The following is a 56,437-nucleotide window of genomic DNA, read 5'->3' as shown; positions in this document are numbered from 1 at the left end:
AGGTCGGCGGGTCGAATGCCGGCAGGATGAGCGGTTCGACGAAGCCGTCGCGCCGGGCCGTCAGCACGTATTGCAGCATGGCCTCGTTGTCAGGCATCTCGAAGACCTGAACGAAGTCATAGGCGCCGAGCGTGGCATAGAAGGCGAGGGATTTGCCGCCGAGTGCCGCGACCCGCTCCTCGCTAACCTTGCGGCGATCGGGGCTGCCGGCGAGCTCGGCCAGTCCCTTGTCCGTCAATCGCATCAGCGAGATATAAAGCCGGCTGGTCGTAGCCGGTGTGCCGGCAGTCTCGTCAGGCATTTCAGTGGCCCCTGCCGGAGAGTTGCGACAGGCCGGCGATGACGGCGGTTGAATCCGTCAGTGCGCCGAAGATGCCGTTCTCGACCGTCACCATGTGCAGCGCGGCCTCATGCGCATATCTGTCGCCGCTGGCGCAGGCATCCGAGATGGTCAGGCACTGGAAATTGCGGTCGCAGGCCTCGCGCAACGTCGTGTGCACGCAGACATCGGTCGTGCATCCCGAAAACATGAGATGGGTGATGCCTTGCGCGCGCAACACATGCTCGAAATCGGTGTAGGTGAAGGCGCCGTTGCAGGTCTTGTCGACGATAATGTCCTCAGCCGCCACATCGATCTCGGGAACGATCTGGAAGCCGGGGCTCGAACGCAGCAGGATGTCGGTCCCCTCGAGACCGGCCCGCTTGCGGCGCCATTTCTCGTAGGGCGTCATATCGGCCATGTCGGCCCGGTAGCCTTGCCTTGTGTGGATGATTTTCAGGCCAGCCGTACGCGCGGCCGCGATCAAGCGGTTGACCGTCGGCAGGATGGCTCGCAGCGGGCTTGGATCGTAGCCCTGCCTGGCGAAATAGCCCGATGTCGACAGGAAATCCTCCTGCAGGTCGATGACGATCAGCGCGGTATTTTCAGCAACCAGCCTGCCGTCATAGGGGAAATCGAAAGGTGTCGCCTTGATCATTTTTCTCTCTTCCGCGGCCAGATATGCTCGTCGGCTCAAGACCCCTTGGCTTCGTTCGGCAACACGCCGATGGCGGATGGGGCGATCCGGCAGTCGATGGTCTGCCCCGGCACGGCGGCGATGGCCGCTTCCGAACGCAGCGTTGCCACGATCTCTTCGCCGGTCGCCGTCCGGAGCAGGATGCGTTCGAGCGCGCCGACGAAGGAATTCTCGACCACCGTCGCGCGAAAGCCGATTTCATCCCCCGTCGCCTGGCCGACGCGGATGTCCTCGGGGCGCACCCATACGGTCAGGCTGTCGCCGGGCCGCTCGCGGCCTTTGGCCAGGGGAAAGCCGAAGCGCGTGCCGAACGCCTCGACCGCCGTCTCATCGTCATCGGCGCGGTGGCCGGTCAAGAAATTGTTCTCGCCGAGGAAGCCGGCGACGAAGCGTGTCGAGGGTTTCTTATAGAGGTCACGCGGCGGTCCGATCTCGACAATGCGGCCGTGGTTGAACACGGCGATGCGATCGGACATGGCTATCGCCTCTTCCTGGTCGTGAGTGACGTAGACGAACGTCACGCCGGTCTCGCGATGCAGCCGCTTCAGCTCCTTCTGCATGGTTTCTCGCAGCATGCGGTCGAGCGCCGAAAGCGGCTCGTCGAGCAGCAGGATGCGCGGTCCGAAGGCCAGCGCCCGGGCGATGGCGACACGTTGCTGCTGGCCGCCCGACAATTCGCGTGGCTTGCGCTCGGCCAGATTGTCGAGGCCGACCAGTGACAGCATCTCGCTCACCCGCGCCGCGATCCTCGCTTTCTCCCATTTGCGAACCCTGAGCGAGAAGGCGATGTTGTTGGCGACGGTAAGATGCGGGAACAGCGCATAACCCTGGAAGACGAAACCGAAATTGCGGTCTTCTGGGTCGACATGGGTGATGTCCTTGCCGTCGAGGCTGATCGTGCCCTTGCTCGGCGTGGTGAAGCCGGCCAGCGACATCAGCAAGGTCGTCTTGCCGGACCCCGAGGGGCCGAGCAAGGTGACGAACTCTCCCGCCTCGACCGAGAGGTTGATCCCGGTCAAGGCGGTGACCTTGTCATAGGTCTTGGCCAGATCGTCGATGACCAGCAAAGCCATGTCAGTTCGGCGCCATATCAGATGGGGCCATGTCAGATCGGGTCCCTGATCAGCGGCGCCGTCGAGCAATGCAGGCCGCCGCCACCAAGCTCGACCGTCTCGTAATTGCAGGTCAGCACGGTGATCCCGGCGGCGTCGAGCCTGTCGGCCAGGCGCTTCGAGCGGCTGCCATGCATGATGACGCGACCGGGCGCGACGGCCAGGCAGTTGAGCGACATGGCGCTGTCCTCTGGGGGCAGTTCGATCATCCTGATGCCGCGCTTCTCCAGATATTCGATGAACGGGTAGGGCAGTTCGTTGACATTGACGATCGCCGTCTCGACGTCGACCATAATGAAAGCGCCGTCGATGTGAATACGGTATCCGGGCATCGGCACCTTGATCAGCGTCACGCCGAGGCCGGCGAGGATGCTTTCGACCTGCCGCACGCCCTCCGGATTGCAGGCGATGGAGACCGTGCAGACCGCGGTCTTGGCATCGATGAAGGCAAAGCCGCCGCCTTCGAAGACGGCCGAGCCGTGGATGGTGCCGAGAATCGGGCAGCCGGCCTTAGCCAGCGCCCGGGTCACCGGCAGTTCCTCACCACGCCGCACCCGCCGCGCCAGGCGGGTGACGATGGCGCCGCCCGGAATGCCGATGACGCTGTCGCGCGTGTAGATCTGCTTCATCGCGCCGGGGGCGGCCTTGTCGACGAGAATGACGTCGACGCCTTCCGAGCGCAGCAGGCCGGTGAATTCGTCATGGGCGCGCTGCATGGCGGGCAGGTCGGGCATGGTGCGGCCCATCCAGTACCAGCCTTTTTCCGGGTCGCCGAAACCGCCGACCTCGGGCATCGGCTTGTTCTCGACGACGGAAAGCTCGTCGCCGGGCCGATGCATCAGTACGGCGCGCAGCTTGCCGACATCGTTCGAGCAGCCCCAATGGCGGCCCCATACCGGGATCTGCTCCTCAGCCGTGTCGAAGCCCGGTTCCGGAACGGAGCCGAAGATGCTGAAGAACTTGTTCTCGCGGTACTCGTTGTCGCTCATCGCGGTGCTCATGGATATTCCTTTCCTTTCGATTGTTTCGAGGTGTTTGAACTAGGATTTTCGCATCTGCTGCCGGTGCTCGATCAGCGCCCGTGCGACCAGCGCCAGCACGGTGACGACGAGCAGGACGGTGGCGATCGCCGCCAGCGCCGGGTCGACGGCATCCTGGATGCTCGTCCAGATGCGGCGCGGCAGCGTGACGACGGCGCGTCCGGTGATGAACAGCGTCACCGTGATCTCGTCCCAGGACGCGACGAAGGCGAGCAGGGCGCCGGCGGCAACGCCCGGAACGATGTTCGGCAGTATAACCTTGCCGAACACGGTCATCGGCCTGGCGCCGAGACTTCTCGCCGCTTGCACCAGCCGCTGGTCGAGATTTGAGAGCGACGCGCCGATGGCCAGCACCGTCAGCGGCAGGGCCAGCACGACATGCACGAGGACGACGCCGGTATAGCTGTCGAGCAGCGACAGCCGCGCCCACAGCTTGACCATGCCGACGGCGTAGATGATCGGCGGCACGATCATCGGCGACAAAAGCAGGATGCGCATCAGCGACGGCCACCAGCCGCCCGCCGCCCAGGCGCCGACGGCGAAGGCGACGCCGAGCGCCGTGGCGATGGCGGCGCAGGCCAGCGCGATGCCGGCGCTGGTCAGCATGCTCGGCAGCCAGCCCTTGCTCCAGTCGGCCAGTGCCGCGAAATGCTGCATCGACACGCCGTCCTGCGGCAGCGACAGGTAATCGCGGTCGGTGAGCGCGACCGGGATCACCACCAGGATCGGGACGAACAGGAAGCCGAGCAGGCACCAGGCCAAAAAGCGCGGCAGGCCAACCTCGATGATGCGCCGCGGCTTCATTGCTGCGGCCTCGCGACGAAGGCGGCGCGCAGCGCCGGGCTGCGCATGGCGGCAAAGACGATAACGCCGACCACCAGAAGCAGCATGGTCGACAGCGATGTCGCGAGGTCCCAGCGCGAGGTGCTCGATATCTGTACCGAGATGTATTCGGCGATCATCAATGTCTTGCCGGCGCCGAGCAGAGCCGGCGTGACCAGGAAGCCGAGCGAGAAGACAAAGACGAACAGGGTTGCCAGCGCGATGCCGGGCAGGCTGAGCGGCAGCCATACGCGCCAGAAGATCGTCGCCGGACGCGCGCCCAGCGAGCGCGCCGCCTGCATGATGCGGCGGTCGATGTCGGACAGATTGGCGTAGAGCAAAAGGATGGCGAACGGCATCATGTAGTGGACCATGCCGACGGTGACGCCGAAGAGATTGTAGACCAGGTCGAGCGGCGTCGAGATGACGCCCATGTCCATCAAAGTGCTGTTCAGCACGCCGCGCCGGCGCAGGATGGTGATCCAGGAGAACGCCCTGACCAGCACCGAGATCCAGAACGGCACCAGCACCAGGAACAGTGAGATGCGGCGCCAGCCGGCCGACATGTGGATGATGGCGAAGGCGACGATATAGCTCGCCAGCACGGTCAGCACCGTCGTCATGACCGAGACTTTGACCGTCGTCATCACCACGCGTCCGACCGCGGCATTGGCGAACAGGCCCTGATAGTTGGCCAGGCCGAACTTCGGCTCAGTCAGGCTCAACGCCAGAACCTGCAGGATCGGCGCCGCATAGAGCCCGATCGCCATCAGGCTGGCGGGAACCGTCAGCAGCAGGGCTGTGGTCTTGAAATTTCGCATCGGATCAAAGTCGCATCAGATCGATTTTCGCATCAGATTTGGGGGCCGCCGCCTTGCCGGCGGCAGCCCTTCCTCTGTTGGCGCCCGGTCAGCTCGAGATGAAATCCAGATACTTGTTCTGGAGTTCGGTCTCATGTTCGGCGTAATAGGCCGGGTTGAGCATGATCTGCGAGGCCGCATTCTCCTTGGTCGTCGGATTGACCTTGGCATCCTCCGGCGTCATCAAGGCGAGGGTCTTGGGGTTGGAAGGCCCGTTGCCCATGATCTGCAGCAGCACGAGTTGGCCGGCCGGATCGAGCGTCGAATTGATGAACTCGAACACTTTCTTGCCGGCGGGATTGCCCTTGGGAACCGACCAGGCGGAGGCAGACAGGATGTTCTGCTCCCAAATCCACTTGAACTTGTCGGGCGTCTCCTTGTTGAGCAGATTGGCGCGGGTGTGCCAGATATTGCCCATCACGACTTCGCCTTCGCGGAACAATTGCTGCGTCTGCGCCCCGCCTTCCCAGAAGATGATGTCGGCCAGCATCGGCTTCAGCTTCTTGAATGCCCGGTCGACATCGAGCGGATAGAGGTCGGCGGGCGCGACGCCGTCGGCCATGAGGACGAATTCGAGCTGGCCCTGGATCCATTTGCACATCGTGCGCTTGCCCGGGAATTTCGCCGTGTCGAAGAAGTCGGCCCAGCCGGTCGGCGCGACCCCCTTGGTGGCGTCGGCGTCGTAGGCGAGCACGTTCGAATAGACATAGTTCGAGACGCCGAATTCGCCGGCGAAATTCTCCGGCACCTGCGATTTGTCGACGATCGCGTAGTCGATCTTCTCGACCAGATTGCCCTTGCCCAGCGTCAGCGAGTCGATCATGCCGCCGTCGGTGGCGTCCCAGATGACCTTGCCGGATTCGACCATGGCGCGGATGGTGCCGACCGCCGGGCCGGCCCCATCGATCACCACCTTCATGCCGCTCTTCTTGGTGAAGGGGTCGCCATAGGCCTTGGCGAAAGCATCCGCCGCGGCCCCGCCCCAATTGCAGACGACGATTTCAGAAGCGTCGGCCCGGGCAACGCCAGGCTTGAAGGCGGCCGCAAGTCCGAGGCCGCCAAGTGCTATCAGGAACGAGCGGCGATCTATCTCGCCGCGGTTGAATTTTTCCAGCGCGATCTCAGCCGCGTCTTTTGCGAAATGCGAGCTTGTCATTGTTCATTCTCCCATTGTTGATGTTGACTTGAGGTCTTCGCGGATTTGATCCGTCTCTGTTAAATTCCCACTCTTGCCGGCGGGAGTTTTCCCGCCAAGGCGTTTCCAGCCAGTTTCCAATGCGCCTTGCGCGGTGCGGCCACGGAGTGGCGCACGATGAGCTTCACCGCGACCGGCGCTGCGTCCGGTATCTCGGCGCCGTTGATATGGTCGATCAGCAGGCCGACCGCGCGGCGGCCGAATTCCTCCGCCGACTGGTGCACGGCCGTCAGCGGCGGATCGAGAAGATCGACATTGCGGATGTCGTCGAAACCGACCAGCGACAGATCGGAAGGCACGGCGATGCCGAGTGTGCGGCAGCCTTGCAAAATCCCCAGCGCCAGCATGTCGGCGGAGGCGAAGATGGCGGTCGGCGGATTGTCCAGAGCGGCAAAGCGCAGGAAAGCCTCAAGACCGGACTGCTCGTCATAGTCGCCGAAGAAGACGTAATCCGGGTTCACCTTCAGGTCTCGTCGCTTGAGACTGTCCTCGAAGGCGCCGAACCGTTCCTTGCTGCTGAGCAGCGCAGGAGGGCCGCCGACAAAGGCGACCGCCCGGTGGCCATGATCGAGAAGATGCTCGGTCGCAAGCCGGGCGCCGAGACGATTGTCGGCAAACAGGCGCGGCGCGATGGCGCCGGGAACGTCCTCGTCGACCAGCACGACATTGCTGCAGGCATTGATCTTCTGGACCAGCGCGCCGTCGTCGGGATGGTTGGTCATCAACAGGATGCCGTCGACCTGCGCGTCGTCGATGCGCGACAGGAAGCCCAGTTCCTTGGCGGCGATGTTGCGGCTGTTGAACATCACCAGGCTGTAGCCGAGACGGCTCGCCTCCTCTTCCGCCGCGCTCGCGATGGCGGCAAAGAACGGGTAGGAGATGTCGGAGACGATCAGGCCGATGGTTTCGCTGCTGCCTTTGCTCAGGCGTCGCGCAATGGCGTTGGGGCGATACTCAAGTTTGGCCACGGCCGCCCGGATGCGCTCGCTGGTTTCGGCCGGCAGCTTGATGCGGCCGTTCAGGTGACGCGAGACGGTGGTGACCGACACGCCGGCCGCGTGCGCCACATTCCTGATCGTCGATGCCGTAGGCTTTTTCATGAGGCGTTTTCGCCAGTGTTCCCTTTGACCAGGATTTCAGCATAGGAAATGCCAGATGTAAACCGCTTTACTAAACCGGTTTCATAAATTACGCTTTTTCTCCAGATCGGCAGGGCCGGTGAGCGCCGCCATAAAAAAATCGAAGGGAGAAAAGGATGGCTACGACAGGACGCGTTCTGATTGCCGGTGAATCATGGACCGTGCACAGCACCCACCAGAAGGGGTTCGATAGTTTTTCGACGGTTGAATATGCGGAAGGGATCCGCTGGCTGCGCGATGCGCTGGAAACCGGCGGCTGGCAGGTCGATTACCAGCCGGCCCATGTCGCCGCGCGCGACTTCCCGTTCGATGCGAAAGCGCTGTCGCATTATGATTGCGTGATGCTGAGCGATGTCGGCGCCAACACGCTGCTGCTCCATCCCGATACATTCGTGCGCTCGGTCGCCTTGCCCAACAGGCTGCATGCGATCCGCGACTATGTCGCGGCGGGCGGCGGCTTCGTCATGGTCGGCGGCTATATGACGTTCCAGGGCATCGAGGCCAAGGGCCAGTATTCCGGAACGGCGATCGAGGAGATCCTGCCGGTCAACATCGCCGCGACGGACGATCGGGTGGAGTCGCCGCAAGGCGTGACGCCGCAGATCCTCGAGACGGCACATCCGATCGTTGCCGGCCTCGGACCGGTGTGGCCGCATCTGCTCGGCTACAACCGCGTCACGCCAAAAAGCGACGCCACATTGGTCGCGAAGGTCGGCACCGATCCGCTGATCGTCGCCGGCCATCACGGCAAGGGCAGAAGCGTCGCCTTCACCTCCGATTGCGCGCCGCACTGGGCGCCGGCCGCCTTCGTCGAGTGGCAGGGCTACGCGCCATTGTGGAGACAGCTGGTGGGCTGGGCGTCGGGCAAGTGATCGCGCGTTTATGGAAATAGCCGCGGCCTCAGGCCGGCGGAGAGCTTGCCGCCACGCTTGCCGATGATAGTGCCGTGGCCCGCCGGCAGTCCGGCGATCATGCCGTCGAGCCCGTCGCGATTTCCGGTGATGAGCGCGTCGAGGCGGCCATAGGCGATGTCTTCGCGCGTCGTACCGCCAAACGGGAACACGTCCTGCCGGACGATGCCGATCTCGCCGCAGCGAGGCGAGCTTCATGTCTCTCCGATATCGAAGCCGTCGATGCTGATTGAGCCCGAAACAACCCCGTAGAGGCGCGGCAAGAGCGAGCAGCAGATGGTGGTCTTGCCGGCGCCAGACGGGCGCGGGTGCGCATGCCCACTTTTCCGGATTTCGAGGCAACGCGGACGCATCGCGACATTTTGTTGACTCAAATAGTCATCTTCAATGTTGACTAGTAAAGTCATGTTTCATAGTCAACCGGGCAGGGACCGCCGAAACCAGATTGGTGAATGCCGGCCGCGCTGGAGATAGACCTTGACCGGAACCGATGCCCAGACTGCCTTCCACATAGACGCCGTGCGCTTTGCCGTCGGCGAACGGACGCTGCTCGGTCCTGTCACGCTCGAACTGCAACGCTCGCGCGTCTACGGGCTGATCGGTCACAATGGCTCGGGCAAATCGACACTGATCAAGCTGATGGCGCGCCAGCAGCCGGCAAGCGCCGGCGGCATCACTTTCGCGCAGCGCCCGCTGGTGCAGTGGGGGGCGCGGGAACTGGCCCGTGCGCTCGCCTATCTGCCGCAGACGACGCCGGCGGCGACCGGCTTGACCGTGCGCGAGCTGGCAAGCCTCGGGCGCTATCCCTGGCATGGCGCGCTCGGCCGTTTCGGGCATGAGGACAGGCGGCATGTCGACGAGGCGCTTGTCCTGACCGATATGGCGGATTTCGGCGACCGGCTGGTGGACGAACTGTCCGGCGGCGAACGCCAGCGCGCGTGGCTGGCCATGCTGGTGGCGCAGAATGCCGGCGTCATGCTGCTCGACGAGCCGATCTCGGCGCTCGACATCGCCCACCAGGTGGAGGTGCTGGGGCTGGTCAGGGAGCTCAGCCGCAAGCGCGACCTCTGCGTCGTGGTGGTGCTGCACGATCCCAACATGGCGGCGCACTACTGCGACGAGTTGATCGCGCTGAAGGAAGGCAGGCTGCTGACGCGCGGCACGCCCGACGAGATCATGCAGGGCGACGTGCTCAAAGGCATTTTCGGCGTCGAGATGGGCGTGTTCGCGCATCCCGTCACCGGCCAGCCCATCGGCTATGTGCAGTGAGGCCAGTTGTGAGAATTGCGAGAATAGGGAAGAAGCCCTTGCCCAGACAGCATTGGTCCAGACATGGTTTGTTCGCGGCGTTGATCGCATCCGCCCTCCTGTCGGCTGGCGGCGCTGTTGCCCAGGAGCAACCGGCTGCCCCCGCTCCGGCGATCGAGACGCCCGCCTCGCCCCCTGCCGGGACGCCCGATGCGACGATGGCGCCCGAAGCCGGCGTGTCCACGCAAGCGGAGGCGGATCCCTCGGCGATATCGCTGACCCTGCCGCATGATCTGTCGCCCTGGGGCATGTTCCTGGCCGCCGACATCGTCGTCAAAGGGGTGATGATCGGGCTGGCCTTTGCCTCCCTGGTCACCTGGACCATCTGGCTGGCAAAGTCGCTGGAAATCCTCGGCGGCAAGCTCAGCGCCCGCCGCGCGGCACAAGCGATCGGCAATGCCGCCACGCTGAACCAGGCCAGGCGGGCGCTTGGCCACACCGGTGGCCCCGGCGCCCTGCTGGTGCGGGCGGCCGAGGAAGAGGCGGCGCTTTCGGCCGGCGCGCTCGAGCATGTGTCCGGCGACGGGCTGAAGGAACGGGTCACCTCGCGCCTGTCGCGCATCGAGGCGGCGGCGGCGCGGCGCATGTCGCGCGGCACCGGCGTGCTGGCGACAATCGGCTCGACCGCGCCCTTTGTCGGCCTGTTCGGCACCGTCTGGGGCATCATGAACGCCTTCATCGGCATCTCGCAGGCGCAGACGACCAACCTCGCCGTCGTGGCGCCAGGCATCGCGGAAGCCTTGCTCGCCACCGCGATGGGCCTGGTCGCGGCGATCCCGGCGGTGGTCATCTACAACGTCTTCGCGCGATCCATAGCCGGCTACCGGCAGATCCTCGCCGATGCCTCGGCCGGGGTCGAACGGCTGGTCAGCCGGGATCTGGATTTCCGCAACGTGGCGCCGGCAACGGCGCTGGCCGCGGAATAAGGAGCGGCGCCATGGCGGCCAGAATTCGCGAAAACATCGACGTTGATCTCGAGGAAAACCACGAGATCAACGTCACCCCTTTCATCGACGTCATCCTGGTTCTCCTGATCATCTTCATGGTAGCGGCGCCGCTGGCGACGGTCGACGTCAATGTCGACCTGCCGGGTTCGACGGCGACGCCCGCGCCGCGGCCGGAGATGCCGCTGTTCCTGACGCTGAAAGACGACCTCAGCCTGGCAATCGGCAATGACAGCGTGCCGCGCGGCGTCTTCGCCGCCACGCTGGACGGCAGGACGAAAGGCGACAAGCAGACGCGCATCTTCCTGCGCGCCGACAAGGCGGTCGGCTATGGCGACCTGATGGAGGTGATGAACCTGCTGCGCGGCGCAGGCTATCTGAAGATCGCACTGGTCGGCCTCGAAACCTTGCCCGCGGCCGACGCCGCGACGCCGGCGCCGCAAGACGGAACGGGCCAATGACATCGCTGGCCACCGCTTCACCCACGGTTGGCCTGCCGCGCTTCGGCGGGCGCCAGATTGTCTTGTGGGCGGCGGCGGCGGCAGTGGTCCTCACGGCTCATGTCGTGATCGCCTATGCGGTGCAGGATTTGCGGCCAGCCGAGATGGATGGCGGGCCGCCGCCGGCGCAGATGATCGAGCTGTCGCCAATGATGATCACGCCGGCGGAAGAGGCCGACGTGTCTGACGTGGTGACGCCGGATCCGGTCGAGGAGATCGAGACAGCCGAAGCCAAGCCGTTGACGGAACCTGAGCCACCCGTCGAGACGGCCGAGCGAGTGGCCGAGCCGCCTGTCGAGCAAGCGGAGCCGCCGCAAGCGGCTACGACCGACGCGATCGAGCCAACCCCGCCGCCTATGCCTGAACGGGTCGACCAGCCACCGCTGGAGGAGGTCGTGCCCGATATCGTCGACACCGTCGCGCCGGACGTGGTCATTCCGCTGCCGCAACCGAAGCCGGCCGAAACCCCCGTCGAGGCCAAGGTGGCGAAACCGCTCGAGCCCAAGGCGAAGACGCCGGTCAAGGTGAAGAAGCAGGCCGAGGCCAAGAAGCCCGTCGAAAAGGCCAGGCAGCCTTCGAAAAAGGACAAGACTGCGCCGCCCCGGACGAAGACGGCCAGCGTCGCCGGGAAATCAGCACCCAGGGTGGCAGCCCCGAAATCGGCCAAGGTTGCCTCGGCATCTCGCGGGGACTCATCGAAGTGGAATTCGAAGCTGACATCGTGGCTCAATCGGCACAAGCGCTATCCGAGAGCTGCCAAAGCCCGCCGTGCGGAAGGAACCGTGAGGGTCTCCTTCACGGTTGCCACCTCAGGCCGCGTGACGTCCGTTCGCATCATAGGCTCCTCCGGCGACTCCGATCTCGACCGCAGTGTCCTCGACATGCTGCAGGGCGCCACGGTACCGGCGCCGCCCGAAGGCGCCAACCCGCGTGTCAACGTGCCCTTGCGGTTCAGCCTGCAGTAATCAGCCGAGAATGGCGCTAAACGGCTGAATCAGGAGACAGCGTCGAAAACCACCTTCTGGGAAAGGCCGCCGCCCGGCCGGTTCTCCAGTGTGATGGTGCCGCCGTGGCGTTCGATGATTTCCTTGGCGATGGCGAGGCCGAGGCCGGCGCCTGGAATGGACTGCCTGCGGCCGGGATCGACGCGAAAGAAAGGCTCGAACGCCTTGCCGAGCTGCTCCGTCGGAATGCCGGGTCCGCGATCGGCGATGGTGAGGGTGGCGCGGTTGTCGGCCGCGGACAGGGAGATGCCGCAGCCCTTGCCATGCGTGGCGGCATTGACGATCAGGTTGCGCAGCGCGCGGCGCAGGCCGAGCGCGCCTGCCCTGACCGAGACCTTATCGAGATGGCCGACCGAAACGGCATGGCCGAGCGAAATCATCTCGGCCTCGATGTCGTGGACCAGCCGGTCCAACTCGACCGGCTCGACGGCATCCTGGTCGACCTCCTCGCGCACCAGCCTGATGGCGCTGTCGGCGATGCGGTCGAGTTCGTCGAGGTCGTGAAGCCATTTCTCGCGGTCGTCGTCGAGGAATTCGGCCCGCAGCCGCATCCGTGTCATCGGCGTCCTGAGATCGTGGCCGGCGGCGGCGACCAGCCGCATGCGGCTTTCCATCGCCGTCTTGAGCCTGGCGGAGAGCTGATTGAGCGCATGCGCCGTCGCCCTGACCTCGGCCGATCCTTCCTCCGGAACCGTGACGAGCACGCCGTCCGATCCGATCTTGCTGACGGCGGCCTCCAGCATCTCCAACGGCCGCACCAGCACGGCGGTGAAATAGACCGCCACGGCAGTGGCGCCGAGCACGATCAGCGTGATCCAGCCCGCAAGCACGAAGAAAACGTCTCCCGTCGGTCCAAAATCGGGGATATCGACGATCATCCAGCGACTGTCGGGCAACGCGACCGAAGCGACCATACCCGGTCCGCCGGCATTGCGGCTGACGACGGCCGAAAGGTTGACCCCGTCACGATGCAGAATGTCGTTGAGCACCCGTGTATGCCTACGGTCCTCGATACCGTCGGCGGGACTGGCGCTGAGATTGACCGGCGCGTCGCCCGCGCCTGGCACATGGCCGGGGATCAGCTGGACCATGAACTGGATCTGACGAGCGACCGGCCCCATGATCAGTTCGGGGGACGGCCCGCCGAGCACCTTGATCGCCACGGTCGTGGCAAGGCCGACCACACCGACGATCGAAACGACCAGCAGGATGATCAGGCGCCGGCGCAGCGACTTCATGCCTCGGCCTCCACCGTATCGACGCGCGCGGTGAGCTGGTAGCCGCCATTGCGCACGGTCTTGAACAGCGGCCCGTCGCCGGCATCGGCGAATTTTCGGCGCAGCCGGCTCATCAAGACGTCGACCGAGCGTTCGAGCGGGTCGCGCTCGCGGCCCTGCGTCAGATCGAGCAGCTGGTCGCGCGACAGGAGCCGGCCGGGGCGGTCGAGAAACACCTGCAGCAGGTCGAACTCGGCGCCGGTGAGCTCGATGAGCGCGCCCTCGGCATCCGTCACCTTGCGGGTGTCCGGCTCCAGCCTGTAGCTGGCGAAGCGGTAGATGCGCGGGCGCTGCGCAGCCGGCGGCTCCTCGGGCGCTGACCGCCGCAGCACGGCGCGGATGCGGGCGATGAGCTCGCGCGGATTGAACGGCTTGCCGAGATAGTCGTCGGCGCCGAGCTCCAGGCCGATGATGCGGTCGACATCCTCCTTCAGCGCAGTCAGCAGGATGACCGGAATGTGTGGTTTGCGGTCACGCAGGCTGCGGCAAATATCGAGCCCCGAACCATCGGGCAGCATGACGTCCAGCACGATCAGGTCGAACTGGCCCGAACCAAGCTTCTGCTCGCATTCGCGACGGTCAGCCGCGACCGAGACGCGAAAGCCCTGGCCGTCCAGGTAGCGCTGGAGAAGCGTCCTGATCTCGCGATCGTCGTCGACGACGAGGATATGGGGTTGTGACTGCATTGCCGTGCCGTTCCGCCTTGCTTGCCATCGATTATAGGGAGAGCCGAGCCCAAGGGGCATGGAAAATTGTCACCGAATGTTTCCGACCGGCCGCGAGAAACATTCGGAAACAAATTGCCCTTTTGCGGAAACCTTCGGCAACAGAGCGAAGCGAAGGGGAAAAGGAGGCCTCCTATTCTGCCGCTATCCGAAGCATGCGAGAAAGGATTACATCATGCAAAGCAGATTTCTTGCTCTCGGCCTCTTCTCGGCCGCGCTCATCCATCCGGCGCTGGCGCAGCCGACCGACCCTGCCGGCGGACCCGGCGGGGAGCTTCCGGTTGTCGCGATGCAGGACGGCGCGAATGACGGCCCGATGCCGTGGCCCGGTCCACACCGGTCGATGCGGTCGGGACCGGAAGACCCGCAACAGTTCGGTCCTCAAGGCATGGGTCCGCATGGTATGGGACCGCTTGGCATGGGGCCGCGCCGCATGGGGCCGCCGCCGGAAATGCTCGCCGCCCGGCTTTCCGCGCTCGAGACCCGCATCGGCATCAGGACGGAGCAGCTCGACGCCTGGCGCGACTATACCAGCGCGCTGCAGGCGATGCTGGCGCGGCCCGATCATGGCCCGGGTGGCGCCGACGCGGAAGCGCCCGGCGCCAAGGCTCCGCGCGCCTTCGCTTTCCAGGAAAGACTGGCAGACGATCTAACCCAACGCGCCGCCTCGGCTGCAAAGCTGAAGGAGGCGATTGCCGCGCTTCGCGTCAAGCTGACGCCCGAACAGCTCGAAATACTTGCTTCGGCGGACAGACCTCATGGACCACCCCGAGGGCCATGGGACAATCCGCCGGATGATGCAGCCGGCCCCGGAGGCCTGCCCGATTCTGGCAGGCCGCTTCCGCCACCCCTACCCCGGATGGGCGGGCAACTCTGACCGGCTGCACCGGCCGGCCCGTTTGGCTTACCCCCGCGATCGGGCCGGCCGGCCTTTTGTGAAAGAGACTTCTATGTGGGAGATGTTCCTGATGCTGCGGCTGCTGATGGCAGCCGCGCCCGAACAGCATCGCCGCGGTTCGGCGGCGACGCTGCGGTCGCTGCAAGCCTTCACCGGCGCCACCAGGCTCGTCTTCGGCACCTGGCGGCTTTCGCTCGGCGCTCCCCTCATCGAGAATTCAGTTGACGGTGAAAAGACCTATGGCCGCTAGTTCATCGCGCAAGAAATACCTGCTGCTTTGCGCCGTCATTCTTGCCATCGTGGTCGCCGCAATACTCAAGGCCTATGGCCGCGGCAATGCCGATGCGGGCGAGGCCGGCGCGGCAGCGAACCGTGTGGCGGTGGTCGCGCAGGCCTCGCTGACGGTTTCGGTCGAAACGGTGCGCAAGGATGAAATCGCCGCGGCGATCACCGCCACCGGCACGGCCCAGGCATGGCAGGAAGCCGCGATCGGCGCGCAGACCAGCGGCCTGCAACTGACCGAGGTCCTCGTTGCCGAAGGCGACCATGTCAGCAAGGGCGAGGTGATCGCGCGCCTCGACGATACGGTGCTGCAGGCCCAGCTTGCCGAGCAGAAGGCAGCCATCGAGCAGGCGCGCGCCTCGCTGGAGGCGGCCGAGACGGCGGCGGCCCGTGCCAGGAAGCTCATCGCCAGCAATGCGATCAGCGCCGAGACGGCCGAGGAAAAAGCAACCACGGTCAAGACCAGCCAGGCGCAGCTCGCCCAGGCCGAGGCGGCGGCGGACAATATCGCCGCGCAACTCGCGCGCACCGAAATCCATGCTCCCTTCGACGGCACGGTTTCCACCAGGCCGGCGGTTGCCGGGTCCATCGTTCAATCCGGCACGGAACTGATGAGAATCGTGCGCGACGGCAAGGTCGAGGTCGCCGTGCAAGTGCCCGAGAAGGATCTGGCCGCGATCACGACCGGCCAGGCGGCGACCATCACCGACGCTTCCGGCAAGGTGTCTTCCGGCAAGGTCGGCTCGATCGCCGAGAAGGTCGACGGCACCACAAGGCTGGGCACGGTCTATGTCGCGCCGCAGGACAATTCCGGGCTCAAGCCCGGTATGTTTGCCCGCGTCTCGATCGCCACGTCCACGGCGGAGGTGCTGAACGTTGCCGAGAGCGCGCTGACCTGGCGCGACGGCAGACCGGGAGTCTTCGTCGTAGGCAAGGATGGCAAGGTTGCGGCGCGCGGCGTCGAGACCGGCAGCCACAGGGATGGCCGCGTCGCCATTGTGTCCGGGCTGACCGAGGGCGAGAGCGTCGTCGTCTCCGGCGCCGGCCTGCTCAATGACGGCAATCTCGTTCGCGTTGCAGCGGGCGACAGCGACCAGGCCGTGTCGAGCGCGGAGATGGCGCGATGAACGCCATTTCCTCCTGGTCGATCCGCAATCCGGTTCCGACCATCGTCCTGTTCCTGTCGCTGACGATCGCCGGCCTCTACGGCTTCATGCAACTGCGTACCAACAACATGCCTGACATCGACCTGCCGACGGTCACCGTCACGGTGACGCAGGCGGGTGCGGCGCCGAGCGAGATGGAAGTGCAGGTCGCGCAAGTCATCGAGAACGCCGTGGCCAGCCTGGATGGCGTCGACGACGTCTCGACTTCGCTCAGCGAAGGCTCCTCGGTCACCACGGTCGAATTCACGCTCGATACCGATCCCGAGACCGCCGCCAACGATGTGCGCAATGCGGTTTCCGGCGTGCAGTCCAGCCTGCCGGCGGCCGCCCAGGCGCCGGTGGTGGCGAAGGTCAATGCGACGGGCAATTCGGTGCTGACCTATGTGGTCGAGGCGCCAACGATGTCGCCCGACGCGCTGAGCTGGTACATCGACAATGACGTCGCCAAGGCGATACTCGGCGTCGACGGCGTGTCCAAGATCACCCGTTCGGGCGGCGTCGACCGGGTCATCCGCGTCGAACTCGATCCCGATCGGCTTGCCGCACTTGGGATCAGCGCCGGCGATGTCAGCCAGACGCTCGCGTCCATCAACGTCAACCAGCCGGGCGGCCGCACCACCATCGGCAGCCAGGAGCAGTCGGTGCGCACGCTGGGCAGCGTCACCACCGTCGAGGCGCTGGCCGATACGCGCGTTGCGTTCTCGAAGGCCGGAGACGTCAAACTCTCCGACCTCGGCAAGGTTGTCGACAGCTGGGAAAAGCCGCGCCAGTCCGCCTATCTCGACGGCAGGGAGGTCGTCGCCTTCAACATCTACAGGTCCGTCGGTTCGAGCGAGATCGACGTGGTCAAGGCCGCGCGCGCCGCGATCGCCGAGATGGGTTCGAAGACGAGTGCGGCAAAGTTCACCGAGGTCACCTCGTCTTCCGGCTTCGTAAGGGAAAGCTACGATGCGGCGTTCGAGGCGCTGTGGCTCGGCGCGCTGCTTGCCATCGGCGTCGTCTGGCTGTTCCTGCGTGACATCAGGGCGACGCTGGTGTCGGCGGTCGCCATGCCGCTGTCGCTGATCCCGACCTTTGCGGTGATGGCGGCGTTCGACATCTCGCTCAACAACATCACGCTGCTGGCCCTGTCGCTGGTGGTCGGCATCCTCGTCGACGACGCCATCGTCGAGATCGAGAACATCGTGCGCCACATGCGCCAGACCGGCGTCAGCGCCTATCAGGCGGCGATCGAGGCCGCCGACGAGATCGGGCTCGCCGTGGTGGCGACCACCGCCACGATCGTCGCCGTCTTCCTGCCGGTGGCCTTCATGCCAGGCATTCCCGGAAAGTTCTTCTTCAGCTTCGCGGTCGCGGTCTGCGTGTCGGTGCTGTTTTCGCTGCTGGTGGCGCGCATGCTGACCCCGTTGATGGGCGCCTACCTGGTGCGCGCCGGCGGCCACAGCGAAGACGACACGCCGGCCTGGGTGCCAACCTATCTCTGGCTGCTGCGCAAGGCGCTCGACCGTCGCTGGGTCACGCTTTTTGCCGGCATCGCTTTCTTCGCCGGTTCGATGGCGCTGGCGACGCAGCTGCCGACCGAATTCATGGCGGCGACCGATCGCGGCCGCTCGATGATCTCGGTCGAACTGCAGCCGGGATCTACGATCGAGCAGACAACGGCCGTGGTCAAGGACATCACCAAACGCCTGGAAGCTGATCCGGCGGTCGACAGCATCTTCGCCACGATCGGCACGGCGGCCGAGTCGGGCGGCGGACCGAACCGTGGGTCGAGCTCGGCCGAAGTGCGCAGCGCCAATGTCACCGTCAATCTGAAGCCGCGCGACGAGCGGACGGTCAGCCAGCAGGAATTCGAGGCCGCGGCCTCACCGAAGCTCAACGACATTGCGGGAGCCCGCGTTCAGTTCGGCGCCGATGGTTTTTCCGGCGCCAAGGTGTCGATTACACTGGTGGGCGACAATGGTGATGCGCTGCAGCAGACCAGCGATGCGCTGATCGACCAGATGAAGTCGATTCCCGGCCTCAGCAATCCAACCTCGACGGCCGCGACCACCAAGCCGGAGCTGATCGTGCGCCCCGACAGCGCCAAGGCGGCCGAGCTCGGCATCACCCCGACCGAGATCGCCCAGACCGTGAAAATCGCTACCGTCGGCGACACCGACACCAGCCTGCCGAAATTCAATCTCGGCGACCGCCAGGTGTCGATCGTCGTGACCTTGCCCGATGGCGCCATCGACGATCCCGCGAAGCTCGCCATCCTGCCGCTGACCGGCAGCAAGGGCACGGTGCCGCTTGCCGCCATCGCCGACATCAGCTTCAGCGCCGGCCCGAACAGCATTGCGCGGGTGGACCGCAGCCGCAGCGCCACCGTCGAGGCGGACCTTTCGGGCATCACGCTCGGCGAGGCGACCACGGCGATCCGCGCTCTACCGGTTATGCAGAACTTGCCGGCGGGCTTGCATGAACTGGCGCGCGGCGACGCCGCCCGCATGCAGGAACTGTTCTCAGGCTTTGCCACGGCGATCGCCGCCGGCATCCTGCTGATGTACCTGACGCTGGTCCTGCTTTTCCGCGGCTTCGTGCAGCCGGTGACGATCCTGGTGGCGCTGCCACTGTCGGTCGGCGGTGCGCTCGGTTTCTTGCTGATCACCGGCAAGGCGCTTGGCATATCGCCGCTGATCGGCATATTGATGCTGATGGGCATCGCGGCCAAAAACTCGATCCTGCTCGTAGAGTACGCTCTGGTGGCGGAGAAGGAGCGCGGCATGAGCCGCTTCGAGGCACTGCTCGACGCTGCGCGCAAGCGGGCGCGGCCGATCGTCATGACATCGATCGCCATGGGCGCCGGCATGCTGCCGATCGCGCTTGGCATCGGCGCCGACGCCGAGACGCGCGCGCCGATGGCGATCGCCGTGATCGGCGGACTCATCTCCTCGACCCTGCTCAGTCTCGTCTATGTGCCGGTGGTCTACACCTTCATGGATGACATCCAGCGCTTCCTCGGCCGGCATCTCAGCTGGCTGCTGGTGGAACCATCCGATGCCGGCAGCCAGGCGGCTTCAGTAATTTCAGGGAAAGATCCAGGCCATGCGCATCCAGTCTAGTCAGTCTCCGCTGCCGGTACGCCGGCTCGCGCCCTGGGCCGGAATGCTGTGCGCGGCGCTTCTTTTGGCTGCCTGCTCGCAGGAGCAAAGTAACGCCCCTGCAGGCATGGGCGGTGTCGGCAAACCCGAGGTCGGCGTCGTCACCTTGCATCCGCAATCGGTGGCGATCACCGCCGAGCTGCCGGGGCGCACCGCGGCTTCGCTGATTGCCGAGGTCCGGCCGCAGGTGAATGGCATCATCCAGCAGCGGCTGTTCAAGGAGGGCAGCGAAGTGGTGGCGGGGCAGCCGCTCTATCTCATCGATCCGGCAAGCTACAAAGCGGACTATGACAGCGCCGTCGCGGCCCGGCAGAAGGCGGAGGCTGCCTTGCCTTCCGCGCAGGCCAAGTTCGACCGCTATGCCGGATTGCTGAAGCAGAACGTGGTCTCGAAACAGGATTATGACGATGCCGCCGCCACGCTTGCACAGGCCCAGGCGGATGTGGCGTCGGCCAAGGCCAGCGTCGAGACCGCGCGCATCAGTCTCGACCGCACCTCGATCACCGCGCCGATCGCCGGCCGCATCGACAAATCCACGCTGACCCCCGGGGCGCTCGTCACCGCCAACCAGGAGACCGTGCTGACCACCATCCGTGCGCTCGATCCGATCAATGTCGATGTCACGCAGTCGAGCACCAATCTGCTCAATCTGCGCCAGGCCATTTCGGAAGGGCGGCTGAAGTTCAGCGGCCCCAATGTCAGCGTCAAGCTGAAGCTCGACAACGGCACCATCTATCCGCAGACCGGCAAGCTGGAATTCTCTGGCGCCAATGTCGACCAGACGACCGGCACTTTCGCGCTGAGAGCCGAGTTCCCCAATCCGGACCGCCTGCTGCTGCCCGGCATGTATGTGCGGGCCCTGGTCGAGGAGGGCGTCGCCCAGAACAGCTTCCTGGTGCCGCAGCGCGGCGTCAGCCGCAACACCAAGGGTGAGGCGACGGCGATGGTCATCAATGCCGAAGGCAAGGTCGAGACCCGCGTGCTGGCCGTGCGCAACAGCGTCGGCAACAACTGGCTGGTGGATTCAGGCGTCGGCGATGGCGACCGCGTCATCGTCGAGGGCATGCAGCTCGTGCGCGCCGGTGGCGATGCAACCGCAGTCGAAGTGACGATCGACGAGGCGACCGGAGAGATCGAGGAGCGTCAATCCTCGGCCGCGCCCGCTCCCATGCAGGCAGCCGATAGCAGCCAGAAACCGGCGCAAGGCGCCTCAAGCAACAACTGAGGCAGGTCATGTCCGCGTTCTTCATCAACCGGCCGATCTTTGCCTGGGTGATCGCCATCGTGATCATGCTGGGCGGTCTGCTGGCGCTCACCTCGCTGCCGATCTCGCAATACCCGCAGATTGCGCCGACCACGGTCAATATCAGCGCGACCTATCCCGGCGCCGATGCCCAGACCGTGGAAAATTCGGTGACCAAGGTCATCGAGCAAGGCATGACCGGCATCGACAATCTCGACTACATGACGGCGACGTCGACCTCGACCGGTTCGGCCTCTATCACGCTGACCTTCACCACTGCCGCAGATCCCGACACCGCCCAGGTGCAGACGCAGAACAAGCTGCAACTGGTGCAGTCGCAATTGCCGCAGGTGGTGCAGAGCAACGGCATCACCGTTTCCAAATCCTCGACCGGCTTCCTGATGGTCATTGGCTTCGTCTCGAGCGATGGCAAGATGAACTCGACCGATCTCGCCGACTATGTCGACGCCACCGTCAACGACACGCTGAAACGCGTCGAGGGCGTCGGCTCGACGCAGCTTTTCGGCTCCGGCTATGCCATGCGTATCTGGCTCGACCCGGACCAGCTCGCCAAGTATGCTCTGATGCCGAGCGATGTGGCTTCGGCGATCGAGGCGCAGAACACGCAGGTTTCGGCCGGCCAGCTCGGCGGCCTGCCGGCGCGCAAGGGCCAGCAGCTCAATGCAACGGTGACCGCCAAGAGCCGGCTGCAAACCGCCGAACAGTTCCGCAACATCATCCTGAAGAGCCAGACGGACGGGTCGCTGGTTCGGCTCAACGACGTCGCCACCGTCGAGCTCGGCGCCGAAAGCTATACGACGCAAGCCAACTACAACGGCAAGCCGGCAGCGGGCGTCGCCGTCAATCTGGCGACCGGCGCCAACGCCATCAACACCGCCGAGGCGGTGCGCACGACGATCGCCCGGCTGAGCTCGACCTTCCCGCAAGGGGTCGAGGTCGTCTATCCCTACGACACCTCGCCCTTCGTGCGGCTGTCGATCGAGGAGGTGGTCAAGACGCTGGCCGAGGCGATCGTGCTGGTGTTCCTGGTGATGTTCGTCTTCCTGCAGAATTTGCGCGCGACCATCATCCCGACCATCGCCGTGCCGGTGGTGCTGCTCGGCACATTCGGCGTGCTGTCGCTGTTCGGCTATTCGGTCAACACGCTGACCATGTTCGCCATGGTGCTGGCCATCGGCCTACTCGTCGACGATGCCATCGTCGTCGTCGAGAATGTCGAACGCGTGATGCAGGAGGAAGGGCTGCCGCCGAAAGAGGCGACGCGCAAGTCGATGAACGAGATCACCGGCGCGCTGATCGGCATCGCCACAGTGCTTTCGGCCGTGTTCGTGCCGATGGCTTTCTTCGGCGGCTCCACCGGCATCATCTACCGGCAATTCTCGGTGACCATCGTCTCGGCGATGGTGCTGTCCGTGCTGGTCGCGCTGGTGCTTACGCCGGCGCTTTGCGCCACGATCCTGCGGCCGCCCAAGGACCACGCGACGCAGAAAGGTCCGTTCGGCTGGTTCAACCGTGTGTTCGACCGCGGCACAACAGCCTATCGCGACGGCTCGCACGGCATCATCAACCGGGGCAAGCGCTTCCTGGTCGTCTTCCTTGCCATCGTCATTGCCATGGGCTGGATGTTTGCGCGGCTGCCGAGCTCGTTCCTGCCGGAAGAGGATCAGGGCATCCTGATCACCAGCGTGCAACTGCCGGTCGGCGCGACGCAGGACCGGACCGAGCGCGTGCTGGCCCAAGTGACCGACCACTATCTCAAGCAAGAAAAGGATGCGGTCGAAGGGGTCTTCACCGCCTCAGGCTTCGGCTTTGGCGGCGCCGGGCAGAATGTCGGCATCGCGTTCGTGCGAATGAAGGATTTCGATCAACGCAAATCGCCGGCCTTGGCCGCGCAAGCGGTCGCCGGCCGTGCGATGGGCGCCTTCTCCAGGATCAGGGACGCCCAGGTCTTCGCGCTCGCTCCGCCGGCCATCCAGGGCTTCGGCAACACCAACGGTTTCGACTTCTATCTGCAGGACGTCAATGGCGCCGGCCATGACGCGCTGATCCAGACGCGCAACCAGCTTCTGGCCCTGGCCGGGCAGAGCAAGCTGCTGGCCAACACAAGGCCCAACGGCCAGGAGGACCAGCCGCAATTTTCGGTCGACATCGATCAGGAAAAAGCCAGCGCGCTGGGCGTTAGCCTTGCCGACATCAACAACACGCTGTCGACCGCCTGGGGCAGCGACTACGTCAACGACTTCATCGATCGTGGACGGGTGAAGCCGGTCTATCTGCAGTCGGACCCGAACTTCCGCATGCAGCCGGAAGACCTGGAGAAATGGCAAGTCCGCAATTCCAACGGCGCCATGGTGCCGTTCTCGGCCTTTGCCTCCAGCCACTGGACGTTCGGCTCGCCCAGGCTCGAACGCTACAATGGTTCGGCGGCGGTCGAGATCCAGGGCGCGGCCGCCGCCGGCATCAGTTCGGGTGCCGCGATGGACGAGATCGACAGGCTGGTGGCGCAGCTGCCCGCCGGATATTCCCACGAATGGACGGGACTGTCGCATCAGGAGCGGCTTTCCGGCAACCAGGCGCTGTCCCTCTATGCGATTTCGGCGCTGGTCGTGTTCCTATGCCTGGCCGCGCTCTATGAAAGCTGGTCGATCCCGTTCGCGGTCATGCTCTCGGTGCCGATCGGCATCTTTGGCGCGTTGCTGGCGGCGACCCTATTCGGCCAGACCAACGACGTCTATTTCAAGGTCGGGTTGCTGACGACGATCGGGCTTGCCGCCAAGAATGCCATCCTCATCGTCGAGTTCGCCATCGAGCGGCAGACCGCCGGCATGGGGTTGGTCGAGGCGACGCTGGAAGCGGCGCGACAACGGCTGCGGCCGATCCTGATGACGTCGCTGGCCTTCATCCTCGGCGTGACGCCGCTTGCGATCGCCAGCGGCGCCGGCTCGGGGGCGCAGAACTCCGTCGGCATCGGCGTGATGGGCGGCATGATCGCGGCGACGGTGATCGGCGTGTTCCTGGTGCCGCTGCTGTTCGTCACGGTGCGGCGCATCTTCAGGGGCAAGGCGGCCAAGCAGGATACTGGGCAGGATACAGGCGAAACACCACCGGTAACAGCCAACCAGCAATAAGGGTCTTCATATGACAGGTTTTGAACGTGGCTTGGTGGCCGCGAGGCGGACGGTCGTGCCGATTTTCACCGCTGTCCTGCTCGCGGGATGCGTCGTCGGTCCGGATTATCAGAAGCCGCTTTTGCCGATGCCGGCGAACTGGAGCGGCCAGAAGCCGGCAAAGGCCGCCAGGCCGGCGCAACTGTCGAAATGGTGGCAGCGGCTGCGCGATCCTCAGCTGAACACGCTGGTCGAGGAAGCGGTTACCGGCAATCTCGATGTCGCTACCGCCAAGGCCAGGATCCGCGAGGCGCGCGCCAGCTATCGCCAGAGCGCCGGCACATTGTTCCCGTCCGCCGACGGCTCGGCGTCCGCCACACGCAACAAGACGGCTGCGACCGCATCGGGCGGAACTGCCAGCGATGCCTACAGTCAATACCAGGCCGGCTTTGACGCCAGTTGGGAACTCGACCTGTTCGGCGCCAACCGCAGAAGCGTCGAGGCCGCGCGCTATGGGATGGACGCCTCCGAGGAGGAGCTGCGCTCGACGCTGCTGACGCTCGTCGGCGACGTGGCGTCCAGCTATGCGCAGGCGCGCGGCTATCAGGCCCGCATTCAGCTCGCCCGGCGCGCAGCCGCCTCGCAAAAGCAAACGGCGGTGCTCACCCGCGCCATGGCGCAAGCCGGCACGGCGACAGCGGCCGATGTCGCCAAGGCGATGGGACAGGCAAGCAGCACCGAGGCAGACGTTCCGTCGTTGGAAGCAGGCTACGCCGAAGCGGTGCATCGCCTTGCAGTGCTCACCGGCCGTCCGCCTTCCGCCTTGAACGAGCGGCTGAGGCGCAGCGCGCCGATTCCCACGCCGCGCCTGCCGATCCCGGCCGGGATTCCGGCCGACATTCTGCTAGCCCGCCCCGACGTGCGCATGGCCGAGCGGCAATACGCGCAATATACCGCCAAGATCGGCCAGGCCGAGGCGGCGCGCTATCCCTCGGTCAGCCTGACGGGAGACATCGACACGTCAGCCTTCAAGCTCGGCGATCTCGGCAAGAACTCCTCGATCGGCTGGTCGTTCGGGCCGACGCTGAGCGTGCCGCTGTTCAATGCCGGTCAGCTGAAGGCGGCCGTCGAGGTCGCCAAAGCCCAGCGCGATCAATATTTCATCGCCTACCAGGCCTCCGTGCTGACGGCGCTCGAGGATGTGGAAAACGCGCTCGTTGCGCTACGCCAGGAGCGCATCAGGAACAGCAAGCTCGCTTCCTCCGCGAAATCCTACGCAGACGCGGCACACCTTGAAGGCGCGCTTTACAAGGCCGGGGAGACAAGCCTTCTCGAGGTGCTGGACGCTGAGCGCTCGCTCTACTCGGCCGAGGACGATCTGCTGCAAAGCCGCATCGCCATCGCCACCGACTACATCGCGCTCAACAAGGCCCTCGGCGGCGGCTGGGACGGCACGATCAATGCAGCCAAGCCCGAGATCGTCGACGTCAAGACTGGTCCGCGCCTGGTGTCGAAGCCTGTAACGCAGTGAACAAATGAACCATCAACCAGAGGAGAGAGAAATGGCTGAGGCCGGCTCAAAAGACACGCTTGTAAAACTCATGGCAAACGTGGTTTCCGCATACGTTTCGAACAACCCCGTTCCTGCAAGCGAACTTCCATCTTTGATCGACCAGATCTACCAGTCTCTGGATTTGCTGCGGTCCGATCCTTCAATCCAAATTGCGGTAGAGCCATTGAAGCCAGCGGTTCCAATCAGGAAATCCGTCACGCCGGATTTCCTGATCTCGCTGGAGAATGGCAAGAAGTTCAAATCCCTGAAGCGTCACCTGCGCGTAAGCTACGGTCTGTCGCCGGACGAGTATCGCGCAAAATGGGGCTTGCCCTCCGACTATCCGATGGTCGCTCCGAACTACGCTGCATCGCGTTCGCTCCTGGCAAAGAAATTCGGCCTGGGACGAAAGCCGCAGCAAACGAAAAGACCTGCTGCCAAAAAAACAAGAGAGAGCAGAACGAGCGTGGCGGAAAGGTTGTGACGATCAGGAGGGCAGGTTCTGTTTAGCTTCGGTCGCGGCTTTGGGCCGACGGCCTGAACAGAACGTGGTGTTCCGGTTGGCAAAGTCTCTACAAATCCCGGGTGACGGTGCGCGCACGCCCGCCTCCCGATTGCCGCACGGTTCCTGATTGCGAGCAGATCTGTCGGCTGGCATCCACCAAAGCATCCTCGGACGGAACCGGAAACGTTTCGTCACAAAAATCGGGTCGGCAGAAACATTCGGATACGTACGGAAATAACCGGGAAAATCACCTAAGTTATCCTAGGCATGGAATCACTTTGTCGCCTGTTCAGAAATTTCTGAAAGGCACGAAAGCGAAGAGCTATGCGTTATCCGGACAAAGCACAAAGAACTGCGAAGCGCTTCTTTTGCTTGCGGAGAACTCATAGAGCGCTTTTGTTAATGTCTCCGCTTGCGCTTGGGTATCTATTTGTAGTGGCGGGCCTACTCACTGCTGACGCAGCGGACCGCAAAACAATAGAGAGCCAGGCACCAAGCGGCGTTAAACGCGTAAAGCTTGGCCTCAACAAGGCTCTGGTTTTGGATATCCCGACGGATGCCAGCGACATTCTGGTCGGGAATCCTTCAGTGGCTGACGCTGTCATGCGTACATCGCGGCGGGTGTATGTCTTTGGCAAGCAGGTCGGTGAGACGAACATCTTCGTGTTCGACGCCAACCAGGAACAAGTTGCCGATATTACCCTGATCGTTGAGCGTGATGTAACAGGCCTGGAAGCTTATCTGAAGCGATTCATTCCCAACTCGAAAATCACTGTCGAGCTTCTGAATGACAATGTTGTGCTGAGTGGAAGCGTCGAAACCCCGATAGACTCCTCGCGCGCTGTCAGCCTCGCAGAAATTTTTGTCAGCGGCGGCGAAGCAACCACCGGTCAGTATTCGCAAACCGCGAGCGGCGGGTCATCTGAAAGCGGGGTAGCGATCGACAACCCCGATAGCGACCGGCGAGAAAGCAAAATCATAAATCTGCTGGCGATATCTGGCGAGGATCAAGTCACTCTGAGGGTGACTGTGGCGGAGGTCAGCCGCGTGGTGATGAAGCAACTGGGCGTGAACCTGAGCGCCTCGGGCACCAGCAATGGCATCAGTTGGGGCGCAGTCAGCGACAACCCCTATGGTCTTGGAAAGGCCCTTTCTGGCTCGGGCGTCAGCATAAGTACCTCGGCACTGGACGCCTCAATCAACGCGATGGAACAAGCCGGCGTCATGAAGACGCTCGCTGAACCGACGCTGACCGCAGTCTCAGGCGAAAAGGCGACTTTCCGGGTTGGTGGGGACTACAACATTGTCAGCAATGCATCGACCAGCGATGGAAAGACCGACTACAGTTTCGAAAAGGTCGAGTACGGTATTGGACTCGAATTTCAGCCTGTGGTCCTCTCCCCCGGCCGTATCAGCCTTAAAATCCGTACCCAGGTGTCCGAGCCCACACTTGAGGGATCTGCATCGACTTCCGGAAGCAGCACAGATGATGGCAGCGGCAGCAAAAGCTACACGCCAGGCTCAAACATCCTGTCCATTCGCAAACGTCTTGCCGACACGACAGTCGAACTGCCGTCCGGTGGTTCGATGATGATAGCAGGCCTGGTTCGCGACGACGTTCGCCAGGCGGTTAGCGGATACCCTGGACTTTCAAAAATCCCGGTGCTGGGCACGCTGTTTCGAAGCCGGGACTTTGTGCGCAATGAAACAGAACTCGTAATTATTGTGACGCCATACCTGGTGCGTCCAGTGCCTGCCAATGAACTGTCGAAGCCAGATGATAATTTCAGTGCCGCGGGTGACGAGGCTGCAATGTTCATGGGCCAGGTGAACAGACTATACGGTGGGGGTGATGCCAAAGCGCCTGATCAGAAATACCATGGGACGATCGGGTACATCTACAAATGAGGGCCGGAACGACGGTGACGCGGCTCGGCCAGTCGTGGCATCCCGGCAGGAAAGCTGAAGTGATGTCGTGCCCTTGGCTATTAAGACGCTTCCTGGCCTGTAGTGTCTTGCTTGCTGTTTCATGCCTGACCGTCTCCGCGCGGCAAGGCGGCACTGATGGCGGCGAGAGACACGGTGGGGATTGGCTTCTCGTTCAAGCGCCTGTCAATAACCAACGCGGCCCAGCAGGCGGTCAGGACACACCGGTAACGCCGCAGGGCACTCCGATACTACCAAATGGGGCTACGTCCATCTCCGAAGTCTACGGCGCATGGACTGTCCAGTGCAGGGTTGTCAGCAACAAAAAGCTCTGCACATTGAACCAGGTTTTGGCGAACCAGAAAACGGAACAAGTTGGGTTTGCAATAGACCTATTCCCATCAGAAGGCAGTGTGTTAGGCCATGTTCTGTTGCCCCTGGGGATACGGCTCGCGGATGGGCTGGTGTTGCAGGTCGACAAGCATGATCCTGCCTCAAAGCTTCAGTTCACCCATTGCGTCGCGGCAGGATGTATTGCCGCAGTGCAATTCAACCATGCCGACACCAAGACGCTGGAAGCCGGAACAACGCTCGCCGCGCGGGTTACGGTCGAAACCAGCGGCCAGCCACTCACCCTTCAAATTTCACTTGTCGGTTTTGGGGCGGCATTGGCGCGTACATCGCAATTGCAGCGATAGCTTCCCGCACGCGCGGCGGCTTCTCAGGCTCAGGCTGAGAATCGTCTCCCCTATTTACGGACTGGGCAAAATCTGGATATTTGGATCGGGGTCGCTTGCCTGCCGTCATCCAGCTGTCATATGTTGGCGCTAAATATCCTTAACTCTGGATGTATAGATACATGGACAAGAAAGCCGCTCTCCTTGCATTGGCAGCGCTCGGTCAGGACACCAGGCTGGAAGTCTTTCGCCTGCTGGTTCGGGCGGGCGCGGCCGGCATGCCGGCCGGCGAGGTCGCTTCGCGGCTCGATGCGGTGCAGAATACGATGTCGGCGCATCTGAAGGTGCTGGACCATGCCGGCCTCGTCCGCGCCGAGCGCGAGGGCCGGACGATCCGCTACGTCGCCGACATGACCGGCTTTCGCGATCTGCTTGCCTATCTGATGGAAGATTGCTGCAACGGCGCGCCGGAGCTGTGCCGGCCCGTCATTCAAGCTGTCACTTGCGAATGTTGAAGGAGGATGTGTGATGAGCGAGCCATATAATGTTCTTTTTCTCTGCACCGGCAATTCGGCACGGTCGATCCTTGCCGAAGCGATCCTCAATCGTGTCGGAGCCGGCAAGTTTAGGGCATATTCGGCCGGATCGCACCCGAAAGGAGAGGTCCATCCGTTCGCCCTTCAGCTTTTGAAAACCCTCAATCACGATACGTCCTTCGCCCGTTCGAAAGACTGGCAGGAATTCGCCGTTGCCGGCGCGCCGGAGATGAACTTCGTCTTCACGGTCTGCGACAACGCGGCCAATGAATCCTGTCCGGTCTGGCCGGGCCAGCCGATGACGGCGCATTGGGGCGTGCCCGACCCGGCCGCCGTCGAAGGCACCGACGCCGAAAAGCATCTGGCTTTCGCCGAGGCCTATCGCATGCTCAACAACCGGATTTCGATCTTCGTCAGCCTGCCGATGAACAAGATCGACAAGCTCGCCCTGCAGAAGCGGCTCGATGAAATCGGCCGCAATCTGCCGAAGGTCGGCTGAGGAAGGAAGATCGTATCGTGACGGATCATGCTCTGAATACAGGCGATGTGCCGCGTCCCGGCATTGGCTTCGTCGAGAAATATCTGACGGTCTGGGTGGCCTTATGCATCGTCGCGGGTGTGGCGCTCGGCCACCTACTGCCGGGCCTGTTCGGCGCGATCGCGGCGGCGGAGGTCGCGAAGGTCAACCTTCCCGTGGCCGTGCTGATCTGGTTGATGATCGTTCCGATGCTTCTGCGGGTCGATTTCGGTTCGCTTGCCAAGGTCGGAACCTATTGGCGTGGTATCGGCGTGACGCTGTTCATCAACTGGGCCGTGAAACCGTTCTCCATGGCGCTGCTCGGCTGGCTCTTCGTCGGCTGGCTGTTCCGGCCCTTGCTGCCCGAGGCGCAGATCGATTCCTATATTGCCGGGCTGATCATTCTCGCCGCCGCCCCATGTACGGCCATGGTGTTCGTATGGTCGAACCTGACGCGCGGCGAGCCGAATTTCACGCTTTCGCAGGTCGCGCTGAACGATGCGATCATGATTGTCGCATTCGCGCCCATTGTCGGATTGCTGCTCGGTCTTTCGGCAATCACCGTGCCCTGGGGCACGCTGGTGCTGTCCGTCGCGCTTTACATTGTGCTGCCGGTCATCGTCGCGCAACTCGCTCGTGCCCGGCTGCTGGCGACGAAGGGGCAGGCCGCGCTCGATGCGCTTCTCGCCAGGATGCAGCCTTGGTCGCTGTTCGCGCTGCTGGCGACGCTGGTGCTGCTGTTCGGCTTTCAGGGCGAGCAGATCATCGCCCAGCCGCTGGTGATCGCGCTGCTGGCGGTGCCGATCCTGATCCAGGTCTATTTCAACTCCGGACTTGCCTATCTCCTCAACCGCGTGTCCGGCGAGCGGCACTGCGTCGCCGGGCCATCCGCCCTCATCGGCGCGTCGAACTTCTTCGAACTGGCCGTGGCCGCCGCGATCGCGCTGTTCGGACTGAACTCGGGCGCCGCGCTGGCAACGGTTGTCGGCGTGCTTATCGAGGTGCCCGTCATGCTGTCGGTCGTGTGGATCGTGAACCGAAGCAGGGGCTGGTACGAGCAGGGCGCCGCAGTCAGGAACACGATGTCGACGGAAAAGGCCGAGCAATGACAATCACCATCTATCACAACCCCGGCTGCGGCACCTCGCGCAACACGCTCGCTATCATCCGGCAGTCCGGCGAAGAGCCGGAGGTGATCGAGTATCTGAAAAACCCGCCATCGCGCGAGCGGCTGGTCGAGCTCATCGCGGCGATGGGGATGGCGCCGCGCGAATTGCTGCGCGAGAAGGGCACGCCCTACGCCGAACTTAATCTCGGCGACCCGAAGTGGAGCGACGATGAGATCGTCGACTTCATGCTGGCGCATCCGATCCTGATCAACCGGCCGATCGTGGTGACGCCGCTCGGCACCATTCTGGCGAGGCCTTCGGAAGCGGTTCTCGACATCCTGCCCAATGCGGATATCGGGCCGTTCACCAAGGAGGACGGCGAAGTGGTGATCGATGCGTCGGGGCGGCGCCTCATCTGAATTCTAATATTTCGAGAATCCTGGAAATAGCGCTTGACGGCACGCACCGGCAGGCGCTAGCGTACTTCCATGAAACTCGAACAAGCAGCAAAACAGCTTGAGGCGCTTGGCAATCCGACGCGGCTCAACCTCTATCGCGCGCTGGTCAGGGCAGGCGAGGCCGGGCGACCGGTCGGATATCTGCAAGAGACGCTCGGCATCGCCGCGTCGACCCTGTCGCATCATCTCCACCGGCTCATCCTGACCGGCCTGGTCACCCAGGAACGGCAGGCAACGACACTGATCTGCCGCGCCAATTATCCCGTCATGAACGAGCTCCTCGGTTTTCTCGCCGATGAATGCTGCGTCGACGCCGCATGCGGCCCGGCCTCCAGCGAGGCGGCCGCATAATTTTTTGCCCAATATTTCCATGATCCTAGAAAGATGGAAGGTACGCCATGGTTCTCGACAGCAATCTCCCGGTCGCCATCATCGGCGGCGGACCGGTTGGCCTGGCCGCGGCCGCCCAACTCATCAGCCGCGGTCTCCCGGTCAAGGTCTATGAGGCCGGATCAGCGGTCGGGTCGAACCTCTCGGACTGGGGCCATGTCCGGGTTTTCACGCCATGGCGCTATTGCGTCGACGCGGTCGCCCGAAAACTTCTCGAAAGCCATGGCTGGCCGATGCCGGAGCCGGAGGCATTCCCCACGGCCAACGAGATCGTCGAACACTATCTCGCTCCGCTCGCCCGGCTTGCCGAACTGGCGCCGTCGATCGAGACCAATGCCCGTGTCGCCGCCGTTTCCCGCTGGGGCGCCGACAAGGTTTTGAGCAAGGGGCGCGAACAAAAACCCTTCATGCTTGTGGTCGAGACAGCACATGGCCAGCGACGCGACATGGCTCGCGCGGTCATCGATGCCTCCGGCACATGGCGGACGCCGAACCCGCTCGGCGCCGGCGGTATTGCAGCCGAAGGCGAGGTCGAGTTCGGCGACCGGATTGCCTATGGCATACCGGATGTCCTCGGCCGGGACCGTCACCTCTACGCGGGCCGTACGACATTGGTGGCCGGTTCCGGCCATTCCGCCGCCAATGCGTTGCTGGACCTGGCCAGGCTGGCGCAAGCCGAACCGGGCACCTCGGCACTCTGGGTGACGCGCGGCGCCGATCTTGTGCGCATCTATGGCGGGGGCGATGCCGACGCCTTGCCGGCGCGGGGCGAGCTCGGTTCAGATACACGTGATCTCGTCGAGAGCGGCCGCGTCCGGCTGGCGACGGGCTTTGCTACCGTTGCCATCCGTGAGGTCGACGGCCGCCTGATGGTCGAGGGGCAGACGAAGGACGGATTGCGCACGCTCGGTCCCGTCGACCGGATCATCGCCGCGACAGGCCAACGTCCCGACCTCGCCTTGACCCGGGAGCTTCGGCTGGACCTCGATCCGTGGCTCGAAAGCGTCAAGGCGCTCGGCCCGCTCATCGATCCCAACGAGCATTCCTGCGGCGACGTGCCTCCGCATGGGCACCGTGAGCTCAGCCATCCGGAACAGGATTTCTATACGGTCGGGATCAAGAGCTATGGCCGGGCGCCGACCTTCCTGCTGCTGACGGGCTACGAGCAGGTCCGCTCGGTGGCAGCGGCGATCGCCGGCGACATGGCGGCGGCCGATGCCGTGCACCTGTCGTTGCCCGAGACCGGCGTTTGCGTGGTGCCGGTATCTGTTTCAAACACTTCATCGCAAGGTTGCTGCGGCGGGCCGGCGCCGGCGGCGGTCGATGCCTGCTGCGTCGCGGACGCCGAGGCAAAGGCGGGCGGCAAGGCTGGATGCGGCTGTGGCAACACGCAAGCCATCGTCGCGGCGCGCAGCAGCGAACAGGTCATGGATGCCGCTCGATGATCGACCGGAAGATCCCGACTGCCGCGCTGTGGGCATTGGGGCTGACGCAGATCATCGGCTACGGCACGCTCTATTACAGTTTCAGCATCCTGGTGCCATCCATAGCACTCGAGTTCGCCTGGCCGGAGCAATGGGTTTTCGGCGCCCTCTCGGCCTCGCTGTTGGCGGGTGGGCTTTTTGCTCCCACTGCCGGGCGTTGGGCCGATCGCTTCGGTGCCGGCCGCATCATGACCTTCGGCTCGGTTGCCGCGGCGGTATCGCTTGTTGCCTGCGCGGCAGCACCCGGACGGGTGACCTTCGTGCTGGCGCTGATGGCCATGGAACTGGCGTCCGCCTTCGTGCTCTACAGTGCGGCTTTCGTCGCGATCGTCCAGATCGGCGGAGCCAAGGCGCAGCGCAGCATCACCCATCTGACGCTGATCGCCGGTTTCGCCTCGACGCTGTTCTGGCCGCTGACGGCGACGCTGCACCAATATCTCACCTGGCGCGAGGTCTACCTGGTCTTTGCCGTCATGAATGTCGCTATCTGCCTTCCCATCCATGCCTGGCTGGCGCGGTTGTCGCATCGGACAGATGAAAGCGCATCGCCCGCTTCAGTGGCCGTGGGGCCGGCAGGCGGCGCGGCGTTCAACCCGCCCAACCGCGCCAGAGTGTTTCTGCTCATGCTCGGCGGTTTCGCGGTCGAGGGTTTTGTGCTGTCCTCGATCCTTGTTCACATGGTACCGCTGACCACGGCGCTCGGGCTTGGCTCGGCCGGGCTAGTGGTGACCACGCTTTTCGGCCCGTCCCAGGTGGCAAGCCGGCTGATCAACATGCTGTTCGGTGGTCGGCTGGCGCAACGCTGGCTCGCGGTCATCGGCGCGACATTGCTGCCGCTTGGCCTTGTCGTCCTGCTGGCGACGACACCGTCGGTGGCTGGCGCCATCGCCTTCGTCATCCTGTTTGGATTGGGCTCTGGCCTCGCCAGCATCGTCGGCGGCACGCTGCCGCTGGAACTGTTCGGCCGGGAGCGCTATGGCGCCCGGCTTGGCTGGGTGACCGCCGCGCGTCAGTTTTCCTCGGCGCTTGCGCCTTTTGCCCTCGCCATGGCCATGGCAGGCATGGGCGTCCATGCCTCGCTCTGGCTGACTGCGGTGGTTGGCATGCTTGGTATTCTGGCCTTCTCGGCGATCGTGCTGCTCAGGCGGCAGCCTCTCGCGCCCGTAATGCTTACGACAGCGAACTGACATCGCCCCATCACGATCTGCCGAAGCGGATGCGGCGCTCTGGCATCAGCAGCGTCCAGCCTGTGCGCAGACGGAAGCTGTCGGCCATGAGTGCTCGACGGGCTGCGATCGGGTTGATAAGCCCTCTCGGCCAAGGAGAGTCGAGACATGACCGTTGCGATCGAGATGGGGCAAACGACCGCGGGCGCCCCGGCGGCCCTGGACCTTGAGGAGTTGCTGGCGACCCGCCTGCTGGTGCAGGGCAATTCGGGCTCCGGCAAATCGCATCTTTTGCGCCGGCTGCTGGAGCAGAGCGCGCCCTGGGTGCAGCAGACCATCATCGATCCCGAAGGCGACTTCGTGTCGCTGGGCGAGCGTTTCGGCCATCTGGTGATCGATGCCGAGGAGCACACCGAGCGCGGCCTGCAAAGCGCCGGCGAGCGGGCGCGCATCCATCGCGTCTCGACGGTGCTCAATCTCGAAGGACTCGACGCCGAGAACCAGATGCGGCGCGCCGCCGCCTTCCTTGGCGGGCTGTTCGAGGTCGCCCGCGACCACTGGTATCCGATGCTGGTGGTGGTGGACGAGGCGCAACTGTTCGCGCCGGCAGTCGCGGGCGAGGTTTCGGACGAGGCGCGCAAGCTTTCGCTCGGCGCCATGACCAATCTGATGTGCCGTGGCCGCAAGCGCGGGCTTGCCGGGATCATCGCCACCCAGCGGCTGGCCAAGCTCGCCAAGAACGTCGCGGCCGAGGCTTCCAACTTCCTCATGGGCCGGACCTTTCTCGATATCGACATGGCCCGCGCGGCCGATCTTCTCGGCATGGAGCGGCGGCAGGCGGAGGCCTTTCGCGACCTGGAGCGCGGGCACTTCATGGCGCTCGGCCCGGCGCTGTCGCGCCGTCCGCTCGGCGTGCGCATCGGCCCGACGGACACAAGTCCGCGCAATGGCACCCCGCGCCTGATGCCGCTGCCGGAATCGGCACTTGAGGACGCGCGCGCGATCATCCTGGCCGCCCCGCCGCCGGAAACTGTCCGGCCGCAGCGCCGGTCGTCACCGGACCTGCTCGACCAACTGATGGCGGCGAAGTCGGCGGCGCTGGAGATCCGCCCCGAACCGGTGGAGGCGCCGGTCAGCGCCGAGGATCTGGCGGAGCGGCGCGAGCGAGTCGACCGGGTCCTGCGCGCCATACTGGCGCAGCCCGATGCGGGGTTCCGTGTCATCGGCGTGCTCTATCAGGAGTTCGTGGTCCGCTGCCGGATCGAGGGCCTCGCCTCGGCCGTGCCGGACCTGCCGGAGTTCCGCCGCATGCTGACGCGGGCGCGGGCCGGCCTCGGCTCCGACATGGCGGGGGATGACGCCTGGCAGGATGTCTCGGTGCGCGCCTCGCTTTTGCCCGAGGACATGCAGGGCGTGTTCATGATGATCGCGCGCGCGGCGAAGGAGGGCTGGCCTTGCCCGAGCGATGCGGCGATCGCCCGCGCCTATGGCTCGCACTCGCTGCGCCGGGCCCGGCGTCTTTTGACCTATATCGAGGAACAGGGGCTGATCGTCTGCCAGCTCGACGGGACCGGCCGGCGGACGGTGACGCTGGTCGAATTGGCCTGGGCAACGGCGCCGGGGGATCCTAATGCGGAGGCGGCGGAGCAGGGGAGTTTGGCGGTGTGAGGGGGCGTAGTAAAAAATGTCCTCAAGCCGTGGCTATAGCCAAACGGCAAATGTAGCGCCAAAGCTTGTTTCGCGCCATGAGGGCGGCCTGCGCACCGACTTCCAATGTCTTGTTTGGGGCCGAATGCTGACTGGCAGCTTTGAGGTTCGGATCATAAAAAGCGGACCTTCGGGCCCCCGCGAGTACCGACGTGATCTGACCCAAACCGGCGCGCTTGCAGAGCCGATTGGGCGGCTCGTAAGCGGATGTTGACTGGAACCAGCGACTTTGCCGCGTTCTTGTCGCTCCAATTGAAATCGGCTACGGCACTAGGTGACCCCGCTCCAGTCGTTGCCAAAGCCGTGGGCTTCTCCAAGCCGCCGATCAGCGGCATGGGAGTGGCATGTCCCTTAGCCTGCTTGAGCGCGGTGAACGTCCAGGCGGGGCGATGCTGACGTCGCGACTTTGCCAAGCTGGAAGACCTCCGTCGCTTCGCCGCGCCCCCGCAACCTGTGCTTGCCCGCCGGGATCGTTTCGAACTTTTCGTCGAGCCGCGACGCGGTCTCGCCGGAAATCGCGATGGCGGTCGCGGCATCCGGTTCGAGCTGCTTGCCGAGATCCTGCAGCCGCTGGCTGACGTTCACGGTGTCGCCGACTATCGTATAGTTGACGCGGTCGGATGCGCCAATGTTGCCGACGATGACGGAGCCCGTATGGATGCCGATGCGGACATGAAGCGGAGGCCGGCCTTCGCCGGCCGCTTCCAGATTGTCTTTCTCCAGCTCCTCGCGAATGGCCGCGGCGGCGCGGACGGCCGCGGCGGGATGGCCCTTCAGACGGTCCGGCGCGCCGAAGAATGCCAGCATGCCGTCGCCCAAGAACTTGTCAACCGTACCGCCATGCGTGTCGACCGCGCGGCACAGGATTTCAAAATGATGGTTGAGGAGCCTGGCCGCAGCGGCAGCGTCCATCCGCTCCGACAGCGTAGTGAAACCGGCGATATCGGTGAACATGACAGTGACGACCGCCTCGCGCGGTTCGGCGATGCCGATCTCTCCGGTGCGCACCAGCTTGGCCACCAGCGAGCGCGGAATATAGGTCGAGAATGCACGCAGACCGATCAGCATAGCATTGAAGGCCGAAGCCTGGTTGTCCAACTCCAGCACCCTGCTGCGCGGCAGCGGGGTCACGCCGTCGAGATTGAAATCGGCGACGCGCGTGGCCTGGCCGGCGATCGCCTGGATCGGTCGCGACAGGCGCCTGCCAAGCAGGATCGCGACTATGACCGCCACGGCCATCGCCCCAAGACCGAGCAGGGCCGATCCCATGACGCGCTCGATCTCGTCGCTGATCTGGCTGGTCTCGAAATACGCGCCGAGCGTCCAGGGCTCGTCGCCATAGCCTGCGATCTTGCGGGTAATGGCGATGTACGTGGTGTCGCCGCTCCACTCGGACGCATTGTCCACGCTGGGGTCGATCTCGGCGATTTCTATGTCGCGGGCGTGGCGCGTGTCGAACTGCCGCTCTACCTTGCGCGAGCTATATGCGGCCAATACCGGATCGCCATACGTGGCCAGCGGCGTCAGTGGCAGGACGCCATTTTTCAGAGCGTCGGGATCGGCCAGCCTTTGGTCGGCGAGCACGCGATCTTCGCCATCGAGAATGAAGGCATGCGTGCCAAATCGCGATGACAGTTCCCGCGTGATATCGGACAGTTTCTGCAATTCGACCGCCGCGATCACCCAGGCCTGCGTCACGCCATCACGTGCCAGCGGCACGGAGACATGCGCGTACAGGCCGAACTCGTTGGCCACGAACGCACCCCATTGGCGTCCGTCGACCTGTCTGCGTTGCTCGAGGGCGGCGCGGACTTGGGACGACTTCTCGGGCTTGGCCGGAAAATGCTCGATCGCGCCCGTTGAAACGTTGTCTTCGACGGACCGCGCGGCGCCGCGGCAGACGAGGTCGGGGGTGCAGATCAGCATCGCCTCGATCCCCGAAGAGGCAGCCAGAGCACCGGCAACGGCTGCAGACATCGCCTCGTCGTCGATCCGGAACTCGCCCTGGGCATACAGCTGCGCGATGCCGTCCACCGCGTTCTCGGCGTTTCCCATCTCGGCGCGCAGCGAGTCCTCCATCGCATCGATCAGGAGTGTCGACTGGGCGCCGAGCAAGTCGAACGTGTTGCGAAAATTGGCGCCGACCGACAATGCGAGCACGCCGCCGACCGACAAGAATACGAGGCTGCCAAAACTCAACGCCATGATGACTGCAATGGGGATGCGACGCCGCTTCTTCTCGGGGCGGACCAGACGCACTGGTTGTGCGGAGGTGCTCATGCAGCCAATGTCGCAATGCGCCACCGAATTGCAAGCCCGGTGACGGCTTTAAAGAGAGGGCGCGCCCCGAATGCACGAGCCTCCTTGCTTCGGTGCCTAATGCATCAACCGAATGTCCACTCAATTTCTGCTCATGGCGCGACCGCGACTTCCAGAGAGGTCGCCGGTTATGTCCGCTTCCGGGCGGTGGCAATGCTGACCTTAACGGCCGAAACGCGGCGCGAAGCTGCCGTTCCCGCCTTGGAAGACGTGCGGCCGTTTCGGATCAGAACCTGCCGTTGCCAGCGCCTTCCCTACCTCTCCTCCACAATCCGTAAATACGCCGCCGTCACGAACAGCACGATCAGGTCGAACAAAATCCGCCGCGCGCCTTCGGGCATCTGCGGAATGATCAGCAGCGTCTTCAGCACGGTGAGGATCAGCGCCCCGATGATGGGTGCCGGTGAAGCCGCCGCGGCCGCCGAAGATCGATGTGCCGCCGATCACGGCGACGGCCACCGAAGGCAGCACCAGAGGTTCGGCCAGCGACGGCGATGGCGCTGTGATCAGGCCGACATAGAGCGGGCCGGTGACGCCGGCGAGAACTCGCGGTGAAGCTCACCGCTGGACACTCACAACGCTGCGAGGGCCATCATGTTGGAGTGTGGTCATGCCTTCGTGGCCTATGCCGCGTCGACCTGCCGCCACGGTCCGTCCTGCACGTTTCCTGGCGGGTGCTGAACAAGATGTGTTTCGCCTGATGGCGCGAGGCCATTTATGATCGATTCGCGGGTGGCAGCACCCGCAAGGGAATCGCAAAACGGCTTTGACAGGAGAATTGACCCGGTGCGGGTAAGATCTGTCCCTCTCATCCTCAGCCTTTTCGTCGCCGTCATCGCCTTGACGGTGTCGGCCCGATCCTTTGCCGCCTTGCAAGGATCCGATGTTCCGGCCTGGCTAAAGGCGCATGTCGGCGACGGCGAAGGCCAGATCGCGCAAGTGGTACTGGAGAGGGCACGCGCGCTCTATCTGAAGAAAATCGGCGAAGGCGCCGTCAAGAATCCCTGCTATTTCGCCATGGATGCGACACGCCCCGGCGATCTGGGCAATGGCGTGCTCGGGCGCCGCTATTACGTCATCTGCGAGGCCAGCCGGTCGTTCCGCGCGGTCTCTGCGGGTCACGGCGGCGGCCGCAATTTGAAAGGCGTCGTCGATTTCGCCAATGGCAGACGCTGCGCGAAGAATTTCGGCAATGCGATGGATTCGGAACTGACGGCCGGCGGGGCCTATGTGACCGGCGAGACGAAGACGTCGTTCAAAGGCTATTATCGCACAGGGGCGAAACAGGACGCGGTTTTTCTGCGCGCGTTCGTGCAGTTTGACGGCGAGGGCGAGGCCGCGAATGCCAGGCAGCGGGCAATCGGCGGGCACGTGGCCGAGGTGTTGAGGGGGATGTGCCTGCGGAAAAATCCGAACAGCCCCTACGCCAACCATGACGGTTTCGTCCCGGCCGGCAGGCTGGTGAACTACGCCGCCGGCCGCAGCAATGGCTGCACGAGCTGGTCGCCGGCGGACGCTGAGCAGATCATTCCGATGATGAAGGACAGCCCGACGACGCTCTACATCTACCCTGAATCACGCGACATCGCCGCCGTCGCGAAGACAGTGGCGAGCGGTGGTTCGCCGTCGGGCACCGGACCTTATTGGAATGCATCCTGCCTGAAGGAGATCGGCGCTCCGAAATTCTGGCCGGGAAAGACCCTCGAGCCGATCATCGCCCGGTACAAGAAGGATCACCCGGCGGCGCCGCCACGGCCCGTGCCGATCTGCACGGAGCCGTGAGTCTTGTCGCGTGCACAGCCGCGCCCGGCATGCGCGATGCGGCCGTGGCCCCACAGTTCTACTGGTTGATCTCGGGTTCGACGAGCCTTGCCAGGTTTCTGAGCGACTCCTGCCAGCCGAGATAGCAAGCCTCGGCCGGAATGGCGTCTGGAATGCCTGCCTGCGTGATATCGACTTCCGTGCCGACCGAAACTTTCTTCAAGGTCACGGTCACCTGCATTTCGCCGGGCAGGTTGGGATCGTCGAACTTGTCGGTGTAGCGCAGGCGCTCGCTGGGAACGAGCTCGGCATACTCGCCGCCGAAGGCGTGGCTGTCGCCCGTCGTGAAGTTGCGGAAGGACATTTTGAAGGTGCCGCCGACTTTCGCGTCGAGGTGATGAACCGTGCAGGTGAAGCCGTTCGGCGGAAGCCACTTTGCCAGCGCGTCGCCTTCGAGGAACGCGCGGTAGACCTTCTCCGGGCTGGTCGCCAGAACGCGGTGCAAACGTACAGTGCTTGGCATATCGTATGTCCTTTCTGATTGCGTATCGATGCCCTAAGGACGAACAGGGCCTGGCAATCCCGACACACGCTCCCAGATTTTTTGCAGCACAAGCGGAGTCCTAGAAACGTGACCCTGACCAATCGAGACATTGTCGAGCTTACGGCATGGCGGCGCAAGCTGCACCAGCAGCCGGAAATCTCGAATGAGGAGGAGAAGACCGCGGGCGAAGTCGTCGATTTCCTCGCCGATACGAGGCCGGACAAGGTGCTGACCGGACTGGGAGGGCATGGCGTGGCGGCGGTGTATGACAGCGGTCAGGCAGGGCCGACGGTGCTGTTCCGCTCGGAGCTCGATGCCTTGCCGATTCATGAGCTTTCGGGCGTGCCGCATTCATCGCTGGTGCCGGGAAAGTCGCATATGTGCGGCCATGACGGGCATACCGCGATCCTTGCGGCACTGGGCCGGCAGCTTGGGCGCGAAAGGCCCGCCCGCGGCCGCGTCGTGCTGATGTTCCAGCCGGCGGAAGAAACCGGCAATGGCGCCGCCGGCGTCGTCGCCGATCCGCGCTTCGGCGAGATCGCGCCGGATTTCGCCTTCTCGCTGCACAATCTGCCGGGCGTGCCGTTCGGCGAGGTGCGGGTCAAAACCGGCGTGGTCAATTGCGCGTCACGCGGCATGCGCATCATGCTGGAGGGCAAGACCGCGCATTCGTCCATGCCCGAAACCGGCGTCTCGCCAATGATGGCGATCAGCCAGCTGATGCCGGCGCTGCCCGCGCTCGGGCACGGAACCTTCGCCGACGACGATTTCAGCATGGTGACCGTCACCCATGCGCTGATGGGTGAAGCCGTGTTCGGCATTGCGCCCGGCCAGGCGCATGTCTGGGCGACACTGCGCACCCGGCGCGACGACCGTATGGCGGAGCTTGTCGCCGCGGCGGAAGCGCTGGCCGCGAAGATCGCCGGCGAGCACCATCTTTCCGTCCGCTGCGACTATCACGAGATATTCGTTGCCAGCGTCAACGCGCCGGATGCGGTGGAGCATCTCAACCGCGCGCTCGACGAAGAAGGCGTGCCGCGCACCGAGGACAGCCTGCCGATGCGCGCTTCGGAGGATTTTGGCGTCTTCGGCCACAGCGCGGCGTCCGCCATGTTTTTCCTCGGCGCCGGCGAGCGGTACCCTGCGCTGCACAATCCCGACTATGACTTTCCCGACGATCTGATACCGATCGGATCAAGAGTATTCATGCGCACGGCGCGCAATCTGCTGGGATGAGCGGCTGACGCGGAACATCGACGTTCCTGAAATTGTTCTAATGGCGCTTGAAGTACTGAACCTCGCGCTCATGCTTCTCGGCGGCTTCCCGCGATTTGAACGTGCCGAGGTTTCTGCGCTTGTGCGTCCTGGGATCGACCTTGCGGGAATAGAGGCGGTGCTCACAGGACTTCAGCTTGCGGATCATGGCAACCTCCTATGCCCCTATAATCCTTGCGGGCCGCACCGGTTCCATGCACGCCCGGGCAGTCAGCGCCACCCCAATGCCGGGGCCACGTGGGTCAGGATCGCCTCGATGACGTGGGCGTTGTAATCCACGCCGAGCTGGTTCGGCACGGTGAGCAGCAGCGTATCGGCCTCCGCAATGGCCTCGTCGCCCCTCAACTGCTCGATGAGGACGTCCGGCTCGGCGGCATAGCTGCGGCCGAAGACGGCGAGTTTTTCGGGCTCGATGTAACCGAAGTGATCCTGGCTATCGCTGCTGCCGAAATAGGCGCGGTCGCGATCGTCGACCAAAGCGAAGATGCTGCGGCTTACCGACACGCGCGGCTCGCGCGGATGTCCGGCCTCCTTCCAGGCGGCGCGGAAGCCGCGGATCTGCTCGGCCTGCTGGATGTGGAACGGCTTGCCGCTCTCGTCGAATTTGAGGGTGGAACTCTGCAGGTTCATCCCCAATTTTGCGGCCCACTCCGCCGTCGCGTTGGTGGCGGCGCCCCACCAGATCCGCTCGCGAAGCCCTTCGGAGTGAGGCTCGAGGCGCAGCAGGCCGGGCGGGTTCGGGAACATCGGCCGCGGGTTCGGCTGGGCGAAGCCTTTGCCCTGGAGAATATCGAGGAAAACGCTGGTGTGACGACGCGCCATGTCGGCGTCGCTTTCGCCCTCCGCCGGCGCGTAGCCGAAGTAGCGCCAGCCGTCGATGACCTGCTCGGGCGAGCCACGGCTGATGCCGAGCTGGAGGCGCCCGCCGGCGATCAGATCGGCGGCACCCGCATCCTCGGCCATATAGAGCGGGTTCTCATAGCGCATGTCGATCACCGCGGTGCCGATCTCGATGCGGCTGGTCCTGGCGCCGACCGCGGCCAGCAGCGGGAACGGTGACGAGAGCTGGCGGGCGAAGTGGTGCACGCGAAAATAAGCGCCGTCGGCGCCAAGCTGCTCGGCGGCGACGGCGAGCTCTATGGATTGCAGCAGCATGTCGGAGGCGGAGCGCGTTTGCGACTGGTTCGAGGGGGTCCAGTGTCCGAACGACAGAAAGCCGATTTTCTTCATGATTGGGTCCGCGTCAGCTTGAGAGGTTTGTGTCATCTAGTGATGAAACCGTCGGTTCGCCATGCGAAAACCAATCTCGGTCCAGACGCCCATGGTTCACTGAACACATTTTGGCTGTAACGCGAAGTGGCTAGCCGGGCCTGGCGATTTGCTTCTATCAGCAGTGCAATCGCATATGACGCTCCCCCTCTCCGTCTCGGAGAGGGGGCCGGCGCTGCCATGTGCGATTGCTCTGCTTCCGACAGGGTGGAGAAAAGAGGCTGGCGACCTATTTCGGAAGAGGAGACATCTGTTTCAACGGAAAGGAACATGCGAATGCCGATCCCGAAGAATACGATTTGCCTGTGGTACGACAAGGACGCGGAGGCCGCGGCCCGCTTCTATGCCGAGACCTTTCCCGACAGCAAGGTAAGCACCGTCCACCGTGCCCCCAGCGACTATCCGTCCGGCAAGAAGGGCGACGTATTGACGGTCGAATTCACCGTTGCCGGCGTTGCCTGTCTCGGCCTCAATGGCGGTCCCGCGTTCAAGCAGAGCGAGGCCTTCTCGTTCCAGATCGCCACCGACGACCAGCAGGAAACCGATCGCTACTGGAATGCCATCGTCGGCAATGGCGGCCAGGAAAGCGCCTGCGGCTGGTGCAAGGACAAATGGGGCCTGTCCTGGCAGATCACGCCGCGCACGCTGACCGAGGCGATGGCGGCAGGCGGCGACGAAGCCAGGCGCGCCTTCGATGCGATGATGGAGATGAAGAAGATCGACGTCGCCGCGATCGACGCGGCGCGGCGCGGCTGACGCGCCATGCCCGCGTAGCGCCAGGCGTTCCCCTCGTCGGCGAAGGAAGGCAGTGGTGCCTATGGATATTTCGTCTGACTTGCACCCTGGGGAGCGCCCTCCAGCGCCTTTGGCAGCGGCAGATTCGAGCACCGCAAGTGCACCTCGCGGGCGAACAGCTTTCGCTGCTTCTGCTCATGCTCCTTGATGGCTGCCACGAGCCCCAGTGAATACGGGCCAAGCAGGACGCCGAAGCCCCAGCCTGGGTGCTCTTTCTCGCGTGCGGCGTAATCCGAAGCCGCCATGCGGGCTTGCTGGCATTCCGGCGACAGCCATTTCGGGTCTTGCTGCGAAAGCGACGCTTCGTACTCGACCGGAGAGCTCACACATCCGGCCAATGTCGCGGCCAAGGCGACGACTATCGCAATTCTCATCCCCAAGCCTTCCCTGAGCGTTTTGGAGAGTTATACAGAATTCCTCGCCCGTCGCTCGCAAGATTTCTAGGCGACGCGTGGTTGCGCCGGCCTGGGCTTGAGCACGGTGGCGAGCACGATGCCGGCGACGATGAAGGCAGCGCCGACCAGATCGTAGTCGTGCAAGCCCTCGCCGAGCAACAGATAGGCGAGTATGGCGACGAACACCGTCTGCAGATAGAGCAGCATGCTCGCCCGGCTGGCGCCAAGCGTTTCCACGCTTTTGTTGTAGAGATAGTACATCAAGGCGCCGCCGGGGCCCGCCAGATAGGCGAGCGCCAGCACGCTGTCGACATCCATGGTGGAGCGTTCGTCGTTGAACAATTCCCACAGATGGAACGGCAAGGCGACCAGCGCGCCGGCGCCGAGCAGCAGCACGACCATCGGCAACAGTTCGATGCCGAATTTGGCACGGCGCAACAGAACGGTGTAGAGGCCCCAGCAGAACGCGCTGCCGACGATCCACAGTTCGCCGGCGTTGAACTTGAGTTGCAGCAGCGCCGTCAGGTTGCCGTGGGCGACGATGAAAACCATCCCGGCCAGCGCAACAACCGCGCCAAGCGACTTCCACAGCCCGAGCGGCTCGCCAAGCACGAAACGGGCGAGCACCATCGTCATCACGGGCGACAGCGCCATGATGATGCCGGCCGTGGTGGCGTCGGTGTCGTTGAGGCCATGGTAGATCATGCCCTGGCACAGCGTCAGGCCGATCGCTCCCACGGCGACGACCTCCACGGCGCGCGTTCGCAAAAGCCCGATCATCGCCTCGTGATGACGGTGCACGATCGGCAGCAGGATGGCGCAAGCCAGCGCCAGCCGCCAGAAGCAGAGCCCCCAGGGCGGCATCTCAGGCGCCACCCACTTGGCCGCGATATAGACCCCGGCCGAAAGCAACCAGCACAGCACGGCGGTTGGATAGCCGGCCATGGAGGATGTGGGCGCGAGGGCAGGTTGCGCCGCTTGATGCGCTATCGGCACTGCCTGCATGTCATGCCCCCCTTCAATGACGTCAGCCCGAGGGGGTAATATAGCTTGTGGCGTGGGGTCGTGCATCCGTTTTGAATGGTGGGGTGGAAAGGGGACCGTGGCCGCTGCGGTGGTGGAGTGCGAAGGTTCCTTTCCTTCACGGGATGCAACGGCCGGAAATGGGGCCGGAAACGGAATGGCAGTTTTGGGATGCAAGCGGCCTAGCCTGCCGTAGTTGAGAATGTAGCGTTACCGGACGCATGCGTCTTCGACAGTCACTTTGATCCCCTCCGTGAGGAAGTCCTTACGACTTCATTTCTACCCTGATGCCATGAAGTGTCTTGCCAGAGGCATTCAGGACCCGGCCTGCCGGTTGCGGAGCCATGTGCACGACAAGGCAGCCCTTTCCGTCCCACGCCTGGATCGCCTGGATCACGTCCCGGTTCGGCGGCATCATGGTGCCGTCCGGCGCGAAGTCGTGGATCGGGCCCTGGACCTGGTCGAACACGAAGACAGAGGGCCAGCGGTGATGGTGAACCGGCTCTTCCTCGTCGGGTCCGAGGATCACTTCGAGGACGCGCAGCCGGTCGTTCTCGAATACAATCTTGTGGTTGGCGGGCGCCGCGATGACCGCGTCGAGTGTCGGATCCCACAGTGCCGGGTCGGTCTGATCGTCAATCATGATCGTCATTGCTGTCTCCATGTGGCGCCAGGCTCCGTGGGCGGGCGCCGGTGACTTGCATTCTCACACTGCTCCTTCTGCTGGTTCGGGGCCGTTAGGCAGCCGCCGCCGGTTGAATTGCGCCCTGCGCGCAGAACAGCCCTCCGTCAGCCAGCCGTGCATAGTTGTGGACGATATCGTTCTCGTGATCCTGAATCTGCACTACGAAGGTACCACTTTGCTCGGTCCAACTCATGACGAAGAGGCCCGGTCGAACGCCGGTGAGGGTGCTGCTCACGACCTCGTCGATCTCCGTCGAGCCAATCGTCGCCTGCACCCGCAATTCGTTCGGTGAGAGCACCGTCAGTCTCGGCACGAAAGCGCCGAATGAACAATCGAATGTCTTCCCGACGAGCGAGGTCGGGTCTACGCTGAAGCCAGTCATCCTCATTCTCCCTAATGTGGAGGCAAAGCCAGGTTCCGGGCGCAGGACTGCGCGGCATGGTGGCAAATTCAACGCAATCGGACTTATGCCGCCCGGCGACTATGCTATTTCAGACATGATTCGAAGCCCATATCTGCGCGAACTCACCCTTGGTGTAGCGCAAGCCTGCGACGAAGCAGGGGCGACGCTGAGTCTCATAAACGGCACCGACTCCAGCCGCGCCTCTACCATCCGGAAGGCTCTGGTAGATGGCTTCATTCTGGGCCACAGCGCCGACATCGAGCTTGTCTCCTCGGCGAAGCGGCGGCGGTTACCCTTCGTGATCCTCGAGAGCGATGCTGGGGCGGACGTCAACTCGATCCGCATCGACGGAAAGGGTGGCGCACTCCTTGCCGTCGAGCACCTGGCGGCGCTGGGGCATCGCCGTTTTGTCATACTGTCCATACGGCGGACCGCCGGGCCGCCGATCGTCCACATGCCCTTCACCGCTGGTCGCATGATCACGGCGGGCTTCCAATTCGACCGTCAGAGGCTCGACGGGTTCGCCGAGGGTCTGGCGAAAGTCGGCCTGTCGATCGACAACGTTCCGATCATCGAGACGACGCCTGGGGATCCGTCCGCCGGAGCCGTCGTCTTCGACCGGGCTCCCGAAGCAACCGCAATCTTGACCATGTCCGATTGGCAGGCGATCACGGTGCTGAATGAGGCGGTTCGTCGAGGCATTTGCATACCCGAGCGGGTGTCCGTCGTGGGCTTCGATGGCACTTCAGAGTCGGCGCGCACGGTGCCTCCTCTCACGACCATTGCGCAGGACATCGTCGGAAAGGGGAAGCTTGCTGCGGCGATGGTGTTGGCAAACGATCGACCGCGGCAGATCGTGATGCCCGTAAAACTACTCGTCCGCGGCTCGACCGCCCCTCCGCGTTCCTGAGTCCTTAGTGCACGGGAAGGCGGCGGCAGTGACTGCTCTCCGGAAATACCTAAGGCTACCTGAACGTCTGATTTTTGTGCGCAAAGCTGCCGTCAACATCTTGGCAGACGTAGGTCGACTTTGCGTCCCCCCTACCGTTCCTCCACAATCCGCAAATACGCCGCCGTTACGAACAGCACTATCAGCCCAAACAATATCCGCCTTGCCCCCTCCGGCATTTGCAGGATGGTCAGCAGCGTCGTCAGCACGGTGAGGGCGCCCATGATGGTGCCGGTGTAGCCGCCGCCGAAGATCGAGGTGGCGCCGATCACGGCCGCCGAAGGCAACGCCGGCGGACGGTCCCGTGGGCGCTCTGTCGCCGAGTTGTACGTCACGGTGCGCGCTTGACCAGCCACCCCGGCCATAGCGCCAATGCCAAGCATGCACTAACATTCCAGCTTGACCCCCTGTTGGGGCTGGCCTGTTCAAATTGGGGAAGTACCCATGACCAATCATTGCTGTGGACCGGGCTATGCCTCTCCAGCAGAGGCGATCAGGGCACCTCGCGAAAAGCTGCTCTATACGATTGCCATCTACACTGGCACGGGCATTCAGAAGCCGGACTATTTGTGTACCATTGATGTCGACCCGGAGAGTTCGACCTACAGCCAGGTGATTTCACGTTTGCAAATGCCTGACATTGGCGATGAGCTCCATCACATGGGCTGGAACGCCTGTTCGTCGTGCCATGGCGATGCGGGCATGGAGCGCAAGTATCTGATTGTGCCGGGTGTGCGCTCGACCAATCTGCATATTGTCGATTGCGGAACCGATCCCCGCAATCCGACACTGTTCAAGGTCATAGACGGCGCTGAAATCAAAACCAGGACCAATCTGTCGGCGCCGCACACGGTGCATTGCCTCGGCTCGGACATCATCGTTTCCATGCTTGGCGACGCTCAAGGCAATGCCCCAGGTGGCTATTTGCAGCTCAACAAGGAGTTCGAGATTGTCGGCCGTTGGGAAAACTCCATGGGCGGCATCAAGTTTGGTTATGATTTCTGGTACCAGCCGCGACATAACGTAATGGTCAGCTCGGAATGGGCCGCGCCCAATACCTTCATGCCTGGTTTTGACCTGGAGGAGGTTGGCCACCTGAAGTATGGCCGGGAGATCCATTTCTGGGATTTTGAGAAAAAGGAGCCAAAGCAAACATTCTATCTCGGTGAAGATGGTTTGCTCCCGCTGGAAGTGCGGTTCCATCATAATCCCGATAGCAGTCACGGCTTTGTCGGCGCGGCCCTGTCCGCAAATATCATCCATTGGTGGAAGGATACGGCGGGTGACTGGCAATGGGAAAAAATCGTCGATGTCGGCAATGAGCCGCATCCCGAATGGCCGATCCCGATACCGGGCGTGATCTCGGTCATTCTGCTCAGCATGGACGATAGATACCTCTATCTCTGCAACTGGCTGCATGGCGACATCCGCCAGTACGACATCTCGGACCCGCACAACGCCAGGCTCACCGGACAAGTGTGGATGGGCGGACTTCTCGGCCGTGCGCCCGAGGTCAATGGCGTGAAAGTGACTGGCGGGCCGCAGATGATACAGCTCAGCCTCGACGGCAAGCGCCTCTATGTAACGACCTCGCTGTTCTCGACCTGGGACAATCAGTTTTATCCGGAAATCCGCACCAATGGCGGATGCATGCTGATGGTCAATTGCGATACGGAAAACGGCGGCATGGAAATTGATCCGCGATTTGTCGTCGATTTTGGCAAGGAACCAAATGGACCTAGCCGCTGCCACGAAACCCGTTATCCCGGCGGTGACTGCACGAGCGACATCTGGGTATGACCAGCTTCACCATCACCCTCGCCAACCAAGGCGGTGCGGCCTTTGACGTCGATCATCGCAAGCCCCTCTTGCAAAGCCTGCGCGAGCAGGGCGTGGACCTGCCCTACGGCTGCAAGTATGGCGGCTGCATAACCTGCGCGGCCAAGCTGATCAGCGGCAAAGTCAGTCAAAAGGCGCAGCGCGCGCTGAACAACCGCCAGATCAACAATGGCTATATAATCCTCTGCGTTGCCCGCCCTATGAGCGACTGCACGCTGGAGGTCGGCGTTGAAAGCCACGACAAGCTCTATCGCAACCCCTTCCTGGATCCCTTGGCCGCACATGAATTGAAAGCCGATATCGCGACCCCGTTGGAAGCAAAGAAATGACCCATATGAATCATGATGAGCCCTATTCGGAGGCTTATCTGCAAGACATTCTGAAGTCGGTCAAAACCATCGCGATGGTGGGGGCCAGCCCCGACAAGACCAAATTTTCCTATGGTGTTCTCAGGGTTCTGCACGAAACCGGCTATGACATGATCCCGGTCAATCCCGCTCCCGGTCTGGATGAAATTCGAGGGCTCAAGGTGTACCCGTCACTGGCGGCCATCGACCGGCCTGTCGATATGGTTGAGGTTTTTCGCCGCTCCGAAGATCTGCTGGAAGTCGCACAGGAAGCCATTGCAATCAATGCCAAGGTTCTGTGGGGGCAGATCGGGGTGCGCGATGACGCGGCCGCCCGGCTGGCGGAGGAAGCGGGCCTGAAAGTGGTGATGAACCGCTGTCCGAAGATCGAGTTGTTCCGCCCCTTCTGGAAGCCGAAGTTGCACTTGGGAATATGATCGCGGGGTCACGGAATTCGGCGTTGCCGCGGCAGCTGAGCTATTCGCTTGGCTTTGTAGCGGTTCATCGTTTCACGGAAACGCCGAACCGCTCTATCTCATTGTTTTTCCGCAATTCCCAAGGGAAAGCGCTGCGCGCTTTTCCCGGGAAAACTGTTTCACACTTTTCCTGGAATTGCTCTTAGACGTTGTTTGATCTTTGCCTGAGGTAAGCTGCCAGATGGTCGCTGAGATCACGCGCGTCGTCGCCGGCGCCGTCGATCAGCGCAGACTTGCGGCGGCGCAGAAACTGCATCCCCATCAGGTACATGCCCGGATGTTCCGCAACGCCGCCGTCGTGACGGACGTAGCCTTTGCGGTCGAGGACCGGCAACTCCAGCCAGGAGTAGTCCGGACGGTAGCCGGTGGCCCAGATAATCGTCCTGATCGCGCCTCCGGTAAGGTCGAGGCCGAGCGGCGGATTGTCCTCGACACGGGTCGGCGGCAGGCGATCCGGCGGCCCGACCGTGGCGTCAAGGCCGTTGGCGCGCGCCCATTCGTCGATGAGGTCGAGCAGCCGGGCCATCTTGAGATCGGAAAGCGCGCACATGTTGCGCAACGACCCCGCAAACTGGGCCTTGCCGTCTTCGGTGATGCCAGCCAGGCGGCCGATGAGCCTGACACCGAGGTCGACCAACGCATTGAGGTCGAGGGTCGTGCGGTCTTGTGTGCCGGCAAGCTGCAGCGAAGGAACCCGTCGCGCCCGTCTGATGTCGTCTACCTCGTCGTAGCGCTCGTCGAGCACGCCTGCGGCGTCCATCCACCATTCCAGGTCCTTGCCGCGATAGACGCGCGGCGCCCGAATGTGCTCGCCCACCGACAGGGTCACCTGGCGCCCCGCACGCTGCAGCTCCTGTGCGATCTGGGTGCCGCTGGCCGACGCGCCCGCCACCAGCACGCCACCGTCGGCGACCTGAGCCGGATTGCGGTAGGACTGTGCCGTCAGCATGGCGACCGACGGCGGCACGCGGACGGCGAAATCGGGCAGGCGCGCGACGTTGCACGCGCCCGACGCCAGTACCAGGGTCCGGCAGCGCCACTCGCCGCGGTCAGTGCGCACGAGATATCCCGCCCCGTCGCTGCGAACCGAGGTAACGGTCGTGTGTGTTCTGACCGGCGCCGAGATCGACTTGGCATAGTTTCCGAGGAAGTCGATCACCTCAGGCATCGTCCGGTAGCCGTCGGGGTCGTCGCCATCATAGCAGAAGCCCGGCAGCCGGCTCTGCCAGTTCGGGGTGAGCAGCCGCAGCGAATCCCATCGCTCGGTGCGCCAGGTATGGGCGATCTCGCCGCGCTCCAGCAGCACATGGTCGATAGCGCGCTCCGCGAGGCAGCGGCTCATCGCGAGCCCCGCGTGCCCTGCACCGACGATCACTGTGGTGACGGAACTAATCGCGCCCTCTCGTCAGGAGAGTCTACGGCTCGAAGTGCCTTTCAGTTCACCACGACCGTGACGTTCGTCGGATTGGTGACAATGTCATAGACTGCCGACCGCTTCTGCGACTGAGCGACGATAGCCTCGATGTCCTCGCGCTTGGCGTCGGCGTCGATGTTGTATTTTACCGTGATGCCGCTGAAGCCGTTGCGGACGTCGCTGTCGATGCCGAGTATCCCCGCGAGATCCATGTCGCCTTCGATGGTCGCCTTCACCGACTTCAACTGGATGTTCCGGTTCTGGGCAACAGCGGCGATGCCGGCGGTCAGGCAGCTCGCCAGCCCGACCAGTACGTATTCGACAGGCGTGGCGCCCTTGTCCTGGGAGGCAAAGACCTCCGGATGATCGGCGTCGAATGTGAAGGTGGTCTTGCGATGCTGATCCTCGCCGAGACCGTAGAAGCTCTCGACCGACGAGTGGCTGTGTGTGCCATCCTTCCATTCGCAGGCCGCGCGCCACTTGAACTGCGCGGCCTCTGGGGCGTTGGTAAGCGCTTCGCGTGCGCCGAGCAGCGCCTCGACGTTAACGCCATTGTTTGCCTGTACTTCGGAAGCCATCATAATCCTCCCTACTTTGCACTGGCTTAAAAAACCCGACCGATCCCACTGAGCTCCTGATCAGATTTCACCAGGGGATGGCATGCTATGGGCAGCGAAGCGTTTCTTCAAGTTGTTTCCGTAGGGGCAGTGTCGCCCCTCGTCTGCTTCCGGGCGGAGGCAAAGTTCGCCTCTATGACCGACACTAGGCGCAAAGCCGCCGTCAACATCCGCCCCCTACCTCTCCCCCACAATCCGCAGGCGCGTCGCGCGCTCATTGTCGCCGACGGCGGCGTAGATCGACCAGCCGCATACCTGGAACCAAATGACGGGCTAGACTGTTCAAGTTTGATTCGACGCTGACGAACCCTGCCTGTTGGGTAAGCTGCGATCTTGAGGAGCTCTCATCATGAATATTTCGTCCAGCTTTCGTTCCCTCGCGGTTGCCGTCATCGCCGCAGGCGCTGTCAGCGCTGCAAGTGCCGCGCATGCCGACAGCGGCACGATCCGCTTCACCGTCTACAAGGCGGCATTCTTCGTCGGTGGCTCCGGAGGCGAGGGCACGCTGACCTTCCATGGCCGCACCTATCCCATCTCGGTCGGAGCCGTCTCGGGCGGCTTCGCCTTCGGGGTTTCCAAGACCTATTTCCGGGGCACCGTGCGGCATATCCGCAGGGTCCGGGATGCGACTGGGGTTTACGGCGCCGCGGGCGGCGGCGGCGCGCTCGGCAAAGGCGCCCAGGTGATCGTCATGACCAATGACAAGGGCGCCCAGCTCGAACTCACGGGCAGGCAGGTAGGCCTGCAGGTGAACGCCGATCTCAGCGGCATGGCCATCTCGTTGAAGTAAGCACTGTCCGTCACATCCTGGTCGGGCAAGCCTGGCTTGCATGCGAGGCTTGGCCCAGATGCAGGAATGATGGCCATGGCATGCGCATCAACCGATGGCGGCTTTCAGCAAGGCGCCGTCGAATCCCGTGTGGTCTGGATCGGCCGCAATGCGGCCCCCTTCCCTACCTCTCCTCCACAATCCGCAAATACGCCGCCGTGACAAACAGCACGATGAGCCCAAACAATATCCGCCTTGCCCCCTCCGGCATCTGCAAAATGGTCAGCAGCGTCGTCAGCACTGTCAGGATCAGCGCGCCGATGATGGTGCCGGTGTAGCCGCCGCGGCCGCCGAAGATCGAGGTGCCGCCGATCACGGCCGCCGCTACCGAGGGCAGCACCAGCGGTTCGGCGAGCGACAGCGATGGCGCCTTGATCAGGCCGATATAGAGCAGGCCGGTGATGCCGGCGAGCACGCTGGAGATGACGTAGAGCGCGGTGATGACCTGCCAGTATTGCACGCCCGACAGGCGCGTCGCGCGCTCATTGTCGCCGACGGCGTAGAGCAGGCGGCCGAAGCCGGTGCGGCTCAAAGTGAAGACGATGAGGGCTGCCAGCGGCACGAACAGGAGCAGGGCGTTGGGAAAGCCATAGGTGACGCCGGTGCCGAGCCAGGCGAGGAAGTCCGGGATTTTCGCGCCCGACGCGATCACCGTGCGCTGGTAGACCTGCAGGCAGCCGGTGCCGATCAGGCTGGTGCCCAGCGTCATGATCAGCGGGTGGACGCGAAAGACGCCGACGCCGATGCCGTTGACCAGGCCGATCAGCACCGCCGGCATCATCGCCAGCAGGAAGGCCACCGCCGGGTCCTGGTTGACGACTTGCGTGGCCATGATGAAGGCGCTCATCGTTGCCACCGTGCCGACCGAGAGATCGATGCCGCCGGTCAGCATGGTCATGGTCTGGCAGCCGGCGAGGATCGCCAGCGGTATGGCGAATTTGATGGTGTTGGCGATCCAGCGCTCGTTGACGATGCCGGGGCGCAGGATCTGCAGGATCACCACCAGAATGACGAGCAGGATGATCAGCGGGATCAGCGGCCGGTCGGCCATGAAGCGTTTTACGCGGCGGCCGAAGGGGACGGGGGTGATGGCGGTTGTGCTCATGAGGCGGCTCGCGATGGTGGTGGCGCGATGCGTCTTTCCCTTCTCCCCTTGTGGGAGAAGGTGGATCGGCGCGCAGCGCCGAGACGGATGAGGGGTGCTGGACGGAATGAGGCGTCGGTGTTTTCTGGAACACCCCTCATCCGACCTCGCTTCGCGAGGCCACCTTCCCCCACAAGGGGGGAAGGGAGAAGGGCATGCCGATGCTTTCCCATCATTGCCGCCCCCGCATGGTAATAAACGCGCCGAACATCACCACGGCGACCATGATGGCGCCTTCGATGATGGCGGTGACGTTGGGGTCGATGGCGAGCAGCGTCAGATCGGTGCGCACCAACCGCAGCACGAAGACGGCGACGATCGGTCCGAGCAGGCCGCCCTTGCCGCCGCCGAGCGCGACGCCGCCCAGCACCACGGCGGCGACGCTGGCCAGCAGATAGGGGCCGGGGATGGGCGCGCCGATGCCGGTGCTCATGGTCAACGCCAGCCCGCCAAAAGCGGCGAACAGGCCGGACAGCGCATAGGCGATAATGCGGGTGCGCGCCACCGGCACGCCGCTGCGGAACGCCGCCAGTTCGCTCGAGCCGATGGCGTAGATGGAGAGGCCGAGCTTTGAGCGCCTCAGCGGTATCCAGATGACGCAGAGGCAGATGACCAGCACCAGCAGCGCCTTCGGCAGCCAGGCGTCGATGGCGTCGGGCAGGCCCGGTATCGGCACGGTGCCCGATATCAGGCCCTTCAGCCATTCGGCGACCGCGCCGCCAGGCGCATCGAGCACCAGCAAGGCCGCGCCCTGCAGGACGAAGAGGGTGGCCAGCGTGACGACGATGTCGGGCACACGGGTGACGACGATGAGGATGCCATTGACGGCGCCAAGCACAAAACCCATGGCCAGCACGAAGGGCACGACGAACAGCGCGTATTCCTCCGAGGCGCCGTTCATCATCGAGGCGGCGGTGACGCTGGTCAGCGCCATCATGGCGGCGACCGACAGGTCGATGCCGCCGGCGATGACGACCACGGTCTGGGCGGCCACGGCGAAGGCGTAAGGCAAGACGGCGCGCGCGAGCGAGCCGAAATCGCTGCTGCCATAGCCAGGCTGGATCAGCTTGGTGATGATGAACAGGATGATGAGCAGGGCGAACAGGCCGGCGACCCAACCCTGGCGGCGCAAGAGATGGCTCATGGCGTCGCCCCCGGTATGGTCGAATCCGAAGAGCTTGATGTCGGGTCGGCAAGGATGCCGACATCCGCCTTGGCGCCGCGCGGCAGGCCATAGGCGGCGCGCATCAGCGCCGGCTCGTCGGCCTCCTCGACCGCAAAGATATCGACGACGCGGCCGCCGAAGATGACGATGACGCGGTCGCAGACACGCTGCACCTCCTCCAGCTCGGAGGTGTAGAACAGCACCGACTTACCGTGGCCGGCGAGCTCGCGCAGCAATTTGTAGATCTCCTGCTTGGTGCCGACATCGATGCCGCGCGTCGGGTCGAAGCACAGGATGGTGCGGGCGTCCGCCGCGATCCAGCGGGCGATGGTCACCTTCTGCTGGTTGCCGCCGGACAGGCGCTGCACTTCCCCTTGCGCGCGGGTGTCGATCTGCAGCCGCTCGATGGCGCTGACCACCTTGGCGCGCTCCTGGCGCATGTTAATAGGTCCCCAGTTGCGCAAGGCGGCGCTGAAGGGAAGGGCGATGTTCTCGCGCACCGAGCGCTGCATGGCGAGCGCCTCGGCGCGGTCGCCCGGCACATAGGCGAGACCGGCGCGGATGGCGTCGATCGGGTGAGAGAATTTCACCGGCTGGCCGTCGACCTCGATGGTGCCGCCCGATGGCCGGATCGAGCCGGCAAGGGCGGAAAACAGCTCGTCCTGGCCCTGGCCTTCGAGAGCGACGACGCCGGCCACTTCACCGTCAGCCAAATCGAACGAGACATCGTTGAGCTTGGTGCCGACGCGCAGATTGCGCACGCCGAGGCGCGGGCGGGCAGGGGCAGGCGCTGCCTTCTGGCTGGCGGTGCGGGCTGCGACATGGGTCTTGACGATGCGGGCGCCGAGCATCAGCTCGACGATCTTTTCCTCCACACCCGGCACGATGTCGACGACGCCGACGGTCTCGCCGTCGCGCAGCACCGTGGCGCGGTCGCACAGCGCCGAGATCTCGACGAAGCGATGGGAGATGAAGATCACGGCGCGGCCGCTGTCGCCCTGGCGGCGCACGACCTCCAGCACTTTCTCGGCAAGGTTGGCGGGAAGTGCCGCGGTCATCTCGTCGAGCAGCAGCACGTCGGGCTCGACGGCCAGCGCGCGCGCCAGGTCGAGCACGCGCAGCACCGCCAGCGGGATGTCGCGCGCGGTGTCGCGTATGTCGAGGTCGGGAATGCCGAGTTCACGCACCCAGGCGCGGAACGGCTCGACCGGCGTGCCGGTCAGGCGCAGATTGGAGAGCACGTCGAGATCGGGGATCAGCGATGGCTCCTGGTATACGGGCAGCAGGCCGGCGCGGCGCGCGGCGGCGGGCGAACGCACGTCGCGCGTTTCGCCGCGGATCAGGATGCGGCCGGCATCGGCGCGAATGGCGCCGGTCAGGATCTTCACCAGCGTCGACTTGCCGGCGCCATTGGCGCCCATCAGCGCGTGAACCTCGCCGGGCAGGAC

The 56,437-nt window shown here is 63.9% G+C and carries 54 protein-coding genes and 3 pseudogenes (1 of these 57 cut by a window edge); 31 read left to right on the top strand and 26 right to left on the bottom strand.

All coding sequences use genetic code 11. The annotated features are described in order from the left end of the window. From C9427_RS23430 to C9427_RS23395, 8 genes are all read right to left on the bottom strand, one after another. Positions 1–301: the 5' portion of a GYD domain-containing protein gene (locus C9427_RS23430; protein ID WP_107651458.1), read on the bottom strand. The gene continues 32 nt to the left of window position 1, outside the view; the window shows 301 of its 333 coding nt (coding positions 1–301); the start codon lies at positions 299–301; its stop codon lies off the left edge, out of view. 1 nt (position 302) lies between these two features. Beyond that, a complete protein-coding gene (locus tag C9427_RS23425; protein WP_107651457.1) occupies positions 303–977 on the bottom strand; it encodes a cysteine hydrolase family protein in 675 nt (224 codons plus the stop codon). Positions 978–1,012: 35 nt separating this feature from the next. Further along, positions 1,013–2,089 carry an ABC transporter ATP-binding protein gene (locus C9427_RS23420; RefSeq protein WP_107651456.1) on the bottom strand — a complete coding sequence of 359 codons (1,077 nt, stop codon included), beginning with the start codon at positions 2,087–2,089 and terminating at the stop codon, positions 1,013–1,015. 32 nt (positions 2,090–2,121) lie between these two features. Next, positions 2,122–3,129 carry a dimethylarginine dimethylaminohydrolase family protein gene (locus tag C9427_RS23415; protein ID WP_107651455.1) on the bottom strand — a complete coding sequence of 336 codons (1,008 nt, stop codon included), beginning with the start codon at positions 3,127–3,129 and terminating at the stop codon, positions 2,122–2,124. A gap of 39 nt (positions 3,130–3,168) precedes the next feature. After that, positions 3,169–3,972, bottom strand: coding sequence for an ABC transporter permease (locus C9427_RS23410; protein WP_107651454.1), 804 nt, complete (start codon positions 3,970–3,972; stop codon positions 3,169–3,171). Then, positions 3,969–4,811, bottom strand: coding sequence for an ABC transporter permease (locus tag C9427_RS23405; RefSeq protein WP_107651453.1), 843 nt, complete (start codon positions 4,809–4,811; stop codon positions 3,969–3,971). The genes C9427_RS23410 and C9427_RS23405 overlap by 4 nt, the downstream gene beginning before the upstream one ends. An 88-nt stretch (positions 4,812–4,899) precedes the next feature. Beyond that, the gene (locus tag C9427_RS23400) at positions 4,900–6,006 is read right to left on the bottom strand and encodes an ABC transporter substrate-binding protein (protein WP_107651452.1); all 1,107 of its coding nucleotides are present in this window, start codon (positions 6,004–6,006) and stop codon (positions 4,900–4,902) included. Between the two features lie 59 nt (positions 6,007–6,065). Further along, positions 6,066–7,145, bottom strand: a complete 1,080-nt coding sequence (locus tag C9427_RS23395; RefSeq protein ID WP_107651451.1) for a LacI family DNA-binding transcriptional regulator — start codon at positions 7,143–7,145, stop codon at positions 6,066–6,068. Between the two features lie 155 nt (positions 7,146–7,300). On the opposite strand from C9427_RS23395, the gene C9427_RS23390 reads away from it, so the two are divergent. Further along, the gene (locus C9427_RS23390; RefSeq protein ID WP_107651450.1) at positions 7,301–8,056 is read left to right on the top strand and encodes a glutamine amidotransferase; all 756 of its coding nucleotides are present in this window, start codon (positions 7,301–7,303) and stop codon (positions 8,054–8,056) included. 17 nt (positions 8,057–8,073) lie between these two features. On the opposite strand, the pseudogene C9427_RS35440 reads toward C9427_RS23390, so the two are convergent. Further along, a pseudogene (locus C9427_RS35440) lies at positions 8,074–8,397 on the bottom strand (ATP-binding cassette domain-containing protein); the annotation flags it as partial. A 175-nt stretch (positions 8,398–8,572) separates the two neighbouring features. Here C9427_RS35440 and C9427_RS23380 point away from each other — a divergent pair. The 4 genes from C9427_RS23380 to C9427_RS23365 all read left to right on the top strand — a co-directional run bounded on the left by C9427_RS23380 (position 8,573) and on the right by C9427_RS23365 (position 11,812). After that, entirely contained in the window at positions 8,573–9,364 is a 792-nt protein-coding gene (locus C9427_RS23380) for an ATP-binding cassette domain-containing protein (RefSeq protein ID WP_107651448.1), read from the top strand. Positions 9,365–9,561: 197 nt separating this feature from the next. After that, positions 9,562–10,329, top strand: a complete 768-nt coding sequence (gene exbB, locus C9427_RS23375) for a tonB-system energizer ExbB (RefSeq protein WP_425351676.1) — start codon at positions 9,562–9,564, stop codon at positions 10,327–10,329. A gap of 11 nt (positions 10,330–10,340) precedes the next feature. Further along, positions 10,341–10,808 carry a TonB system transport protein ExbD gene (gene exbD, locus C9427_RS23370; protein ID WP_107651446.1) on the top strand — a complete coding sequence of 156 codons (468 nt, stop codon included), beginning with the start codon at positions 10,341–10,343 and terminating at the stop codon, positions 10,806–10,808. Next, positions 10,805–11,812: an energy transducer TonB gene (locus tag C9427_RS23365; protein WP_107651445.1), complete on the top strand. Its 1,008-nt coding sequence runs from the start codon at positions 10,805–10,807 to the stop codon at positions 11,810–11,812. The genes exbD and C9427_RS23365 overlap by 4 nt, the downstream gene beginning before the upstream one ends. Positions 11,813–11,841: 29 nt before the next feature. Here C9427_RS23365 and C9427_RS23360 read toward each other — a convergent pair whose 3' ends face one another. Beyond that, entirely contained in the window at positions 11,842–13,089 is a 1,248-nt protein-coding gene (locus tag C9427_RS23360) for an ATP-binding protein (protein ID WP_107651444.1), read from the bottom strand. Continuing rightward, positions 13,086–13,814: a response regulator gene (locus C9427_RS23355; RefSeq protein ID WP_107651443.1), complete on the bottom strand. Its 729-nt coding sequence runs from the start codon at positions 13,812–13,814 to the stop codon at positions 13,086–13,088. The genes C9427_RS23360 and C9427_RS23355 overlap by 4 nt, the downstream gene beginning before the upstream one ends. Before the next feature lie 214 nt (positions 13,815–14,028). Between C9427_RS23355 and C9427_RS23350 the strand changes: the two genes are divergently transcribed. The 18 genes from C9427_RS23350 to C9427_RS23265 all read left to right on the top strand — a co-directional run bounded on the left by C9427_RS23350 (position 14,029) and on the right by C9427_RS23265 (position 35,701). After that, entirely contained in the window at positions 14,029–14,730 is a 702-nt protein-coding gene (locus tag C9427_RS23350; protein ID WP_107651556.1) for a hypothetical protein, read from the top strand. A gap of 73 nt (positions 14,731–14,803) precedes the next feature. Beyond that, on the top strand, positions 14,804–15,001 hold the full coding sequence (locus tag C9427_RS23345) for a hypothetical protein (RefSeq protein WP_107651442.1): 198 nt from the start codon (positions 14,804–14,806) through the stop codon (positions 14,999–15,001). After that, positions 14,991–16,160: an efflux RND transporter periplasmic adaptor subunit gene (locus C9427_RS23340; RefSeq protein ID WP_107651441.1), complete on the top strand. Its 1,170-nt coding sequence runs from the start codon at positions 14,991–14,993 to the stop codon at positions 16,158–16,160. The genes C9427_RS23345 and C9427_RS23340 overlap by 11 nt, the downstream gene beginning before the upstream one ends. Further along, on the top strand, positions 16,157–19,303 hold the full coding sequence (locus tag C9427_RS23335; RefSeq protein WP_107651440.1) for an efflux RND transporter permease subunit: 3,147 nt from the start codon (positions 16,157–16,159) through the stop codon (positions 19,301–19,303). The genes C9427_RS23340 and C9427_RS23335 overlap by 4 nt, the downstream gene beginning before the upstream one ends. Continuing rightward, entirely contained in the window at positions 19,287–20,567 is a 1,281-nt protein-coding gene (locus C9427_RS23330; protein ID WP_107651439.1) for an efflux RND transporter periplasmic adaptor subunit, read from the top strand. Before C9427_RS23335 ends, C9427_RS23330 begins: the two co-directional genes overlap by 17 nt. Before the next feature lie 8 nt (positions 20,568–20,575). Next, on the top strand, positions 20,576–23,734 hold the full coding sequence (locus C9427_RS23325) for an efflux RND transporter permease subunit (protein ID WP_107651438.1): 3,159 nt from the start codon (positions 20,576–20,578) through the stop codon (positions 23,732–23,734). 10 nt (positions 23,735–23,744) lie between these two features. Continuing rightward, on the top strand, positions 23,745–25,244 hold the full coding sequence (locus tag C9427_RS23320) for an efflux transporter outer membrane subunit (RefSeq protein WP_107651437.1): 1,500 nt from the start codon (positions 23,745–23,747) through the stop codon (positions 25,242–25,244). Between the two features lie 31 nt (positions 25,245–25,275). Then, on the top strand, positions 25,276–25,749 hold the full coding sequence (locus tag C9427_RS23315) for a Ros/MucR family transcriptional regulator (RefSeq protein ID WP_107651555.1): 474 nt from the start codon (positions 25,276–25,278) through the stop codon (positions 25,747–25,749). A 423-nt stretch (positions 25,750–26,172) separates the two neighbouring features. Further along, complete coding sequence (locus tag C9427_RS23310; protein ID WP_107651436.1) at positions 26,173–27,678, top strand: type II and III secretion system protein family protein; 1,506 nt, start codon at positions 26,173–26,175, stop codon at positions 27,676–27,678. After that, positions 27,675–28,394: an invasion associated locus B family protein gene (locus C9427_RS23305; protein ID WP_107651435.1), complete on the top strand. Its 720-nt coding sequence runs from the start codon at positions 27,675–27,677 to the stop codon at positions 28,392–28,394. Before C9427_RS23310 ends, C9427_RS23305 begins: the two co-directional genes overlap by 4 nt. Before the next feature lie 161 nt (positions 28,395–28,555). After that, positions 28,556–28,888 carry an ArsR/SmtB family transcription factor gene (locus C9427_RS23300; protein WP_107651434.1) on the top strand — a complete coding sequence of 111 codons (333 nt, stop codon included), beginning with the start codon at positions 28,556–28,558 and terminating at the stop codon, positions 28,886–28,888. A 13-nt stretch (positions 28,889–28,901) separates the two neighbouring features. Next, on the top strand, positions 28,902–29,408 hold the full coding sequence (locus C9427_RS23295; protein WP_097575921.1) for an arsenate reductase ArsC: 507 nt from the start codon (positions 28,902–28,904) through the stop codon (positions 29,406–29,408). A gap of 17 nt (positions 29,409–29,425) precedes the next feature. Further along, the gene (gene arsB / locus C9427_RS23290) at positions 29,426–30,535 is read left to right on the top strand and encodes an ACR3 family arsenite efflux transporter (RefSeq protein WP_107651433.1); all 1,110 of its coding nucleotides are present in this window, start codon (positions 29,426–29,428) and stop codon (positions 30,533–30,535) included. After that, a complete protein-coding gene (arsC, locus tag C9427_RS23285) occupies positions 30,532–30,954 on the top strand; it encodes an arsenate reductase (glutaredoxin) (protein WP_107651432.1) in 423 nt (140 codons plus the stop codon). Before arsB ends, arsC begins: the two co-directional genes overlap by 4 nt. 69 nt (positions 30,955–31,023) lie before the next feature. Next, positions 31,024–31,344 (top strand): ArsR/SmtB family transcription factor, encoded by a 321-nt coding sequence (locus tag C9427_RS23280; protein WP_107651431.1) that lies wholly within the window; start codon positions 31,024–31,026, stop codon positions 31,342–31,344. A gap of 47 nt (positions 31,345–31,391) precedes the next feature. Next, positions 31,392–32,828, top strand: a complete 1,437-nt coding sequence (locus C9427_RS23275; protein ID WP_107651430.1) for an NAD(P)-binding protein — start codon at positions 31,392–31,394, stop codon at positions 32,826–32,828. After that, on the top strand, positions 32,825–34,054 hold the full coding sequence (arsK, locus tag C9427_RS23270) for an arsenite efflux MFS transporter ArsK (RefSeq protein WP_107651429.1): 1,230 nt from the start codon (positions 32,825–32,827) through the stop codon (positions 34,052–34,054). Before C9427_RS23275 ends, arsK begins: the two co-directional genes overlap by 4 nt. 147 nt (positions 34,055–34,201) lie before the next feature. After that, complete coding sequence (locus C9427_RS23265; RefSeq protein WP_097575911.1) at positions 34,202–35,701, top strand: helicase HerA domain-containing protein; 1,500 nt, start codon at positions 34,202–34,204, stop codon at positions 35,699–35,701. Positions 35,702–36,091: 390 nt separating this feature from the next. Here C9427_RS23265 and C9427_RS23260 read toward each other — a convergent pair whose 3' ends face one another. Then, positions 36,092–38,020, bottom strand: a complete 1,929-nt coding sequence (locus C9427_RS23260; protein ID WP_245437154.1) for an adenylate/guanylate cyclase domain-containing protein — start codon at positions 38,018–38,020, stop codon at positions 36,092–36,094. Positions 38,021–38,313: 293 nt separating this feature from the next. Continuing rightward, a pseudogene (locus C9427_RS34870) lies at positions 38,314–38,605 on the bottom strand (ABC transporter permease); the annotation flags it as partial. A gap of 240 nt (positions 38,606–38,845) precedes the next feature. Between C9427_RS34870 and C9427_RS23250 the strand changes: the two are divergent. Beyond that, positions 38,846–39,841 carry a hypothetical protein gene (locus C9427_RS23250; RefSeq protein WP_107651553.1) on the top strand — a complete coding sequence of 332 codons (996 nt, stop codon included), beginning with the start codon at positions 38,846–38,848 and terminating at the stop codon, positions 39,839–39,841. 58 nt (positions 39,842–39,899) lie between these two features. Here the strand turns inward: C9427_RS23250 and C9427_RS23245 are convergent, their stop codons facing one another. Continuing rightward, complete coding sequence (locus tag C9427_RS23245) at positions 39,900–40,343, bottom strand: SRPBCC family protein (RefSeq protein ID WP_107651428.1); 444 nt, start codon at positions 40,341–40,343, stop codon at positions 39,900–39,902. Between the two features lie 108 nt (positions 40,344–40,451). On the opposite strand from C9427_RS23245, the gene C9427_RS23240 reads away from it, so the two are divergent. After that, positions 40,452–41,600: an amidohydrolase gene (locus C9427_RS23240; RefSeq protein ID WP_107651427.1), complete on the top strand. Its 1,149-nt coding sequence runs from the start codon at positions 40,452–40,454 to the stop codon at positions 41,598–41,600. Positions 41,601–41,637: 37 nt separating this feature from the next. On the opposite strand, the gene C9427_RS23235 is transcribed toward C9427_RS23240, so the two are convergent. Next, entirely contained in the window at positions 41,638–41,787 is a 150-nt protein-coding gene (locus C9427_RS23235) for a hypothetical protein (protein WP_107651426.1), read from the bottom strand. Between the two features lie 62 nt (positions 41,788–41,849). After that, positions 41,850–42,869, bottom strand: a complete 1,020-nt coding sequence (locus tag C9427_RS23230; protein ID WP_107651425.1) for an LLM class flavin-dependent oxidoreductase — start codon at positions 42,867–42,869, stop codon at positions 41,850–41,852. A gap of 315 nt (positions 42,870–43,184) precedes the next feature. On the opposite strand from C9427_RS23230, the gene C9427_RS23225 reads away from it, so the two are divergent. Continuing rightward, positions 43,185–43,664, top strand: a complete 480-nt coding sequence (locus C9427_RS23225) for a VOC family protein (RefSeq protein ID WP_107651424.1) — start codon at positions 43,185–43,187, stop codon at positions 43,662–43,664. A gap of 59 nt (positions 43,665–43,723) precedes the next feature. Here C9427_RS23225 and C9427_RS23220 read toward each other — a convergent pair whose 3' ends face one another. The 4 genes from C9427_RS23220 to C9427_RS34160 form a co-directional block, all read right to left on the bottom strand. Further along, positions 43,724–44,077 carry a hypothetical protein gene (locus tag C9427_RS23220; RefSeq protein WP_097575914.1) on the bottom strand — a complete coding sequence of 118 codons (354 nt, stop codon included), beginning with the start codon at positions 44,075–44,077 and terminating at the stop codon, positions 43,724–43,726. Between the two features lie 66 nt (positions 44,078–44,143). Then, positions 44,144–45,103 (bottom strand): DMT family transporter, encoded by a 960-nt coding sequence (locus tag C9427_RS23215; RefSeq protein ID WP_107651423.1) that lies wholly within the window; start codon positions 45,101–45,103, stop codon positions 44,144–44,146. A 283-nt stretch (positions 45,104–45,386) separates the two neighbouring features. After that, complete coding sequence (locus tag C9427_RS23210; protein ID WP_107651552.1) at positions 45,387–45,773, bottom strand: hypothetical protein; 387 nt, start codon at positions 45,771–45,773, stop codon at positions 45,387–45,389. An 85-nt stretch (positions 45,774–45,858) separates the two neighbouring features. Next, positions 45,859–46,188, bottom strand: coding sequence for a MoaF-related domain-containing protein (locus C9427_RS34160; protein WP_167434455.1), 330 nt, complete (start codon positions 46,186–46,188; stop codon positions 45,859–45,861). 85 nt (positions 46,189–46,273) lie between these two features. Between C9427_RS34160 and C9427_RS23205 the strand changes: the two genes are divergently transcribed. After that, positions 46,274–47,119: a substrate-binding domain-containing protein gene (locus tag C9427_RS23205; protein ID WP_167434454.1), complete on the top strand. Its 846-nt coding sequence runs from the start codon at positions 46,274–46,276 to the stop codon at positions 47,117–47,119. Positions 47,120–47,250: 131 nt separating this feature from the next. Here C9427_RS23205 and C9427_RS23200 read toward each other — a convergent pair. Then, a pseudogene (locus C9427_RS23200) lies at positions 47,251–47,454 on the bottom strand (ABC transporter permease); the annotation flags it as partial. 148 nt (positions 47,455–47,602) lie between these two features. On the opposite strand from C9427_RS23200, the gene C9427_RS23195 reads away from it, so the two are divergent. Genes C9427_RS23195 through C9427_RS23185 form a run of 3 tightly spaced genes read left to right on the top strand, consistent with a single transcriptional unit; the run spans position 47,603 to position 49,781 of the window. Then, complete coding sequence (locus tag C9427_RS23195) at positions 47,603–48,958, top strand: selenium-binding family protein (protein ID WP_107651421.1); 1,356 nt, start codon at positions 47,603–47,605, stop codon at positions 48,956–48,958. Beyond that, positions 48,955–49,326 carry a 2Fe-2S iron-sulfur cluster-binding protein gene (locus tag C9427_RS23190; RefSeq protein WP_107651420.1) on the top strand — a complete coding sequence of 124 codons (372 nt, stop codon included), beginning with the start codon at positions 48,955–48,957 and terminating at the stop codon, positions 49,324–49,326. The genes C9427_RS23195 and C9427_RS23190 overlap by 4 nt, the downstream gene beginning before the upstream one ends. 5 nt (positions 49,327–49,331) lie before the next feature. Further along, positions 49,332–49,781 (top strand): CoA-binding protein, encoded by a 450-nt coding sequence (locus C9427_RS23185; protein ID WP_208636409.1) that lies wholly within the window; start codon positions 49,332–49,334, stop codon positions 49,779–49,781. Between the two features lie 181 nt (positions 49,782–49,962). Here the strand turns inward: C9427_RS23185 and C9427_RS23175 are convergent, their stop codons facing one another. Both C9427_RS23175 and C9427_RS23170 read right to left on the bottom strand, forming a co-directional pair. After that, a complete protein-coding gene (locus C9427_RS23175; protein ID WP_280954159.1) occupies positions 49,963–51,195 on the bottom strand; it encodes an NAD(P)-binding domain-containing protein in 1,233 nt (410 codons plus the stop codon). A gap of 59 nt (positions 51,196–51,254) precedes the next feature. Further along, positions 51,255–51,812, bottom strand: coding sequence for an OsmC family protein (locus C9427_RS23170; RefSeq protein WP_023679231.1), 558 nt, complete (start codon positions 51,810–51,812; stop codon positions 51,255–51,257). 388 nt (positions 51,813–52,200) lie between these two features. Here C9427_RS23170 and C9427_RS23165 point away from each other — a divergent pair, with 388 nt between their 5' ends. Next, entirely contained in the window at positions 52,201–52,641 is a 441-nt protein-coding gene (locus tag C9427_RS23165) for a lipid-binding SYLF domain-containing protein (protein ID WP_107651417.1), read from the top strand. Positions 52,642–52,804: 163 nt separating this feature from the next. On the opposite strand, the gene C9427_RS23160 is transcribed toward C9427_RS23165, so the two are convergent. The 3 genes from C9427_RS23160 to C9427_RS23150 form a co-directional block, all read right to left on the bottom strand. After that, complete coding sequence (locus tag C9427_RS23160) at positions 52,805–53,785, bottom strand: ABC transporter permease (RefSeq protein ID WP_107651416.1); 981 nt, start codon at positions 53,783–53,785, stop codon at positions 52,805–52,807. Between the two features lie 211 nt (positions 53,786–53,996). Further along, complete coding sequence (locus C9427_RS23155; protein ID WP_107651415.1) at positions 53,997–54,968, bottom strand: ABC transporter permease; 972 nt, start codon at positions 54,966–54,968, stop codon at positions 53,997–53,999. Beyond that, the coding region (locus C9427_RS23150; protein WP_107651414.1) for a sugar ABC transporter ATP-binding protein at positions 54,965–56,437 on the bottom strand (1,473 nt) is incomplete at its 5' end. The genes C9427_RS23155 and C9427_RS23150, both read right to left, overlap by 4 nt.

The organism is Mesorhizobium helmanticense (assembly GCF_003034915.1).
In the GTDB taxonomy this organism is placed as follows: Bacteria; Pseudomonadota; Alphaproteobacteria; order Rhizobiales; family Rhizobiaceae; genus Mesorhizobium; species Mesorhizobium helmanticense.
This window is presented reverse-complemented; position numbering and strand designations above follow the sequence as displayed.

Coding starts and splice junctions, on each gene's coding strand:
- C9427_RS23425 (WP_107651457.1), bottom strand. CDS start 977: ATGATCAAGGCGACACCTTTCGATTTCCCCTATGACGGCAGGCTGGTT.
- C9427_RS23420 (WP_107651456.1), bottom strand. CDS start 2,089: ATGGCTTTGCTGGTCATCGACGATCTGGCCAAGACCTATGACAAGGTC.
- C9427_RS23415 (WP_107651455.1), bottom strand. CDS start 3,129: ATGAGCACCGCGATGAGCGACAACGAGTACCGCGAGAACAAGTTCTTC.
- C9427_RS23410 (WP_107651454.1), bottom strand. CDS start 3,972: ATGAAGCCGCGGCGCATCATCGAGGTTGGCCTGCCGCGCTTTTTGGCC.
- C9427_RS23405 (WP_107651453.1), bottom strand. CDS start 4,811: ATGCGAAATTTCAAGACCACAGCCCTGCTGCTGACGGTTCCCGCCAGC.
- C9427_RS23400 (WP_107651452.1), bottom strand. CDS start 6,006: ATGACAAGCTCGCATTTCGCAAAAGACGCGGCTGAGATCGCGCTGGAA.
- C9427_RS23395 (WP_107651451.1), bottom strand. CDS start 7,145: ATGAAAAAGCCTACGGCATCGACGATCAGGAATGTGGCGCACGCGGCC.
- C9427_RS23390 (WP_107651450.1), top strand. CDS start 7,301: ATGGCTACGACAGGACGCGTTCTGATTGCCGGTGAATCATGGACCGTG.
- exbB (WP_425351676.1), top strand. CDS start 9,562: ATGGCGCCCGAAGCCGGCGTGTCCACGCAAGCGGAGGCGGATCCCTCG.
- exbD (WP_107651446.1), top strand. CDS start 10,341: ATGGCGGCCAGAATTCGCGAAAACATCGACGTTGATCTCGAGGAAAAC.
- C9427_RS23365 (WP_107651445.1), top strand. CDS start 10,805: ATGACATCGCTGGCCACCGCTTCACCCACGGTTGGCCTGCCGCGCTTC.
- C9427_RS23360 (WP_107651444.1), bottom strand. CDS start 13,089: ATGAAGTCGCTGCGCCGGCGCCTGATCATCCTGCTGGTCGTTTCGATC.
- C9427_RS23355 (WP_107651443.1), bottom strand. CDS start 13,814: ATGCAGTCACAACCCCATATCCTCGTCGTCGACGACGATCGCGAGATC.
- C9427_RS23350 (WP_107651556.1), top strand. CDS start 14,029: ATGCAAAGCAGATTTCTTGCTCTCGGCCTCTTCTCGGCCGCGCTCATC.
- C9427_RS23345 (WP_107651442.1), top strand. CDS start 14,804: ATGTGGGAGATGTTCCTGATGCTGCGGCTGCTGATGGCAGCCGCGCCC.
- C9427_RS23340 (WP_107651441.1), top strand. CDS start 14,991: ATGGCCGCTAGTTCATCGCGCAAGAAATACCTGCTGCTTTGCGCCGTC.
- C9427_RS23335 (WP_107651440.1), top strand. CDS start 16,157: ATGAACGCCATTTCCTCCTGGTCGATCCGCAATCCGGTTCCGACCATC.
- C9427_RS23330 (WP_107651439.1), top strand. CDS start 19,287: ATGCGCATCCAGTCTAGTCAGTCTCCGCTGCCGGTACGCCGGCTCGCG.
- C9427_RS23325 (WP_107651438.1), top strand. CDS start 20,576: ATGTCCGCGTTCTTCATCAACCGGCCGATCTTTGCCTGGGTGATCGCC.
- C9427_RS23320 (WP_107651437.1), top strand. CDS start 23,745: ATGACAGGTTTTGAACGTGGCTTGGTGGCCGCGAGGCGGACGGTCGTG.
- C9427_RS23315 (WP_107651555.1), top strand. CDS start 25,276: ATGGCTGAGGCCGGCTCAAAAGACACGCTTGTAAAACTCATGGCAAAC.
- C9427_RS23310 (WP_107651436.1), top strand. CDS start 26,173: ATGTCTCCGCTTGCGCTTGGGTATCTATTTGTAGTGGCGGGCCTACTC.
- C9427_RS23305 (WP_107651435.1), top strand. CDS start 27,675: ATGAGGGCCGGAACGACGGTGACGCGGCTCGGCCAGTCGTGGCATCCC.
- C9427_RS23300 (WP_107651434.1), top strand. CDS start 28,556: ATGGACAAGAAAGCCGCTCTCCTTGCATTGGCAGCGCTCGGTCAGGAC.
- C9427_RS23295 (WP_097575921.1), top strand. CDS start 28,902: ATGAGCGAGCCATATAATGTTCTTTTTCTCTGCACCGGCAATTCGGCA.
- arsC (WP_107651432.1), top strand. CDS start 30,532: ATGACAATCACCATCTATCACAACCCCGGCTGCGGCACCTCGCGCAAC.
- C9427_RS23280 (WP_107651431.1), top strand. CDS start 31,024: ATGAAACTCGAACAAGCAGCAAAACAGCTTGAGGCGCTTGGCAATCCG.
- C9427_RS23275 (WP_107651430.1), top strand. CDS start 31,392: ATGGTTCTCGACAGCAATCTCCCGGTCGCCATCATCGGCGGCGGACCG.
- arsK (WP_107651429.1), top strand. CDS start 32,825: ATGATCGACCGGAAGATCCCGACTGCCGCGCTGTGGGCATTGGGGCTG.
- C9427_RS23265 (WP_097575911.1), top strand. CDS start 34,202: ATGACCGTTGCGATCGAGATGGGGCAAACGACCGCGGGCGCCCCGGCG.
- C9427_RS23260 (WP_245437154.1), bottom strand. CDS start 38,020: ATGAGCACCTCCGCACAACCAGTGCGTCTGGTCCGCCCCGAGAAGAAG.
- C9427_RS23245 (WP_107651428.1), bottom strand. CDS start 40,343: ATGCCAAGCACTGTACGTTTGCACCGCGTTCTGGCGACCAGCCCGGAG.
- C9427_RS23235 (WP_107651426.1), bottom strand. CDS start 41,787: ATGATCCGCAAGCTGAAGTCCTGTGAGCACCGCCTCTATTCCCGCAAG.
- C9427_RS23230 (WP_107651425.1), bottom strand. CDS start 42,869: ATGAAGAAAATCGGCTTTCTGTCGTTCGGACACTGGACCCCCTCGAAC.
- C9427_RS23225 (WP_107651424.1), top strand. CDS start 43,185: ATGCCGATCCCGAAGAATACGATTTGCCTGTGGTACGACAAGGACGCG.
- C9427_RS23220 (WP_097575914.1), bottom strand. CDS start 44,077: ATGAGAATTGCGATAGTCGTCGCCTTGGCCGCGACATTGGCCGGATGT.
- C9427_RS23215 (WP_107651423.1), bottom strand. CDS start 45,103: ATGCAGGCAGTGCCGATAGCGCATCAAGCGGCGCAACCTGCCCTCGCG.
- C9427_RS23210 (WP_107651552.1), bottom strand. CDS start 45,773: ATGACGATCATGATTGACGATCAGACCGACCCGGCACTGTGGGATCCG.
- C9427_RS34160 (WP_167434455.1), bottom strand. CDS start 46,188: ATGACTGGCTTCAGCGTAGACCCGACCTCGCTCGTCGGGAAGACATTC.
- C9427_RS23205 (WP_167434454.1), top strand. CDS start 46,274: ATGCCGCCCGGCGACTATGCTATTTCAGACATGATTCGAAGCCCATAT.
- C9427_RS23195 (WP_107651421.1), top strand. CDS start 47,603: ATGACCAATCATTGCTGTGGACCGGGCTATGCCTCTCCAGCAGAGGCG.
- C9427_RS23190 (WP_107651420.1), top strand. CDS start 48,955: ATGACCAGCTTCACCATCACCCTCGCCAACCAAGGCGGTGCGGCCTTT.
- C9427_RS23185 (WP_208636409.1), top strand. CDS start 49,332: ATGAATCATGATGAGCCCTATTCGGAGGCTTATCTGCAAGACATTCTG.
- C9427_RS23170 (WP_023679231.1), bottom strand. CDS start 51,812: ATGGCTTCCGAAGTACAGGCAAACAATGGCGTTAACGTCGAGGCGCTG.
- C9427_RS23165 (WP_107651417.1), top strand. CDS start 52,201: ATGAATATTTCGTCCAGCTTTCGTTCCCTCGCGGTTGCCGTCATCGCC.
- C9427_RS23160 (WP_107651416.1), bottom strand. CDS start 53,785: ATGAGCACAACCGCCATCACCCCCGTCCCCTTCGGCCGCCGCGTAAAA.
- C9427_RS23155 (WP_107651415.1), bottom strand. CDS start 54,968: ATGAGCCATCTCTTGCGCCGCCAGGGTTGGGTCGCCGGCCTGTTCGCC.